General features: G+C 72.5%; 52 protein-coding genes (1 of these 52 cut by a window edge). 36 read left to right on the plus strand and 16 right to left on the minus strand.

The window, feature by feature from the left end; genetic code table 11:
• A protein-coding gene (menE, locus tag JOF36_RS06770; protein ID WP_245350706.1) for an o-succinylbenzoate--CoA ligase crosses the window boundary here: on the minus strand, positions 1 to 1,155 show its 5' portion. 18 nt of this gene lie to the left of the window's left edge; the window shows 1,155 of its 1,173 coding nt (coding positions 1-1,155); the start codon lies at positions 1,153 to 1,155; its stop codon lies off the left edge, out of view.
• A gap of 174 nt (positions 1,156 to 1,329) precedes the next feature.
• Between menE and JOF36_RS06775 the strand changes: the two genes are divergently transcribed.
• Entirely contained in the window at positions 1,330 to 1,524 is a 195-nt protein-coding gene (locus tag JOF36_RS06775) for a hypothetical protein (protein ID WP_210025545.1), read from the plus strand.
• Positions 1,525 to 1,560: 36 nt separating this feature from the next.
• Here JOF36_RS06775 and JOF36_RS06780 read toward each other — a convergent pair whose 3' ends face one another.
• A complete protein-coding gene (locus tag JOF36_RS06780) occupies positions 1,561 to 2,463 on the minus strand; it encodes a 1,4-dihydroxy-2-naphthoyl-CoA synthase (RefSeq protein ID WP_210025546.1) in 903 nt (300 codons plus the stop codon).
• 108 nt (positions 2,464 to 2,571) lie between these two features.
• On the opposite strand from JOF36_RS06780, the gene JOF36_RS06785 reads away from it, so the two are divergent.
• The 4 genes from JOF36_RS06785 to JOF36_RS06800 all read left to right on the plus strand — a co-directional run bounded on the left by JOF36_RS06785 (position 2,572) and on the right by JOF36_RS06800 (position 8,651).
• Positions 2,572 to 3,867, plus strand: a complete 1,296-nt coding sequence (locus tag JOF36_RS06785; RefSeq protein ID WP_210025547.1) for a hydroxyacid-oxoacid transhydrogenase — start codon at positions 2,572 to 2,574, stop codon at positions 3,865 to 3,867.
• A gap of 106 nt (positions 3,868 to 3,973) precedes the next feature.
• On the plus strand, positions 3,974 to 6,880 hold the full coding sequence (locus JOF36_RS06790; protein WP_307862251.1) for an FAD-binding and (Fe-S)-binding domain-containing protein: 2,907 nt from the start codon (positions 3,974 to 3,976) through the stop codon (positions 6,878 to 6,880).
• 32 nt (positions 6,881 to 6,912) lie between these two features.
• Positions 6,913 to 7,797, plus strand: a complete 885-nt coding sequence (locus tag JOF36_RS06795; protein ID WP_210025548.1) for a patatin-like phospholipase family protein — start codon at positions 6,913 to 6,915, stop codon at positions 7,795 to 7,797.
• Between the two features lie 29 nt (positions 7,798 to 7,826).
• A complete protein-coding gene (locus JOF36_RS06800; protein ID WP_210025549.1) occupies positions 7,827 to 8,651 on the plus strand; it encodes an aldo/keto reductase in 825 nt (274 codons plus the stop codon).
• Positions 8,652 to 8,655: 4 nt separating this feature from the next.
• On the opposite strand, the gene JOF36_RS06805 is transcribed toward JOF36_RS06800, so the two are convergent.
• Complete coding sequence (locus JOF36_RS06805; protein ID WP_210025550.1) at positions 8,656 to 9,246, minus strand: NADPH-dependent FMN reductase; 591 nt, start codon at positions 9,244 to 9,246, stop codon at positions 8,656 to 8,658.
• 101 nt (positions 9,247 to 9,347) lie between these two features.
• Between JOF36_RS06805 and JOF36_RS06810 the strand changes: the two genes are divergently transcribed.
• Positions 9,348 to 10,175, plus strand: a complete 828-nt coding sequence (locus JOF36_RS06810; protein ID WP_210025551.1) for a helix-turn-helix domain-containing protein — start codon at positions 9,348 to 9,350, stop codon at positions 10,173 to 10,175.
• Positions 10,176 to 10,281: 106 nt separating this feature from the next.
• On the plus strand, positions 10,282 to 10,599 hold the full coding sequence (locus JOF36_RS06815) for an adhesin (RefSeq protein WP_210025552.1): 318 nt from the start codon (positions 10,282 to 10,284) through the stop codon (positions 10,597 to 10,599).
• Positions 10,600 to 10,670: 71 nt separating this feature from the next.
• Here JOF36_RS06815 and JOF36_RS06820 read toward each other — a convergent pair whose 3' ends face one another.
• From JOF36_RS06820 to JOF36_RS06830, 3 genes are read right to left on the minus strand one after another with little or no spacing between them, the layout of a single operon-like run.
• Positions 10,671 to 12,317: an ABC-F family ATP-binding cassette domain-containing protein gene (locus JOF36_RS06820; RefSeq protein ID WP_210025553.1), complete on the minus strand. Its 1,647-nt coding sequence runs from the start codon at positions 12,315 to 12,317 to the stop codon at positions 10,671 to 10,673.
• 13 nt (positions 12,318 to 12,330) lie between these two features.
• Entirely contained in the window at positions 12,331 to 13,071 is a 741-nt protein-coding gene (locus tag JOF36_RS06825; RefSeq protein ID WP_210025554.1) for a dienelactone hydrolase family protein, read from the minus strand.
• Between the two features lie 24 nt (positions 13,072 to 13,095).
• A complete protein-coding gene (locus tag JOF36_RS06830; protein WP_210035225.1) occupies positions 13,096 to 14,370 on the minus strand; it encodes an MFS transporter in 1,275 nt (424 codons plus the stop codon).
• A gap of 256 nt (positions 14,371 to 14,626) precedes the next feature.
• On the opposite strand from JOF36_RS06830, the gene JOF36_RS06835 reads away from it, so the two are divergent.
• Positions 14,627 to 15,355 carry a PIG-L deacetylase family protein gene (locus JOF36_RS06835; protein ID WP_210025555.1) on the plus strand — a complete coding sequence of 243 codons (729 nt, stop codon included), beginning with the start codon at positions 14,627 to 14,629 and terminating at the stop codon, positions 15,353 to 15,355.
• 64 nt (positions 15,356 to 15,419) lie between these two features.
• Positions 15,420 to 17,096 carry a 2-succinyl-5-enolpyruvyl-6-hydroxy-3-cyclohexene-1-carboxylic-acid synthase gene (menD, locus tag JOF36_RS06840; RefSeq protein ID WP_210025556.1) on the plus strand — a complete coding sequence of 559 codons (1,677 nt, stop codon included), beginning with the start codon at positions 15,420 to 15,422 and terminating at the stop codon, positions 17,094 to 17,096.
• 40 nt (positions 17,097 to 17,136) lie between these two features.
• Here menD and JOF36_RS06845 read toward each other — a convergent pair whose 3' ends face one another.
• Complete coding sequence (locus JOF36_RS06845) at positions 17,137 to 18,453, minus strand: HNH endonuclease signature motif containing protein (protein ID WP_210025557.1); 1,317 nt, start codon at positions 18,451 to 18,453, stop codon at positions 17,137 to 17,139.
• Positions 18,454 to 18,884: 431 nt separating this feature from the next.
• Here JOF36_RS06845 and JOF36_RS06850 point away from each other — a divergent pair, with 431 nt between their 5' ends.
• Entirely contained in the window at positions 18,885 to 19,121 is a 237-nt protein-coding gene (locus tag JOF36_RS06850; protein ID WP_210025558.1) for a hypothetical protein, read from the plus strand.
• A 167-nt stretch (positions 19,122 to 19,288) separates the two neighbouring features.
• On the opposite strand, the gene JOF36_RS06855 is transcribed toward JOF36_RS06850, so the two are convergent.
• Positions 19,289 to 20,539 (minus strand): isochorismate synthase, encoded by a 1,251-nt coding sequence (locus JOF36_RS06855; protein WP_210025559.1) that lies wholly within the window; start codon positions 20,537 to 20,539, stop codon positions 19,289 to 19,291.
• A 108-nt stretch (positions 20,540 to 20,647) separates the two neighbouring features.
• Between JOF36_RS06855 and JOF36_RS06860 the strand changes: the two genes are divergently transcribed.
• Entirely contained in the window at positions 20,648 to 21,124 is a 477-nt protein-coding gene (locus tag JOF36_RS06860; RefSeq protein WP_210025560.1) for a DUF3592 domain-containing protein, read from the plus strand.
• A 2-nt stretch (positions 21,125 to 21,126) separates the two neighbouring features.
• Here the strand turns inward: JOF36_RS06860 and JOF36_RS06865 are convergent, their stop codons facing one another.
• On the minus strand, positions 21,127 to 21,945 hold the full coding sequence (locus tag JOF36_RS06865; RefSeq protein ID WP_210025561.1) for an inositol monophosphatase family protein: 819 nt from the start codon (positions 21,943 to 21,945) through the stop codon (positions 21,127 to 21,129).
• A 176-nt stretch (positions 21,946 to 22,121) separates the two neighbouring features.
• On the opposite strand from JOF36_RS06865, the gene JOF36_RS06870 reads away from it, so the two are divergent.
• From JOF36_RS06870 to JOF36_RS06955, 18 genes are all read left to right on the plus strand, one after another.
• Positions 22,122 to 23,279 carry a glycosyltransferase family 4 protein gene (locus JOF36_RS06870; RefSeq protein WP_210025562.1) on the plus strand — a complete coding sequence of 386 codons (1,158 nt, stop codon included), beginning with the start codon at positions 22,122 to 22,124 and terminating at the stop codon, positions 23,277 to 23,279.
• Positions 23,280 to 23,476: 197 nt separating this feature from the next.
• Positions 23,477 to 24,049: a hypothetical protein gene (locus JOF36_RS06875; RefSeq protein WP_210025563.1), complete on the plus strand. Its 573-nt coding sequence runs from the start codon at positions 23,477 to 23,479 to the stop codon at positions 24,047 to 24,049.
• A 22-nt stretch (positions 24,050 to 24,071) separates the two neighbouring features.
• The gene (locus JOF36_RS06880) at positions 24,072 to 24,764 is read left to right on the plus strand and encodes a demethylmenaquinone methyltransferase (protein WP_210025564.1); all 693 of its coding nucleotides are present in this window, start codon (positions 24,072 to 24,074) and stop codon (positions 24,762 to 24,764) included.
• Between the two features lie 335 nt (positions 24,765 to 25,099).
• Positions 25,100 to 25,465, plus strand: coding sequence for an NADH-quinone oxidoreductase subunit A (locus JOF36_RS06885; RefSeq protein ID WP_210025565.1), 366 nt, complete (start codon positions 25,100 to 25,102; stop codon positions 25,463 to 25,465).
• A gap of 1 nt (position 25,466) precedes the next feature.
• Positions 25,467 to 26,171 carry a NuoB/complex I 20 kDa subunit family protein gene (locus tag JOF36_RS06890; RefSeq protein ID WP_210025566.1) on the plus strand — a complete coding sequence of 235 codons (705 nt, stop codon included), beginning with the start codon at positions 25,467 to 25,469 and terminating at the stop codon, positions 26,169 to 26,171.
• A complete protein-coding gene (locus tag JOF36_RS06895; protein ID WP_210025567.1) occupies positions 26,168 to 26,983 on the plus strand; it encodes an NADH-quinone oxidoreductase subunit C in 816 nt (271 codons plus the stop codon). The genes JOF36_RS06890 and JOF36_RS06895 overlap by 4 nt, the downstream gene beginning before the upstream one ends.
• Positions 26,980 to 28,311, plus strand: coding sequence for an NADH-quinone oxidoreductase subunit D (locus JOF36_RS06900; protein ID WP_210025568.1), 1,332 nt, complete (start codon positions 26,980 to 26,982; stop codon positions 28,309 to 28,311). Before JOF36_RS06895 ends, JOF36_RS06900 begins: the two co-directional genes overlap by 4 nt.
• Positions 28,308 to 29,138 (plus strand): NADH-quinone oxidoreductase subunit NuoE, encoded by an 831-nt coding sequence (nuoE, locus tag JOF36_RS06905; RefSeq protein WP_210025569.1) that lies wholly within the window; start codon positions 28,308 to 28,310, stop codon positions 29,136 to 29,138. The genes JOF36_RS06900 and nuoE overlap by 4 nt, the downstream gene beginning before the upstream one ends.
• A gap of 34 nt (positions 29,139 to 29,172) precedes the next feature.
• Positions 29,173 to 30,531 (plus strand): NADH-quinone oxidoreductase subunit NuoF, encoded by a 1,359-nt coding sequence (nuoF, locus tag JOF36_RS06910; protein ID WP_210035226.1) that lies wholly within the window; start codon positions 29,173 to 29,175, stop codon positions 30,529 to 30,531.
• Positions 30,528 to 32,981, plus strand: a complete 2,454-nt coding sequence (locus JOF36_RS06915) for an NADH-quinone oxidoreductase subunit G (RefSeq protein ID WP_210025570.1) — start codon at positions 30,528 to 30,530, stop codon at positions 32,979 to 32,981. Before nuoF ends, JOF36_RS06915 begins: the two co-directional genes overlap by 4 nt.
• Positions 32,982 to 32,983: 2 nt before the next feature.
• Positions 32,984 to 34,261 (plus strand): NADH-quinone oxidoreductase subunit NuoH, encoded by a 1,278-nt coding sequence (gene nuoH / locus JOF36_RS06920; protein WP_245351505.1) that lies wholly within the window; start codon positions 32,984 to 32,986, stop codon positions 34,259 to 34,261.
• Entirely contained in the window at positions 34,262 to 34,801 is a 540-nt protein-coding gene (gene nuoI, locus JOF36_RS06925; protein WP_210025572.1) for an NADH-quinone oxidoreductase subunit NuoI, read from the plus strand.
• Positions 34,798 to 35,643 (plus strand): NADH-quinone oxidoreductase subunit J, encoded by an 846-nt coding sequence (locus tag JOF36_RS06930; RefSeq protein ID WP_210025573.1) that lies wholly within the window; start codon positions 34,798 to 34,800, stop codon positions 35,641 to 35,643. The genes nuoI and JOF36_RS06930 overlap by 4 nt, the downstream gene beginning before the upstream one ends.
• Positions 35,640 to 35,939 (plus strand): NADH-quinone oxidoreductase subunit NuoK, encoded by a 300-nt coding sequence (gene nuoK / locus JOF36_RS06935; protein WP_210025574.1) that lies wholly within the window; start codon positions 35,640 to 35,642, stop codon positions 35,937 to 35,939. The genes JOF36_RS06930 and nuoK overlap by 4 nt, the downstream gene beginning before the upstream one ends.
• Before the next feature lie 72 nt (positions 35,940 to 36,011).
• Positions 36,012 to 37,907 carry an NADH-quinone oxidoreductase subunit L gene (gene nuoL, locus JOF36_RS06940; RefSeq protein WP_245351506.1) on the plus strand — a complete coding sequence of 632 codons (1,896 nt, stop codon included), beginning with the start codon at positions 36,012 to 36,014 and terminating at the stop codon, positions 37,905 to 37,907.
• Positions 37,904 to 39,547 carry an NADH-quinone oxidoreductase subunit M gene (locus JOF36_RS06945; protein ID WP_210025576.1) on the plus strand — a complete coding sequence of 548 codons (1,644 nt, stop codon included), beginning with the start codon at positions 37,904 to 37,906 and terminating at the stop codon, positions 39,545 to 39,547. Before nuoL ends, JOF36_RS06945 begins: the two co-directional genes overlap by 4 nt.
• A complete protein-coding gene (gene nuoN, locus JOF36_RS06950) occupies positions 39,544 to 41,157 on the plus strand; it encodes an NADH-quinone oxidoreductase subunit NuoN (RefSeq protein ID WP_210025577.1) in 1,614 nt (537 codons plus the stop codon). The genes JOF36_RS06945 and nuoN overlap by 4 nt, the downstream gene beginning before the upstream one ends.
• Before the next feature lie 23 nt (positions 41,158 to 41,180).
• Positions 41,181 to 42,182 carry a polyprenyl synthetase family protein gene (locus tag JOF36_RS06955; RefSeq protein WP_210035227.1) on the plus strand — a complete coding sequence of 334 codons (1,002 nt, stop codon included), beginning with the start codon at positions 41,181 to 41,183 and terminating at the stop codon, positions 42,180 to 42,182.
• A gap of 4 nt (positions 42,183 to 42,186) precedes the next feature.
• On the opposite strand, the gene rarD is transcribed toward JOF36_RS06955, so the two are convergent.
• Positions 42,187 to 43,098, minus strand: coding sequence for an EamA family transporter RarD (gene rarD / locus JOF36_RS06960; RefSeq protein WP_210025578.1), 912 nt, complete (start codon positions 43,096 to 43,098; stop codon positions 42,187 to 42,189).
• Between the two features lie 1,541 nt (positions 43,099 to 44,639).
• On the opposite strand from rarD, the gene JOF36_RS06965 reads away from it, so the two are divergent.
• A complete protein-coding gene (locus JOF36_RS06965) occupies positions 44,640 to 45,278 on the plus strand; it encodes a sunset domain-containing protein (protein WP_210025579.1) in 639 nt (212 codons plus the stop codon).
• Positions 45,279 to 45,356: 78 nt separating this feature from the next.
• On the opposite strand, the gene JOF36_RS06970 is transcribed toward JOF36_RS06965, so the two are convergent.
• The 3 genes from JOF36_RS06970 to JOF36_RS06980 form a co-directional block, all read right to left on the minus strand.
• Positions 45,357 to 46,421 carry a 2-oxoacid:ferredoxin oxidoreductase subunit beta gene (locus tag JOF36_RS06970; protein ID WP_210025580.1) on the minus strand — a complete coding sequence of 355 codons (1,065 nt, stop codon included), beginning with the start codon at positions 46,419 to 46,421 and terminating at the stop codon, positions 45,357 to 45,359.
• Positions 46,418 to 48,352: a 2-oxoacid:acceptor oxidoreductase subunit alpha gene (locus tag JOF36_RS06975; RefSeq protein ID WP_210025581.1), complete on the minus strand. Its 1,935-nt coding sequence runs from the start codon at positions 48,350 to 48,352 to the stop codon at positions 46,418 to 46,420. Before JOF36_RS06975 ends, JOF36_RS06970 begins: the two co-directional genes overlap by 4 nt.
• A gap of 127 nt (positions 48,353 to 48,479) precedes the next feature.
• A complete protein-coding gene (locus JOF36_RS06980; RefSeq protein ID WP_210025582.1) occupies positions 48,480 to 49,241 on the minus strand; it encodes an enoyl-CoA hydratase in 762 nt (253 codons plus the stop codon).
• A 170-nt stretch (positions 49,242 to 49,411) separates the two neighbouring features.
• Between JOF36_RS06980 and htpX the strand changes: the two genes are divergently transcribed.
• The 3 genes from htpX to JOF36_RS06995 all read left to right on the plus strand — a co-directional run bounded on the left by htpX (position 49,412) and on the right by JOF36_RS06995 (position 52,508).
• Positions 49,412 to 50,269: a zinc metalloprotease HtpX gene (htpX, locus tag JOF36_RS06985; RefSeq protein WP_210025583.1), complete on the plus strand. Its 858-nt coding sequence runs from the start codon at positions 49,412 to 49,414 to the stop codon at positions 50,267 to 50,269.
• Between the two features lie 115 nt (positions 50,270 to 50,384).
• Positions 50,385 to 51,002: a hypothetical protein gene (locus JOF36_RS06990; RefSeq protein ID WP_210025584.1), complete on the plus strand. Its 618-nt coding sequence runs from the start codon at positions 50,385 to 50,387 to the stop codon at positions 51,000 to 51,002.
• 21 nt (positions 51,003 to 51,023) lie between these two features.
• Complete coding sequence (locus tag JOF36_RS06995) at positions 51,024 to 52,508, plus strand: amidase (RefSeq protein ID WP_210025585.1); 1,485 nt, start codon at positions 51,024 to 51,026, stop codon at positions 52,506 to 52,508.
• On the opposite strand, the gene JOF36_RS07000 is transcribed toward JOF36_RS06995, so the two are convergent.
• On the minus strand, positions 52,505 to 52,966 hold the full coding sequence (locus tag JOF36_RS07000; protein ID WP_210025586.1) for a hypothetical protein: 462 nt from the start codon (positions 52,964 to 52,966) through the stop codon (positions 52,505 to 52,507). The genes JOF36_RS06995 and JOF36_RS07000 overlap by 4 nt on opposite strands.
• 30 nt (positions 52,967 to 52,996) lie before the next feature.
• Here JOF36_RS07000 and JOF36_RS07005 point away from each other — a divergent pair, with 30 nt between their 5' ends.
• The gene (locus JOF36_RS07005; protein ID WP_307862742.1) at positions 52,997 to 53,734 is read left to right on the plus strand and encodes a CPBP family intramembrane glutamic endopeptidase; all 738 of its coding nucleotides are present in this window, start codon (positions 52,997 to 52,999) and stop codon (positions 53,732 to 53,734) included.
• A gap of 191 nt (positions 53,735 to 53,925) precedes the next feature.
• On the plus strand, positions 53,926 to 54,399 hold the full coding sequence (locus JOF36_RS07010) for a MerR family transcriptional regulator (protein ID WP_307862252.1): 474 nt from the start codon (positions 53,926 to 53,928) through the stop codon (positions 54,397 to 54,399).
• Positions 54,400 to 54,508: 109 nt separating this feature from the next.
• On the opposite strand, the gene JOF36_RS07015 is transcribed toward JOF36_RS07010, so the two are convergent.
• Positions 54,509 to 55,585 (minus strand): acyltransferase family protein, encoded by a 1,077-nt coding sequence (locus tag JOF36_RS07015; RefSeq protein WP_210025588.1) that lies wholly within the window; start codon positions 55,583 to 55,585, stop codon positions 54,509 to 54,511.
• 268 nt (positions 55,586 to 55,853) lie between these two features.
• Here JOF36_RS07015 and JOF36_RS40005 point away from each other — a divergent pair, with 268 nt between their 5' ends.
• Positions 55,854 to 55,976: a hypothetical protein gene (locus tag JOF36_RS40005; protein ID WP_281071148.1), complete on the plus strand. Its 123-nt coding sequence runs from the start codon at positions 55,854 to 55,856 to the stop codon at positions 55,974 to 55,976.
• On the opposite strand, the gene JOF36_RS07020 is transcribed toward JOF36_RS40005, so the two are convergent.
• Positions 55,967 to 56,458: a YajQ family cyclic di-GMP-binding protein gene (locus JOF36_RS07020; RefSeq protein ID WP_210025589.1), complete on the minus strand. Its 492-nt coding sequence runs from the start codon at positions 56,456 to 56,458 to the stop codon at positions 55,967 to 55,969. The genes JOF36_RS40005 and JOF36_RS07020 overlap by 10 nt on opposite strands.
• Positions 56,459 to 56,470: the final 12 nt, after the last annotated feature.

Here is a 56,470-nt window from a genome sequence, read left to right on the forward strand (position 1 = left end):
CAGGGCGGCTACGGCGCTGCGGTCGGGTTTTCCGATCCCGCGCTCGGGGATCCCGTCGGCGCGGTGCAGGACCCGGGGGACGGCGGCCCGGCCGCAGGCGTCCCGGACGGTGTCACGCAGCACCGCGTCCACCGGGTCGGGGCCGTCGGTCACGACGAGGGCGGCGACGATCTGGCCCCACTGGTCGTCCGGGATCCCGACCACGCAGGCCCCGCGCACATCGGGCACCGACAACAGCGCCCGTTCGACGGCGGCCGGGGCGACCTTCTCCCCGCCGGTGTTGATGACGTCGTCGGCCCGGCCCAGCACGGTCAACGACCCGTCCGGTGCCGTCTGCCCGAGGTCGGAGGTGCGGAACCCGCCGGGGGTGAAGGCCTCCGCGGTGGCCTCCGGTGCTCCCAGATATCCGGCGGCGACGACCGGTCCACCGAGCACCACCCGGCCGGACCCGGGCTCGATGGTGGCCGTCACGCCGTCGAGCGGAACGCCGTCGTAGACGCACCCGCCGCAGGTCTCGCTCATCCCGTAGGTGGCGACGACCCGGATCCCGCTCTCCTCGGCGCGGGCGCGCAGGCCGGGGTCGAGCGCGCCCCCGCCGACGAGGACGGCGTCGTACCCGGCGAGCGCGTGCAGCGGCGCCGACCCGTGGTCGAGGACGCGGGCCAGCTGGGTCGGGACGATGCTGGTGTAGCGGCGGGAGCCGTGCGGGAGACGGCCGGTGGCGCGGCTCAGGCCCTCGGGCCGGAAGCCGTCACGGACGTCCTGCACCACGCACTCCGTCCCGGCCAGCAGCGCCCGCAGCACGACCTGCACGCCCGCGACGTGCTCGGCAGGCAACGTCAGCAGCCAGGCGCCGGGGCCGCCGAGCCGCTCCCGGGTCGCCGCGGCGGACGCACGCAGCGCGTCCCCGGTGAGCGCGACGTGCTTGGGCTGCCCGGTCGATCCCGAGGTGGCGACGACGACGGCCAGCCCGTCCGGAACCGTCCCCCGGGCGACGGCGCGGGCGACCGGTTCCGGCAGCGCCGGCTCGTCGCCCGGCAGGGCACGGACGGGGAGCACGGCCGGGCCGGAGCCGTCCAGCGCGGACCCCAGCGCGGCCGCCAGCCGCGTCACCGCTTCCGGCGACCCGTCCACCCCGACCGCACGCACGTCCATACCGATCAGCCTGCCACCGTGGTGATCGTCACCCGGTGACGGACCGGCGGCGCTTTTCATCAGATTCGGGGAACGTGCTCGCGGAGCTGCAACGAGCGGGCCGCGGAGCGCGACAGCCGGGGTGAGGGCGGCGGCGCACCAGACCGCCGCTCACCGGAGTCGAAGGAGCTCCCCATGCCGCAGACCGCATCCGTCGACGCGTCACCGACCCGTAGCCCGCGCGCGCTGCGCTGCCGCCGCCCGGCCGGTTCCGGGCACCGCGCGGTCGCCGGTGAGCTCGCCGCCCTGGCGTTCGAGCCCCCGACGATGCCGGAGGCCACCACGGACACCGCGCAGCCGCTCCCGCGTCCGCGCCCGTCCGTCGACTGACCCGACCGGCCGAAGCCCCGCGGTAGTGCCAGGGGATCAGTAGTGCCAGGGGAACGGCGACCAGTCCGGGTCCCGCTTCTCCAGGAACGAGTCGCGCCCCTCGACGGCCTCGTCGGTCATGTAGGCCATCCGGGTCGCCTCGCCGGCGAACAGCTGCTGGCCGACCAGGCCGTCGTCGGCCAGGTTGAACGCGTACTTGAGCATCCGCTGCGCCTGCGGCGACTTGCCGTTGATCTCGGTCGCCCACTGCAGCGCGGTGGACTCCAGCTCCGCGTGCGGCACGGCCTCGTTCACCGCGCCCATGTGGTGCATCTGCTCGGCGGTGTAGGTCCGTCCGAGGAAGAAGATCTCCCGGGCGAACTTCTGCCCGACCTGCTTGGCCAGGTAGGCCGAGCCGTAGCCGCCGTCGAACGAGCCGACGTCGGCGTCGGTCTGCTTGAACCGGGCGTGCTCGGCGCTGGCCAGCGTGAGGTCCGCGACGGCGTGCAGCGAGTGCCCGCCGCCTGCCGCCCACCCGTTGACGACGGCGATCACGATCTTGGGCATGAACCGGATCAGCCGCTGGCACTCCAGGATGTGCAGCCGCCCGGCCCGGCCGCGATCGACCGACTCCGCGGTCTCCCCGGACGCGTACTGGTACCCGCTGCGCCCGCGGATGCGCTGGTCGCCGCCGGAGCAGAAGGCGCGCTTGCCGTCCTTGGGGGAGGGGCCGTTCCCGGTGAGCAGTACGCAGCCGACGTCGGCGCTGGTGCGAGCGTGCTCGAGCGCGGTGAACAGCTCGTCGACGGTGCCGGGGCGGAACGCGTTCAGGACCTCGGGGCGGTCGAACGCGATCCGGACCGCGCCGGTGGACACGGCCCGGTGGTAGGTGATGTCGCGGAAGGCGAACCCCTCCACGGGCGTCCAGGCGTCGGGGTCGAACGTCTCGGAGACGGGCATGAGGGGAGATTAGATCGTCCCGGGTGAGTGATGCGCACACCCTGATCAACAGGGCAGACTCGGCGCGAGACTTCACCCGTTGCCGTGCCGGACCAGGAGGACGAGCCCATGACGAGCCCGAATGTCGATCTCACCGAGGAGACGATCTTCACCTGGGGGGCGCCGCCCCTGAAGTTCGGCGCCGGAGCGATCGACGAGATCGGCTTCGAGATGACCGGCTACGGGGTGGGGCGGGTCCTGATCGTCACCGACCCGGGCGTGCGCGCGCTGGGTATCCCCGAGCGGATCGCCGAGTCCCTGCAGAGCCACGGGATCGGCTCGGAGATCTTCGACGGCGTGCACGTCGAGCCGACCGACGACTCGATGATCAAGGCCACCGAGTACGCCCGTGCGCAGGGCCCGTGGGACGGGTTCGTCGCCGTCGGGGGCGGGTCGGCGATCGACACCGCGAAGGCGATCAACCTGCTGACCTCGGGCCCCGGCGAGCTGATGGACTTCATCAACAAGCCGATCGGCAACGCGAAGGTCCCGGAGGGGCCGCTCAAGCCGCTGATCGCCGTCCCGACCACGGCCGGCACCGGCTCGGAGTCCACCGCCATGTGCGTGCTGGACATCCTGTCGATGAAGGTCAAGACCGGGATCAGCCACTGGCGCCTGCGCCCCACCCTGGCCGTGATCGACCCGCTGGTCACGATGTCGCTGCCGCCCGAGGTGACCGCCGCGTCCGGGATGGACATCGTCTGCCACGCGCTGGAGTCCTACACCGCGCGCTGGTACACCACGTTCGACCGCAAGAAGCCCGAGCAGCGGGTCACCTACTGCGGCTCCAACCCGGTCTCGGACCTGTGGTGCGAGAAGGCGATGATGCTGCTGGCGCAGTCGTTCCGGGACGCCGTGCACCGCGGCTCCGAGGACGTCGAGGCCCGCTCGAACATGATGATGGCGGCGACGTTCGCCGGGATGGGATTCGGCAACTCCGGCGTGCACATCCCGCACGCGAACGCCTACCCGATCGCCGGGATGGTCAAGGACTTCCGGCCGGCCGGCTTCCCGCAGGACGAGCCGATGGTGCCGCACGGCATGTCGGTGTCGCTGACCGCGCCGGAGGCGTTCCGGTTCTCCTTCGAGTCCGCGCCGGACCGGCACCTCAAGGCCGCCGAGCTGATGGCCCCGCGCGCGGACAAGCTCAACGACCAGCGCGAACAGCTGCCGTCCGTGCTGGTCGACCTGATGCGCAACATCGGCATCCCGAACGGCATCGGCGGGGTCGGTTTCACCGAGTCCGACGTGCCGGACCTGGTTCCGGGCACGATGAAGCAGCAGCGGCTGCTCGCCACCTGCCCGCGCACGCCCACCGAGGACGACATCGCCGGCATCCTCACCCGGTCGATCGAGAACTGGTGACGACCGGCGGCCGGCCCGCGCGGGCCGGCCGCCTATGTCTCCTGGGCAGGAGGCCGCATCCGGCCGGGGGGTAGCGTCGTCGTCCCGACCTGCCGAGAGGAGTCCCGTGAGCACGGACAGCGCTGCGCGACCCACCACGAGCACCACCGCGTACCGCGCCCTGGAGAGTGACCTGCAGGCCGCGATCGGCGGCGAGGTCCGGTTCGACGCGGCCAGCCGGGCCATGTGGTCGGCGGACGCGTCCAACTACCGCGGGGTCCCGATCGGCGTCATCGCGCCGCGGGACGCCGGCGACGTCGAGGCCGCGATGGCGGTGTGCCGCGAGCACGACGTGCCGGTCCTGCCCGTCGGGTCGCGTACCTCGATCGCAGGCCAGGCGGTGAACACCGCGGTGGCGTTCGACTTCCGCCAGCACATGGACGCGATCATCGAGGTCGACCCGGACGCGCGGACCGCACGCGTCCAGCCGGGTGCGGTGTGCGACGCCGTCCGGGACGCCGGGAAGCCGCACGGGCTCACGTTCGGGCCGGACCCGTCGACGCACAACCGCTGCTCGATCGGCGGGATGATCGGCAACAACGCGTGCGGGTCGCACTCGGTGGCCTGGGGCAAGACCGTCGACAACGTGCGGTCGCTCGACGTGCTCACCTACCGCGGCGAGCGGATCACCCTCGGCGGCTCCGGCACCGAGACCGGCGCGCTCCCCGACGCCCTGCGGGCACTCGGCGCCGAGATGGCCGACGACGTCGCGAAGCACGTCCCCGAGCTGACCCGCCGGGTCTCCGGCTACAACCTCGACCAGCTCGTGCCGGGCCAGGTGAACCTGGCGAAGGCGCTGGTCGGCACCGAGGGCACCTGCGCGACGATCCTCGAGGCCACCGTCGACCTGGTCGAGTCGCCGCCGGCGCGGGCGCTGGCCGTGCTGGGCTTCCCGGACGCCTACCACGCCGCGGACAACGTCATGATCGTTCGCGAGCACTCCCCGCTGACCATCGAGGGGATGGACGCCGGGCTGATCGCCTCGCTGCGCGCGCTGCGCCCGAACGAGACGACCTCGCGGATGCTGCCCGAGGGCAAGGGCTGGCTCTACGTCGAGACCGGTGGCTCCGACCGGGCCGAGGCCGAGGCCGCCGCGCAGGCCGTGACCCACGCCATGCGCGCCTACACCACCGACGCCGTCGTCGTGTCCGAACCGGCGCAGATGGCCGCGCTGTGGCGGGTCCGCGAAGAGGGCGCCGGCCTGCTGACCCGCTCGACCGACGGCGGCGAGGCCTGGCCCGGCTGGGAGGACGCCGCCGTCCCGCCGGAGCGCTTCGGCGCCTACCTGCGCGAGTTCGACAAGGTCCTGGAGCGCCACGGCCGCAAGGGCATCTACTACGGCCACTTCGGCGACGGTTGCCTGCACGTCCGCATCGACTTCGACCTGCTCACCAAGCAGGGCGTCGCGAACTTCCGGGAGTTCATGACCGACGCCGCCGACACCGTCGTCGCGCACGGCGGGTCGCTGTCCGGCGAGCACGGCGACGGCCAGGCCCGCGCCGAGCTGCTGCCCCGGATGTACCCGCCGCAGATCATCACCGGGTTCGAGCGGTTCAAGGAGATCTGGGACCCGGACGAGCGGATGAACCCGGGCCGGGTCGTGCGGCCGGCGACGATGGACGAGAACCTGCGCGTCCAGCTGGGCATGCCGACCATGCCCGACCAGCCGAAGCTCGCGTTCAGCCACGACCGCGGCTCCTTCCACCGCGCCACCCGCCGGTGCCTGGGCGTCGGCAAGTGCGCGATCGACACCGGCTCCGGCGTCATGTGCCCGAGCTGGAACGTGACCAAGGAGGAGAAGCACTCCACCCGCGGGCGGGCCCGGCTGCTGTTCGAGATGGCGAACGGCGAGGTGATCACCGACGGCTGGCAGTCCGACGAGGTCGCCGAGTCGCTGGACCTCTGCCTGTCCTGCAAGGGCTGCAAGTCCGACTGCCCGGTCGGTGTCGACATGGCCACCTACAAGACCGAGTTCCTCGCGAACCGCTACCACCGCAAGCTGCGGCCGCGCGCGCACTACTCGATGGGCGCGCTGCCCCGCTGGATGCGGGTGGTCGGGACACTGCCCGCCGCCGCCGTCGACGGGCTCAACAAGCTCGCGCAGGTCCCGTTCCTGGCGAAGATCGCGAAGAAGGCGGGCGGGATCGACGCCCGCCGGGCCATCCCGCCGATCGCGCGCGAGACCTACACCGCCCGCGCGGCGAAGGGCGCGCCGATGACCCGGGTGCCGGAGCTGGGGATCGAGCCGGGCAGCCGGGGCCCGCTGCTGCTGTGGACCGACACGTTCACCGACCACTTCGACCCGGACGTCGCCGCCGACGCCGTCGCGGTGCTCACCGCGCTCGGCTACCGGGTCGAGCTGCCGCCGCGCAACGTCTGCTGCGGCCTGACCTGGACCTCGACCGGGCAGGTCACCGCGGCCCGGCGGGTGCTCGCGCGGAGCCTGCGCGCGATCGGCCCGGCGCTCGACGCCGGCATCCCGGTGGTCGGGCTGGAGCCGTCGTGCACGGCCGCGCTGCGGTCCGACGCCGCCGAGCTGCTGCCCGACGAGCCGCGGGTCACGCTGCTCGGACAGCAGGTCTCGACGTTCGCCGAGCTGCTCGGCCGGCACGCCGACGAGCTCTCCGCGGTCGCCGGTGAGGGCAACGGGAAGGCCCTGGTCCAGATCCACTGCCACCAGCACGCCGAGCTGGGCAGCGAGCCGGACCGCGCGGTGCTCAAGGCCCTCGGTGTCGACGCGACCGTGCTCGACTCGGGCTGCTGCGGCCTCGCCGGCAACTTCGGCTTCGAGGACGGCCACTACGACGTCTCGATGGCCTGCGCCGAGCGCGCGCTGCTGCCCGCGGTCCGGGCCGCCGACGACGGGGTGGACCTGCTCGCGGACGGCTACTCCTGCCGCACCCAGGTCCGGCAGGCCGGGGAGCGGGAGCCGGTGCACCTGGCCCAGATCGCCGCCCGCGCGCTGCGGGGCTGACGGGCGCCGGTCACCGACGGGCAGGAGAGCGGATGGATGACGGCCGGCGGGCACTGGTCCTCGGCGGTGGCGGGCAGACCGGCATCGCCTGGATGTACGGCCTGGTCGCCGGGCTGGCGGCGGACGGGATCGACCTGACCGGGGCCGATCTCGTCGTCGGCACCTCGGCCGGGTCCGTGGTGGGCGCGAACCTGGCCGCCGGGCGGGACCCGCAGGACCTGTTGCAGGCCCAGCTCGCCCCGCCGCACGGCGAGATCGCGGCGAACCTCGGGCTGAAGCTCGCCGTCCGGATCGGCCTCACCGCGCTGGGCGGGTCGCGTGAGGCCCGGCGGGTGCGGGCGCGGATCGGCAGCTTCGCGCTGGGCGCCGACACCGTGCCGGAGTCCGAACGGCTCGCCGCGATCGAGGCCCGGCTGGCCGGTGCCGGCTGGCCCGCGGTGCGCGACCTGTGGATCACCGCGGTGGACGCGCACACCGGCGCCTTCCGGGTGTTCACCCGGGACGAAAGCATCCCGCTGGCCACGGCCGTCGCCGCCAGCTGCGCGGTGCCCGGCGTCTGGCCGCCGGTGTCCGCGGACGGGACCCGCTGGATCGACGGCGGCGTCCGCTCGATGGCCAACGCCGATCTCGCCGCCGGGTACGGCCGCGCCGTCGTCCTCGCCCCGATGTCCGGCGGCATCGGCTCCGCCGCATCCCCGCGGGTCCAGGCCGAGGCACTCGCCGCGCTCGGCCGGGTCGCGTACGTGGAACCGGACCGGCGGGCGCGGCGGGCATTCGGCCGCAACGTCCTCGACCCGGCCCGGCGACCCGCGGCCGCACGGGCCGGTCGGGCCCAGGCCGCCGACGTCGCCGCGGAGATCGCCCGGGTCTGGGACCGCGGTGCCCCCGGCCGAGGCACCTCCCACGGCGGCGCATGACGACCGCGCCGCACGGGTATTCGGGCCCCATGGCTGTTCCCACCATCAAGCTGAACGACGGCCGGGAGATCCCGCAGCTCGGTTTCGGCGTCTTCCAGATCGAGCCCGGCCACACCGCGGAGAAGGTGCAGGCGGCCCTGGACGTGGGCTACCGGCACATCGACACCGCACAGATGTACGGCAACGAGGAGGGCGTCGGTAAGGCGATCGCCGGCTCCGGCATCCCGCGCGACGAACTGTGGATCACCACCAAGCTCGACAACGACGGTCACGGTCGCGACCGGGCCGTCCAGCGGCTCGACGAGAGCCTCGACCGGCTCGGTCTCGACCACGTCGACCTGTACCTGATCCACTGGCCGCGGCCGCACGACGACCGCTACGTCGAGACCTGGCAGGGCTTCGAGGACGCGCGGGAGTCGGGCAGGGCCCGCTCGATCGGCGTCTCGAACTTCCAGATCCCGCACCTGGAGCGGCTCGCACAGGAGACCTCCACCCGGCCTGCGGTCAACCAGATCGAGTTCCACCCGCACCTGGTCCAGCGGGAGCTGCGTGAGTACCACAAGGACCACGACATCGCGACCGAGGCGTGGAGCCCGATCGGTCAGGGCAAGGGCCTGCTCGACGCCCCGGTGCTGACCGAGCTGGCCGACAAGTACGGCCGCTCCGCCGCCCAGGTCGTGCTGCGCTGGCACATCCAGCTCGGCAACGTCGTGTTCCCCAAGTCGAACAACCCCGATCGGATCAGGGAGAACTTCGAGATCTTCGACTTCTCCCTGTCCGAGGACGACATCGGCGCGATCGAGAAGCTGCACACCGGCAGGCGGGTCGGGCCGGACCCGGACACGTTCGGCTGACGCCTCACTCCGGGTAGGGCGCCTGCGCGCGGGCCCGCGAGAGCGCGCTCGCCCACCACTGCAGGAGGTCGAGCACCACCTTCGCCTGGGTCTGGGCGGCGGGGTCGCCCGGCTGCCCGTCGTCCCAGTTCAGGTAGTACTCGTTGAACGACAGTCCGTCCCGCAGCGGAACGGCGTGCAGCTCGGTGAGCACGTTCTCCAGGTGCAGCACCGCGTGCCGGCCGCCGCTCGCCCCGCCGTAGGACGCGAACGCGACCGGCTTCGCCGTCCACTGGGTGAAGTGCCAGTCGATCGCGGCCTTCAGCGACGCCGGGTAGCTGTGGTTGTACTCGGGTGTGACGACCAGGACGGCGTCGGCGCGCTCGAGCGCCCGGGTGAGCGGCGCCATCCCCGGCGGCCGGGGGTACGTCCCGTCGTCGTTCTTCGGTGAGCCGTCCGGCAGGGCGAGCGGGAGGTCGACGTCGACGAGATCGACGACCTCGACGTCGAACCCGCCGTGTTCGCGGGCCCGATCGGCGACCCAGGAGCCGACGACGTGGCCGAACCGGCCCTGCCGGACGCTGCTGACGAGGACGAGCAGTGCAGATGTGGTCATACGTCGAGCGTGCGCGGCGGGAAGCGCTGCGTGGAGCCCCTGCGCAGGCTGGCCCCCGCGGGGCCACCCTGCGGCCGCCGCCGGGTCGTACGCTCGTCCACATGGCCGCATCACCGCTCGGCGAGTTCCTCCGGGCCCGGCGGGACAGCGCCCGCCCGGAGGGCTTCGGGCTGCCGGTCGGGTCGCGTCGCCGGGCACCCGGCCTGCGCCGCACCGAGCTGGCCGCGCTGGCCGGCATCAGCGTCGAGTACCTGGTGCGGATCGAGCAGGGGCGCGACCGGCGCCCGTCCGCGCCGGTGGTCAACGCACTGGCCGGCGCCCTGCGACTGGACCATCCCGACCGCGAGCACCTGCGGCACCTCGCCAAGATCACCGAAGGGTCCGAGTGCGTCGGGCGCCCGCCGCAGGCCCCGCCGGAGGTCGCGGCCGGCGTCCGGCGGACCCTGGATCTGATCGAACCCGGCCTGGCGATGGTCATCGACCGGCTCGGCGAGGTGCTCGCCTGCACCGCGTCGTTCGCGGCGTTCGCCGGCCCGTCCGGGCTGCTCGACGGCGAGGCCAACCTGACCCGGTTCGCGCTCGCCGATCCGCGGGCCCGCGAGGTGTTCCCCGACCGGGACCGGGTCGTCGACGAACAAGTGGCCGAGCTCTGGCAGGGCCCGTCCGAGGAGCGGACGGCGCGGTGGCGTGCCGAGCTCCCGCCGGATGCCGACGCAGAGCTCGAGCGGCGGCTCGCCCGGCACCCGCGGCGGGCGGACGGGGTGCTGCGCTGGCGTCATCCGTCGGGCGTGCTGCGGCTCGAGCGCCAGTTCCTGGAACTGCCGCAGGACCTCGGCCAGCAGCTCGTCGTCCTGTTGCCGGCCGACGACGCCTCCGAGGAGCTCCTGTGGATCGCGCTGCGCGGACGGCCGCTGCGGGCCGTGAGGTAGCTCACACCGGGTGTTCCGGGAGGGCACGGGGTCACCGCCCCCCGACGGAGGTCGACACGTGGGTGCAGCGGTGGACGCCGGAGGCGCCGTCCGTACGGTGGGGACGATGTTGGCGATCACCGAGAACGCCGCCGAGGCGATCAAGACCCTGAGCACCGACGCCGAGCTGCCCGACGAGGGCGGCCTGCGTATCACCGCACCGGACCCGCAGGAGGGCCTGGAACTGGCGCTGGCGCCGTCGGCCGACCAGCAGGACACCGTGCTGCGCGGCGAGGGCATCGCCGTCTTCCTGGAGCCCGGCGCCGCGCAGATGCTGGACGACAAGGTCCTCGATGTGCAGCCGGTCGAGACCGACGCCGGCGAGCAGGAGCTGCGCTTCGCCATCGTCGCGCAGTCCGACGCGGCCGAGCCCGAGCAGGCGTAGCGCACACCCCTCCCGACCCCGACTCGAGGAGCTCCGGTCCGGTACCGGGGCTCCTCGAGCTGTAGCTGGGCTCAGTGCTCGACCACGGTGCCGTCCCGGACCTCCCAGCGGCGGGTGGCGCGGACGGTGTCGAGCATCCGCCGGTCGTGGGTGACCAGCAGGACGGTTCCGTCGAAGGCGTCGACGGCCTGCTCGAGCTGCTCGATCGCGGGCAGGTCGAGATGGTTCGTCGGCTCGTCGAGCACCAGCAGGTTCACACCGCGCGCCTGCAGCAGCGCCAGCCCGGCCCGGGTGCGCTCGCCCGGGGACAGCGACGACGCCGTCCGCAGCACCTGGTCCGCGACGAGCCCGAACTTCGCCAGCAACGTCCGGACCTCGGACTCCGGCCAGTCCGGGACCTGCTCCCCGAACGCCCGCAGCAGCGACTGCTCGCCGAGGAACGCCCCGCGCGCCTGGTCGATCTCCCCGGCCAGCACCCCCGACCCGGGCCCGGCGCTCCCGGAGTCCGGGGTGACACGACCGAGCAGCAGGCCCAGCAGCGTGGACTTCCCGGCCCCGTTGGCGCCGGTCACGACCACCCGGTCCGCCCACTCGACGAGCACGGTCACCGGGCCGAGCACGAAGTCCCCGCGCCGCACGACGGCCCCGTCGGCCCGCGCGACGATCGCCCCCGAGCGGGGCGCGGACGCGATCGTCATCCGCAGCTCCCACTCCTTGCGAGGCTCCTCGACGACATCCAGCCGCTCGATCGCGCGCTCGGTCTGCCGGGCCTTCGCCGCCTGCTTCTCGCTCGACTCGGCACGCAGCGCCCGCACGTTCTTGTCCGGGTCCTTGGTCTTGCGCCGCGCGTTGCGGACGCCCTGGGCCATCCAGTTCCGCTGCATGACGGCCCGCTGCTTGAGTGAACCGAGCTTGTCGGCGTACTCCTCGTACTCCCCGCGGGCGTGCCGGCGGGCGATCTCGCGCTCGGCCAGGTAGGCCTCGTAGCCGCCGTCGTAGATCCCGATCCGCTGCTGCGCGAGGTCGAGCTCGACGATCCGGTTCACGGTGCGGGACAGGAACTCCCGGTCGTGGCTGACCAGCACGGTCGGGGTGCCCTGGCGGGCGAGACCGGCCACGAACCGCTCGAGGCGCTCCAGGCCGTCCAGATCGAGGTCGTTGGTCGGCTCGTCGAGCAGCAGCAGGTCGTAGCGGGACAGCAACAGCGCGGCCAGGTTCGCCCGGGCGGCCTGACCGCCGGACAGTCCGGTCATCGGCGCCTGCGTCCCGGCCGTGAGCCCGACCTCGCGCAGGACCTCGCCGCAGCGTTCGTCGAGATCGGCTCCACCGAGCGCGAGCCAGCGGTCCAGCGCGCTCGAGTACCGCTCGTCCGCGCCGGCGGCACCGGTGGCCAGCTCCTCCGCCGCGGCATCCATCGTGGACTGCGCGGCGGCGACACCGGTGCGCCGGGCGAGGAACCCGGCGACCGTCTCGCCCGGACGCCGGTCGGGCTCCTGCGGGAGGTGCCCGACTCCTGCGTCCGGCGGGGCGAGGGTCAGCCGCCCCGCGTCCGGCGGCCGGGTACCCGCCAGGATCGACAGCAGGGTCGACTTGCCCGCGCCGTTGGCGCCGACCAGTCCGATCACATCACCGGGTGCGACGACGACGTCCAGCCCGGAGAACAGAGGACGGTCGCCGTGGCCCGCGGCCAGGTCCGTCACGTGCAGTGTTGCGCTCATCTCGAGCGCAACGCTACCCGTGCAGCGCGCCGCCGAAGAGCCGGTCCAGGGCTTCCCAGTGCCGCTGCTCCGCCCGGTCGTCGTGGGCGGGGGAGTCCGGGACGGCGAAGCCGTGCGCGGCCGGGTAGGTCTCCATCGTGTAGGTCACGCCGGCCTCGGTCAGCGCCGCGTCGAGCCGCTGTTTCTGCTCGTCGGGGAACGAGCGGTCGTCGGCCGCGCCCGCGACGAAGACGGTGGCCCGGATCCGGCCGGCCAGCCGGTGCACGCTCGCCGGGTCGTCGGTGGCGAGGTTCCCGCCGTGGAACGACGCCGCCGCGGCCACCCGCTCCGGCTGCGTCCCGGCCGTGCGCAGGGCCAGCACCCCGCCCATGCAGTAGCCGGTGACGCCGACCCGGCTGCCGGACACCTCGGGCCGGTCGAGCAGCGCGCCCACCCACGCCTCGGCGTCGGCGATGACCAGATCCGGGTCCAGCGAGCCGAGCATCCCCATCATCCGCCCGCGCTCGGCCTCGTCGGTGAAGGCGGTGCCCATGTCGAACGAGGCCCACTCGCCGTGCCGGTGGTAGACGTCCGGCAGCAGCACGGCGTAGCCCAGGGACGCGAGGTGGGCGGCCATGTCGTGCATGGCCGGGCGCACCCCGCCGGCGTCGACGTAGAACACCACGCCGGGCCAGGGACCCGCGCCGTCCGGGACGTGCAGGGTGGCGGGGGCGTCCCCGCCCGGGGTGGTGATCGTCATCTCGATACGTGGCACGGGACCCGTTCTACGCCGCCGGGCTCAGTTGCGCTGCAGGGCGTCGTCGTCGAGCAGCCGCGTGCGGGTCTCGGAGTAGGAGGCGACGGCGATGATCGTCAGGACCGAGCTGGCCGCGATGTAGGCGGCGATCGCGTACCCGCTCCCGGTCGCGGTCAGCAGTGCCACCGCGATCACCGGGGCGAGGCCGCCCGCGAACACCGAGGCCAGCTGGTAGCCGATCGACACGCCCGAGTAGCGCACCTTCGTGCCGAACAGCTCGGACAGGAACGCCGCCTGCGGGCCGTACATGGCGCCGTGCAGCACCAGCCCGACGGTCACCGCCACCGCGGTCAGCGCGAAGTTCCGGGTGTCGACGAGGAAGAAGAACACGAAGGCCCAGACGCCGACGCCCGCGGCGCCGAACAGGTACACCGGCTTGCGGCCGACCCGGTCGGACACCGCGCCCCACATCGGGATCGTCACCAGGTGCACGGCGGCACCGATCAGCACCGCGCCGAGCACGAAGGACGACGGCATGTCGAACCGCTGCTGCAGGTAGGTCACGATGACGATCGTGAAGATGTAGTACGAGACGTTCTCGGCGAACCGGGCGCCCATCGCCGTCAGCACCTCGCGCGGGTACTGCCGGACGACGTTGATGATCGGCATCGTCTCCTTCTCGCCGGCCGCGGCCCGGGCGGTGGCCTTCACCTGCGCCTCCCGGAACACCGGCGACTCCTCGACGGCGAGCCGCACGTAGAGGCCGATGAGCACCAGCACCGCGGAGAGCAGGAACGGGATCCGCCAACCCCAGGCCAAGAACTGCTCCTCGGGCTGGACCAGCGCCATGATCGCGAGCATCGCCTGCGCGAGCAGCTGCCCTCCCGGTGCGCCTGCCTGTGGCCAGCTCGCCCAGAACCCACGGTGTTCGGGCTTGCCGTGCTCGGACACGATGAGCACCGCGCCGCCCCACTCGCCGCCGAGCGCGAACCCCTGGATCAGGCGCAGCAGCACCAGCAGTGCGGGCGCGGCGAAACCGATCGTGGCGTAGCCGGGCAGCAGGCCGATCGCGAACGTGGCCATGCCCATCATCAGCAGCGAGATGACCAGCAGCTTCTTGCGCCCGATCTTGTCGCCGTAGTGGCCGAACACCAGGCCGCCCACCGGCCGGGCGATGAAGCCGACCGCGAAGGTGCCGAGCGAGAGCAGCAGGCCGGTCGCGTCGTCCGACCCCGGGAAGAACACCTGCGGGAACACCAGCGCCGCCGCGACGCCGTAGAGGAAGTAGTCGTACCACTCGACCGTCGTGCCCAGCATGCTCGCCGCGACCACGCGTCCGATCGGCGTGTGCGGCCGGTCGGACGCGGCCGGCTTCCCGGACCCTTCTGGATCCGGCGCGGTGGCGCCGGTGTGCGTGTCGGACACGGTCTCTCCCCATCGTGAGACTGGCTGTCGGTTCGCGCCACGGTAGGACGGCCCGGCGCCGGGTTCACCGGTTCGGGGCCACAGCAGAGACCCGATCGAGACGTGCTGTCAACACACCGTGCGCGGGTCCGGAGCCAGACTGGTCCGCATGGCCGACGAGGACTACCTGCCGCTGCCCGAGGACGCCGACCGGATCCTGGTCGTGGTCGCGCACCCGGACGACATGGAGTACGGCGGGGCCGGCGCCGTCGCGCGCTGGACGTCGCAGGGTAAGCAGGTCGCCTACCTGCTCGTGACCCGGGGCGAGGCGGGGATCGACACCATGCGGCCCGACGAGTGCGCCCGCGTCCGGGAGGCCGAGCAGCGGGCCGCGTGCGCGGTCGTCGGGGTGTCGGTGTGCGAGTTCCTCGACCACCCCGACGGGCTGGTCGAGTACTCGGTGGCGTTGCGCCGGGACATCGCCGCGGCGATCCGGCGGCACCGGCCGCAGCTCGTCGTCACCGGGAACCACCGCGAGTCCTGGGACGTCGAGGGCCGGTACCTCAACCAGGCCGACCACGTCGCTGTCGGACGAGCGGTGATCGACGCCGTCCGCGACGCCGCGAACCGGTGGATCTTCCCGGGCGTCGGTGGCGACCGGTGGGACGGCGTGCAGGGGGTGGCCCTGTCCGGGTCGCCGTGGGCGCGGCACGCGGTGGACATCTCCGAGCACGTCGAGGCGTCGATCGCGTCGCTCGTTGCGCACGAGCGGTACCTGGCAGCACTGTCCGGACCGATGGCCGACCCGGCGGTGTTCCTGCGCGAGGCCGCCGAGGAGGCCGGCGAGCGCCTGCCCGGCTCGACCGCGGCGGCGACCTTCGAGCTGCTACACCCGTGACAGGGGAGGAGGACCGGAACCCTCCTTCTCACGCACGAGCCGCAGGGCTCCTACTGTTGAGGGCGTGAACGGCTCCACCGCCCAGGCACGCGTCCTCGTGGACGAGCTGGTCCGCGCAGGCGTCACCGACGTGGTCCTCTGCCCGGGCTCGCGCAACGCGCCCCCCGCGTTGGCGCTGGCCCGGGCGGAGGCGCTCGGGCTGATCCGGCTGCACGTCCGGATCGACGAGCGCTCGGCCGGCTTCCTCGCGCTGGGCCTGTCGCTGGCGTCCGGGCGGCCGGTGCCGGTGGTCGTGACGTCCGGGACGGCGGTGGCGAACCTGCACCCGGCCGTGCTCGAGTCCGCGCATGCGGGCGTGCCGCTCCTCGCCTTCACCGCGGACCGGCCGCCCGAGCTGGTCGGGACCGGCGCCAGCCAGACGATTGCGCAGGCCGGCCTGTTCGGGTCGACCGTGCGCTGGTCGGGCTCGCTCGCGGTGCCCGCCACGGTGGACGACACCGAGGTGCGGCGCTGGCGGGCCGCGGTCGCCCGGGCGCTGGCCGCGGCGACCGGGACGGGATCGGCTGCGCCCGGCCCGGTGCACCTGGACCTGCCCTACGCCGAACCGCTGGTGCCCGAGGGCGCCGACGCGTCGCCCGGCGGGACCGACCTGCTCGGACCCGACGTCCCGCGGGGCCGGCCGGATGGTGCGGCATGGACGGCGGTGCCCGCGCCGGAGCGCACGCTGCCGCCGCTACCGCTCGATCCGGCGGCCCGCACCCTGGTGGTCGGCGGGTCCGGCGGGCCCGCCGCGGACCCCGGTCTGCTGGGTGGTGCCCCGCTGGTCGCGGAGCCGTCGTCGGTGTGGTGGCCGCATGCGTTGCGCGGTGGTCCCTGGCTGCTCGACCGGCCGGAGCTGCGCCCGTCGCAGGTCGTCGTGCTGGGCAGGCCGACGCTGCACCGTTCGGTGTCCGCGCTGCTCGCCGACCCGGACGTCGACGTGTACGCCGATCCCGGCCCGCGCGGCGCCCCGTGGACCGACGTGCCGGGCACCGTCCGTGCCGTCGGTGCGCTGCCCGCGCTCACCCCGCCCGACGACTGGACCTGGGCCTGGGGAGCTGCCGACCGCGCCGCGGCGAAGGCCCTGGACACCGCGCTCGACGACGGCACCGCCGACGGCGCCCCGGGCCTGCGCCTGGCTCGGGACCTGGTCGGCGTCCAGCCCGACGGCGGGCAGCTGGTGCTGGGCTCGTCCAACCCGGTGCGCGACGTCGCGCTCGCCGCCGTGCCCCGCGACGGCCTGGTGATCCGCTCCAACCGCGGGGTGGCCGGTATCGACGGGACCGTGTCGACGGCCGTCGGCGCCGCGCTCGCGCACGACGGCCCGACCGCGCTGCTGCTCGGCGACCTCACGCTGCTGCACGACACGACGGGCCTGATCGGCGGCTCGTCGGAACGGCGACCCGATCTGACCGTGGTGGTGCTCGACGACGACGGCGGCGGCATCTTCCACCTGCTCGAGCAGGGCGGGCCCGAGCACGCGCACGCCTTCGAGCGGGTCTTCGGGACCCCGACCGGCGTCGACCTGATCGGCCTGGCCCGATCGGCCGGCTGGCACGCCACGAACTGGAGCGGTGACCCCGCCGAGCTGGCGGCCCGCCGGGGCTCCGGCCGGCGCCTGGTCCGCGTCGCCGCGACCCGCGCCGACCTGCGCGACACCCACGCAGCGGTGCGCCGCGCCCTCCTGGCCGCCCTGGCCTGACTGCGGCCCCACGGCGGATCGTGGTGGTGTCTGTGGCTCCTCACTCCCGTTGACTCTCGTGTCGGTCTTCGAGTGTCGCCGGTGCCGCTTCCTCGGGTGCGAGGTAGGAGTGGCCGGTGGGTGTCGTGGTGCGCACGCCTTCGGTTGTGCGCTTGACCGACCATCCGGGTTGTTCGCGGACGTGGTTGTGGAACTCGCAGGTGGCGCGGCCGTTGTCGAGTTCGGTGGGTCCGTGGTCGGTCGCGCGGTCGATGTGGTCGAGGTGCCGGACGGGTGCGTCGCAGTAGGGCTCGGTGCACCGATGTCGGGCGCGGGCCTTGAGGAGTTCGGCCAGCAGGCCGGTGAAGAATCGTTGCCGGGATTCGCCGCCGATCACGATGCCGTTCCGGGTGAATAGCCGCCGTAGTGCCTTCTGGCCGGTGCTGGTGGCCAGTAGGTCGACCGGGATCGGGCCGTGGCCGGGGATCTCGGCGGGTAGTGGGCTGTCCGGGTCGATCAGCGCCTCGACCGGGACCATGACCTGGACTTCGAGGTCGATGTCGGTGGCGGTGGCCTTCCCGGTGACCCGCTCGACCAATGTGTCGGCCATGACCTGCCCGCGGGTGCGGGTCAGTGGCGCCGGGTCCACCGACACGTCGACGAATGCTTTGCGCAGCGCGGCCAGGCACGCGACGCCTTCCTCGACCGGCAGGTACGCGGTCAGGTAGGTCATCGCGTCCGGCGCGGGGCGCAGGGTGACCCGCCGCTGGGCGCGGGCGGCGTCGACGCGGGCCGTGAACTTCTGCGGGGCGATCTCGGCGACCAGTCGGCGGGTCAGGTCGCGCAGTCGTCCGGTCCCGAGCCGGGGTAAGTCGTGGGTGGCGAGCCGGGCGTCGATCGTGGCCCGTTCGTCGTGGTCGAGGTCCGTGGTCGCGGTGACGATCGCGGAGACCTTGTCCCGGCTCAGCTCGCCGGCGACGAACAGGGCGCGGACGTGGTCGAGTCCTTCGCGCAGGTCACGCGCGACCCGTAGCCGGGAGCGGCCTTCGGTCGGGGACACCCGGCAGGCGAGCGCGATCTGGGCGACTGCTGCTCGTTCGAGTTTCTCGGGTTCGACGACACCGGCGGATATCCGTGCGCTCACGTGGGCGCGGGCGAATGCGCGAATGCGGTTCGCCTGCAATGCGGCGAGGGAGTTCTGTAGTGATTCGATCTGTTGGATCTGGTCGATCAGTTCGGCTTCGGTGCACGTTTCCGCGTCGGCGGTGGCGGCCTGCTCGATGACCAGCTGCATCAGCGTGAGGTCGACCTGCGGGAACCCGGGCTCTCCGGCACCCGGGAAGGTGTCGGGGAGCAGGGGTTCGTGGACTGCGGTCACCTGTCTCATTCTAGCCGAACAGGCGTTCGATGTCACTCTTTTCTGCGCAATCGCGGGTACCGGTATTCGGGGATGCTTTGTTGGTCGACGAATGGTTTTCGAGCGGAAACATTCGGGCGACCGGACCTCGCCGCGACCGCGGCACCACCAGGGGCACGGGAGCGCACTTGCCGCGAGATCGAACTACCCGCACGTGCCCCTCGAGGGTCAGGCCCCGCCCGGGCACGGCCCGGCTGCTCCACCAGGGGCACACCAGCGCGCTTGCCGCGAGATCGAACTACTCGCACGTGCCCCTCACCGGGCGCCCCGGAACGAGCCACGGCGGGTCTTCTCGTGGATGCACCTGGTCGAGCAACGACGGCCTTGGTGACAACCTGCAGACATTCGACCGGCACACATCTGCCGCGATCGGCACGGAGCCGGCGCCGCAGGTGGTCGTCGTCGCAGCGTTCGGCGGTGTCCAGAGCTCGCCGCCGGCCCAGGGGACCGGCCTTCCGTTCTGTCAGGTCGTCCTGGACGTCGCCGACAACGCCTCACTCCGCGCTCAGCTGCAGGTCAGCCCACGGGGCGCGGCACTGCAGCAGCACACCGTCGAGACCACCTGCGCCCAGGTCCGCGACGTCGCGGCCACGATGCTGGCCACCCTCCGCGCCCAGCAGGTGCGGTAGTTCCCCACCACCCGCACCGGTGCGACCAGCACCGCCGATCTCGCTGCGTGCCTGCCGACCCCGCTGCGTGTTGTCTGCCGATCTCGCAGCGGCTGCTGCGGCTGGGCCCCGGCGGGAGCGGGAGCGGGAGCGGGGAACCGGGGCCGGGGCGGAGGGGGTAGCGGGGCTCAGCCGGCCAGGGCGTCGCGGACGGCGCGCATCTTGGCGGCGGCCTCGCGCACCTCGGCGTCCGGGTCGGAGTCGGAGACGATCCCGCACCCGGCGAACAGCCGCGCCGTCGGCCCGTCCAGCTCCGCGCAGCGCAGTGCGATGCCGACCTCCCCACCGCCGTCGGCGTCGACGTAACCGACGGGTCCGGAGTAGCGGCCGCGGTCGAGGCCCTCGATCTCGCTGATGAGCGCGGTCGCGTGCGGGGTCGGTGTCCCACCGACGGCCGCGGTCGGGTGCACCGCCCCGAGCAGGGTCAGCAGCGAGGTGGGCCGCGCCGGGTCGAGCCGTGCGCGGACGTCGCTGGCCAGGTGCGACACGTTCGGCAGGGTCAGCACCGAAGGGGTCTCGGGCACCTGCAGGTCGGCGACCAGCGGCCGCAGCGATGCGGCGAGCGAGTCGACGGCGTAGGCGTGCTCGCGCAGGTCCTTCGCGGATCCGGCGAGCGCGGCCCCCACGTCCGTGCCGCCCGAGGGCCACATCGTGCCCGCGAGCACCCGGGACTCCACGGTCCGGCCGTCGAGCCGCAGCAGCAGCTCCGGGGTCGCGCCGACCAGGCCGTCGACGGCGAAGCTCCAGCAGGTCGGATAGCGCTGGGCCAGACCGTGCAGCAGGAACCGCGGATCCAGCGGCGAGTCGGCGTGCGCGAGCAGGTCGTGGGCCAGGACGACCTTCTGCAGCTCCCCGGCGCGCATCCGGCGGACCGCCTCGGTGACGGTGCCCCGGTAGCGGTGGGCGGGGACCTCGCCGTCGGCGTAGCGCAGCCGGCCCCCGGCCCGGACCGGCGCCGGTGCGGGCAGCGTTGCGGCGGGCACCGGCTCGTCGGCCGGGGTGATCTCGGTGATCCAGGCCCTGTGCCCGCGCCGCCCGACGACCACCCGGGGCACGACCAGCACCGAGCCGGCCGAGGCGCCGTCGAAGGTGAAGGACGCGAACGCGATGGCGCCGGTGCCGGGCAGCCCGACGTCGTCCCGGTAGGAGCCGGTGTCCATGCCGCCCACCAGGGAGCGCCACCAGCGGTCCGCCTCGGCGAACCGTTCGGGGCCGGAACCGGTGAACCGGGCGACCTCGCCCCAGCCGACCAGGCCCTCGTCACCACGCACCCAGGACAGGGCGCCCGAGTCGCCGGGCAGCACGTCCAGCAGCGGCCCGTCGAGCCGCAGCGGGCGGGTGCGGACGCGCAGCGCGGTGGTGGCCGGTGCGACAGTCACACCTCGAGAGTAGGCAACCCGCCGCGGTCCCGCGGTGCCCCGGTGGCGAGGCACCGGACACACCCGGGTGGCGGGGCGGGCCCGGGCGGCTCCCTAGAATCGGTCGCCGTGACCAGTCCGACGGGCGACGTGCTGACCGAGACCCGGGCCGCGGCGGGCCGCATCCTCGGGCGGGTGCGCTACCGCGTGCCCGAGATCGTCGCCGGTGTCGGGGTCACGATCACCCTGCTCGCCCTGATCGCGCTCGGCGGCGCCTTCCTCGACGACGCCCGGATCGGCAGCAACCGAGCCACCACCGCGGCCACCGTGCTCGAGGGCTCGAACTACTGGCGCTCGGTCGTCCGCTTCGTCGACGACGAGGGCCGCCTGCAGACGCCCGGATCCGGGATCTACTACCCGGCCGGTCTCACCCCGGGGCAGAACATCTACGTCGAGTACGACACCACCGAGCCGACCCGGGTCCGGGTCGCCGGCCGGACGGCGGTCGACGGGATCCTGCCGGTCGCGGGCGGCATCGCGGCGGTCTGGGTGATCCTCGGCCCGGCGTCGGTGGCGCTGCGCCGCCGTCGCGACCGCGCGTCCTGAGCTCACGACCGCCAGAGCGCGCACACCTCCGCGGCCACCTGCGGAGCCACGACGAGCAGCCCGTCCTCGGGCATCGGTGCGGCGTGGCCGTCCCGGTCCAGGACCAGCGCACCGGCCTCGGAGGCCAGGCACAGCGCGCCCGCGACGTCCCACTCGTGGTAGCGGGTCAGGACCGCCGCGACGGCGTGCCCCAGCGCGACCTGGGTGATCGCCAGCGCGGCCGACCCGAGCACCCGTACCCCCGCGTGCGCGGCCTTGCAGCGAGCGAGGAAGCCGTCGTCCGGGTCCTCGGCGCACACCAGCGACCCGGCCAGCCGGGACGCGCGGGACGGCGGCACCGGGACGCCGTTGGCCCGGAACCCGCGCCCGCGGGCCGCAGCGTAGATCTGCCCGCGCCCCGGGTCGGCCACGACGCCCACCGCCGGCCCGTCGCCGTCCACCAGGGCCAGGCTGTACGCGCACCACGGCAGCCCGGCGACGAAGTTGGCGGTGCCGTCCACCGGGTCCACGACCCACCGCATCGGTGCCTGCGCCGCTCCGCTGTCGGCGCCGTACTCCTCGCCGACGACCGGGCAGCCGGGGAACTCCGCGGCCAGCACCCGGCGGGTGTGCCGCTCCAGGGTCCGGTCGGTGTCGGTGACCCAGTCGAACGGGTTCGCCTTCACCGCGTGGCCGGGCGCGTCGGCGTGCTCCCGGCCGAGCGTCGCGGTGATCACCTCGGCGGCGTCGTTGGCCAGCCGGCCCGCCGTCTCCAGGGCGTGCGAGAGCAACGCCGGGTCCACCGGGCGGGCGGATCGGGTGGTGTGCGGGGCGGCCGTCATACGCACCGAGTCTCCGGGCGGGGGATGACCCGATCGCGACCGCGAGGTGACACTCCCGTGCCGGGAGCGCCAACTCGTGCAGCGCCGGTCGGCTCCCACCCGATGTTCGCCGAGGGTTGGGCGGCTGCTCACACCGTGGACCCGGCCCGGCGTCCCGCTCCGAGCACTGTCGGGCCGTGCGCGTCGCAATCGTCTCGGAATGCTTCCTGCCGGTGGTCAACGGCGTCACCAACTCGGTGCTGCGGGTGTGCGAGCACCTGCGCGCGGGCGGCCACGACGTCCTCGTGATCGCACCCGGGACCGGCGAGCCCACCGAGTACGACGGCGTCCCGGTCGTCCGGATCCCCGCCGTCGGGCTCCCGGTGGTCAACTCGATGCCGGTCGGGGTCCCGAGCCGCCGGGTACTCACCGCGCTGCGCGCGTTCCGGCCGGACGTCGTGCATCTCGCCGCGCCGTTCGTCGTCGGCGCGCGGGGGCTCGCCGCCGCCCGGCGGCTGGGCATCCCGACGGTCGCGATCTACCAGACCGACGTCGCCGGGTTCGCCTCCGCCTACGGCCTCGGCCTGACCGCCCGGGCGGCCTGGCGCTGGACCTGCCGGCTGCACTCGATGGCCGACCGCACGCTCGCACCGTCCAGCTGGGCCACGGGCGCGTTGCGCGACCGCGGCGTCCCACGGGTGCACCAGTGGGCCCGCGGTGTCGACACCCGGCGGTTCACCCCGTCGCGGCGCAGTGCCGCGCTGCGCGCCCGGCTGGCCCCGGACGGCGAGCGGCTGGTCGGGTTCGTCGGCCGGCTAGCCCCGGAGAAGCAGGTCGAACGCCTCGCCGTGCTGGGTGACGTGCCGGGGACGCGGCTGGTCGTCGTCGGCGACGGGCCCAGCGCCGAGGGGCTGCGGGAGCGGCTGCCCTCGGCGGCGTTTCTCGGCCACCGGGGCGGCGACGAGCTCGCCGAGATCTACGCCAGCCTCGACGTGTTCGTCCACACCGGGCAGGCGGAGACGTTCTGCCAGGCGGTGCAGGAGGCGTTGGCCTCCGGGATCCCGGTCGTCGCGCCGGACGCGGGCGGTCCGCGTGATCTCGTCCTCGACGGCCGCACGGGCTACCTCGTCGCGCCCCGGCCGGAAGGGGGCGAGCCCGGCGACCCGGCGACCGACGAGGCCGACCGCGAGCTGGTCGCCGCCGTCGCCGCGCTCTGCGTACCGGACCGCAACCGCGCGTTCGGCGCCGCCGCGCGGCAGTCGGTGCTGCGCCGCACCTGGACCGCGGTCGGTGACGAGCTGCTCGCGCACTACGCGCAGGTGCTCCACCCGGTCCCCGACCGGATCGCGGCCTGACCGAACACGCGCGGCCTGACGGGACACGCGACGTCACCGTCGCAGGGTGCGGGGGCCGTCGCGAGGTGCCGGGCGGGAGCTGCGCGACGACGAGAGGTACGGGCCGACGACCACCGTCGATCCCGCGACGCCGGAGAACGTGGTCATGCGTAGTCGTGCGGATCCGTGACCGGCGGCGGCGGACGACCCTGACCCGCATGAACACGACCGTCGTCGTCGAACCGCAGGGCGAGCTCGCCGGGGTGGACACCTCGGGGGCCGTCGCGCTGATCCGCCGCCTCCTCGACCGCAGTCCCGCCACCCGCGCGTCGGCGGCGGCCGAGGTCCTGGCCGCGCCGCACCGGGTACCGCCACCGGTGCTCTACGCCCTGTCCGAGAACCTGGTGGCCGCCGGCGACATGCCCGACGCCGCGGCGTGGTTCTACGCCGGCCAGGTCCGGGCCCGGTTCGACGCGACCCGGTGCACCGACCCGACGGCGGCCGGGGCGCTGGGGGTCCTGCGCGACCGGTTCGGCGAGCCGGTGAACCGGTGGGCGTTCGCCGACCCGGCCCGGGTCCGGCGCGCCGCGGTCCGGGGGATCGCCTGGGACCGGACGGCCCCGCACGACTACGACCACCGCTGGATCGCCCTGCACGGCATGGATGCGTTCACCGGGCCCGGCACCGGCGTCAGCACCCCGTCGCACGAGTGGCCCGCGACCGCCGCGCGGGTGCGTGCCGAGTATCTGGCGGGGTTGCGCGTGGTCCTGCGGGAGCAGTTCGGCGTCTGAGCAGCCCGCGTAGGCTCGCCCCGTGTCCCGCGCCGAGCTCGACAAGGACCCGCACGACGTCGCCCGCATGTTCGACGGCGTGGCCCGGCGCTACGACCTGACCAACACCGCGCTGTCCGGCGGGCAGGACCGCTACTGGCGGACCCAGACCCGCCGGGCACTCGCGCTGCAGCCGGGGGAGCGGGTCCTCGATCTCGCCGCGGGCACCGCCGTGTCCACCGTCGAGCTCGCCAAGGACGGCGCCCGGTGCGTCGCCGCCGACTTCTCCCTCGGGATGCTGCACGCCGGCGCGCACCGCGACGTCCCGAAGGTCGCCGCCGACGCGCTGCACCTCCCGTTCGCCGACGGCTCCTTCGACGCCGTGACGATCTCCTTCGGCCTGCGCAACGTCAGCGACACCGTGGCCGGGCTGCGCGAGATGGCCCGGGTCACCCGCCCCGGCGGCCGCCTGGTCGTCTGCGAGTTCTCGACGCCGACCTGGGCGCCGTTCCGCCTGCTCTACCAGGGCGCCGTGCTCGGGCACGTGCTGCCCGCGGTCGCCCGGACCGTCTCCTCGAACCCCGAGGCGTACCTGTACCTCGCCGAGTCGATCCGGGACTGGCCGGACCAGCCCGCGCTGGCCCGGAAGATCGTCGACGCCGGGTGGGAGCAGGCCGCCTGGCGAAATCTGACGGTCGGCGCCGTCGCCCTGCACCGGGCCCGCAAACCCGCCTGAACCCCCTCTCGCGAACGCCCGCACGTCCGACCGGACGTGCGGGCGTTCTGCTGTGCCGCAACGGTTCCGGGGTTCCGAGACGGGTGGATGGCCCCGGGTCGGCCGCACGTCCTACACTCACACACGACGTTCGTGAAGTTTTTCACAAGCGTGGTGATCGACATGCCGGGCAGAAGGGCTCGACCAGCACTGATGTGGATCACAGGTGATCTGTGTCCTTCCTCAGGTAAGGCTCGCCTGGGTTCTTCGTCACACGGTGGCGGACATAAGGTCCGTCCGACCGGCCTGTCGATCACCACCGACGTCGGTGGCCGCGCGACTACGAAGGTGTACGGATGCTCGATGCCTATCTCCCGCTCGTCCTGCTGTTCGCGTTGGCAGCGGGCTTCGCGGTGTTCTCCGTCGCCGCCGCGCCGCTCATCGGGCCCCGCCGGTTCAACCGGGCGAAGCTGGACTCCTACGAGTGCGGCATCGAGCCGTCGCCGCAGCCGATCGTCGGTGGCGGTCGCATCCCGGTCGCCTACTACCTCACGGCGATGCTGTTCATCCTTTTCGACATCGAGCTGGTGTTCATGTACCCGTACGCCGTCATCGCAGACGCGGTCGGTGTGTTCGGGTTCGTGGCCATCACGCTCTACATCGCCACCATCGCTTTTGCGTACGCCTACGAATGGCGGCGCGGCGGGCTGGAGTGGAGCTGACATGGGACTCGAGGAGAACCTGCCCAGCGGTGTCCTGCTGACCAGCGTCGAGAAGCTGGTCAACTGGACCCGGAAGTCGTCGCTCTGGCCTGCCACGTTCGGCCTGGCCTGCTGCGCCATCGAGATGATGACCACCGGCGCACCGCGCTACGACCTCGCCCGCTTCGGCATGGAGGTCTTCCGGGCGTCACCGCGCCAGGCCGACCTGATGATCGTCGCGGGCCGGGTGAGCAACAAGATGGCGCCGGTCCTGCGCCAGATCTACGACCAGATGCCGGAGCCGCGCTGGGTGCTGGCGATGGGCGTCTGCGCCAGCTCGGGCGGCATGTTCAACAACTACGCGATCGTGCAGGGCGTCGACCACGTCGTGCCGGTGGACATGTACCTGCCGGGCTGCCCGCCACGGCCGGAGATGCTCATGGACGCGATCCTCAAGATCCACGCCAAGATCTCCGACGAGCCGCTCGGCCCGAAGCGGGCCGCGGAGCTGGCCGAGTCCGGGTACCGGACGCCGATGGTGCCGTCGTCGGTGAAGTTCGCGCCGAAGCACAAGCGCCTCGACGCGCTGAAGCACACGCCCACGCCGGACGTCCCGAACTACCTCGAGCCCGGCGCGCAGCCGAGGTCGGCCACGAACGCGCTGGCAGCCGGTGAGAAGCACGAGCTGCCGTCGCTGGCCGACGCCGCGAGGGGGGAGCAGCAGTGACCGAGCCTTCCGGCACCTCCAAGGATGACGCCGAGCCCACCGGCGGCGAGCACTCGTCGTCCGAGGTGAGCGGGGCCGCGCTGGAGCAGCAGCGGGCCCGCGGCGGTGAGGACGCGCTGGCCGGCGTCCGGCCCGCCGCCCGTATCACCGAGACCCGGACCCGGTCGGGCATGTTCGGCGTCCGCGGCAGCGGCGACACCTCCGGCTACGGCGGGCTGCGACTGCCCGGCCACGCCCCGGCACCGGCCGAGCGGCCGTTCGGCGGCTGGTTCGACGAGTTCGCCGACGAGCTGGGTGCCGCGCTGGACGAGCGGTCGATCCCGCGGGACGCGATCGAGCAGGTGACGATCGACCGGGACGAGATGACCCTCTACGTGCAGCCCGCGAAGCTGAACGCGGTCGCCCGCACGATGCGTGACGACCCCGCCCTGCGCTTCGAGTTCTGCTCGTCGGTGTCCGGTGTGGACTACTCGGCGCCGGACGGCTCGCCGGTCGACCGGCCGCTGCACGTCACCTACCACCTGCTGTCCATGACCTACCGGCGCCGCATCCGGCTCGAGGTCGCCATGGACATCGAGAACCTGCACGTCGACAGCGTCGTCGACGTGTACCCCACCGCGGACTGGCACGAGCGCGAGACCTGGGACATGTTCGGCGTCGTCTTCGACGGCCACCCGGCGCTCACCCGGATCCTCATGCCGGACGACTGGGACGGCCACCCCCAGCGCAAGAGCTACCCGCTCGGTGGCATCCCCGTGGAGTACAAGGGCGCGGAGATTCCACCGCCCGATGAGCGGAGGGCCTACTCGTGACCACCTCGCAGCAGGATCCGTACGCCGCGCCCGGCCGTCCGACGACCGAGGGCACCGTCTACACGGTCACCGGCGGCGACTGGGACTCCCTGATGGACGCGGCCCACGAGGACCGCATCGTCATCAACATGGGCCCGCAGCACCCGTCCACGCACGGCGTGCTGCGGCTGATCCTCGAGCTCGAGGGCGAGACCGTCACCCAGGGCCGGCCGGTGATCGGGTACCTGCACACCGGCATCGAGAAGAACTGCGAGTACCGGACCTGGACCCAGGGGGTCACGTTCGTGACCCGCGCGGACTACCTGTCCCCGCTGTTCAACGAGGCCGCCTACTGCATGGCGATCGAGAAGCTCCTCGGGATCGAGGTGCCGCGCCGCGCCGAGCACATCCGGGTGCTGCTCATGGAGCTGAACCGGATCGGCTCGCACCTGGTGGCGCTGGCCACCGGCGGGATGGAGCTCGGCGCACTGACCGGCATGACCTCCGGCTTCCGCGAGCGGGAGGAGGTCCTGCACCTGCTCGAGGACCTGACCGGGCTGCGGATGAACCACGCGTTCATCCGGCCCGGCGGCCTGGCCCAGGACCTGCCCGCCGACTACGCCGAGAAGGTCCGGGCGTTCCTGAAGGTCATGAACACCCGGATGCCCGACTACGACAAGCTGCTCACCGGGCAGCCGATCTGGCGCCAGCGGCTGGAGGGCGTCGGGTACCTGCCCGTCGACGGCTGCCTCGCACTCGGGGCGTCCGGTCCGATCCTGCGGGCGGCCGGCCTGGCCTGGGACCTGCGCAAGCACATGCCGTACTCGGTCTACGACGAGTACGAGTTCGAGGTCCCCACGGCCACCGAGGCCGACTGCTACGCCCGCTACAAGCTGCGCGTCGCCGAGATCCACGAGTCGCTGCAGCTCATGGAGCAGGCGCTGACCAAGCTCGACGAGACCGGGCCCGGCCGGGTCATGGTCGACGACCCGAAGGTCGCCTGGCCGGCGCAGCTGTCGATCGGCAGCGACGGCATGGGCAACACCCTCGAGCACGTCCGCAAGATCATGAGTCAGTCGATGGAATCGCTGATCCACCACTTCAAGCTGGTGACCGAGGGCTTCTCGGTCCCGCCCGGGCAGGCCTACGCGGCCGTCGAGTCCCCCCGCGGCGAGCTCGGCGCGCACCTGGTCTCGGACGGCGGTACCCGCCCGGTCCGCGTCCACCTGCGCGACCCCAGCTTCGTGAACCTGCAGACGATGCCCGCGATGAGCGAGGGCGGCCAGATCGCCGACGTCATCGCGGCCGTCGCGTCGATCGATCCCGTGATGGGAGGTTGCGACCGATGACCCTCCCCGAGGGCAATCCCGAGGCCAACGCGCCGGCGCACGTCACGCCGGTCGAGCGCGAGTTCGCTGCGCCGCCGGAGCCGTCGCCGGTCTCCCCGGTCTTCGACGAGCTCACCCGGGCGCGGACCAAGGAGATCATCTCCCTGTACCCGCAGTCCCGCTCCGCGCTGCTCCCGCTGCTGCACCTGGTGCAGTCGGTCGAGGGCCACGTCAGCCAGAACGGGATCCGGTACTGCGCCGAGGCGCTCGGGCTGAGCACGGCCGAGGTCTCCGCGGTGGCGACGTTCTACACGATGTACAAGCGCAGCCCCTGCGGCGAGCACCTGGTCAGCGTCTGCACCAACACGCTGTGTGCGGCGCTGGGCGGTGACGACATCTACGCGCGGTTGCGCACCCACCTCGGCTCCGCCGACCGTCCGCTCGGTCACGAGGAGACCGCCGGGGAGCCCGGCACGACGGGGTCGATCACCCTGGAGCACGCCGAGTGCCTCGCGGCCTGCGACCTCGCGCCGGTGCTGCAGGTCAACTACGAGTACTTCGACAACCAGACGGTCGACTCCGCGGTCGAGCTGGTGGACGCGCTGCGCAGCGGCGAGCGGCCGCAGCCCACGCGCGGGGCGCCGCTGACCGACCTGCGCACGGTCGAGCTGGAGCTGGCCGGCTTCACCGACGAGGCCGCCCCGGTCGACGAGACGGCCCGCGTCGAGGGGCCGTCGTCGGCGATCGAGTCGGTCCGCGGTGCCCGGCTGGCCGAGGAGAACGGCTGGACCGCCCCGGCGATGCCGGCCCTGCCCCCGGTGATGCCCGCGCTACCGGAGAAGAAGTGATCCCATGACCTCTCCCGAGAACGAGCCGGTGCAGATGCCGGACCCGGTCACGCCGGTGCTGACCCGGCGGTGGCTGGCGCCGCGCTCCTGGTCGATCGACACCTACGAGCAGCTCGAGGGCTACACCTCGCTGCGTACCGCGTTCGCCGCGCAGCCGGACCAGCTCATCCAGCTGATCAAGGACTCCGGCCTGCGCGGGCGCGGCGGCGCCGGGTTCCCGACCGGGATGAAGTGGGGCTTCATCCCGCAGGACGACGGCAGCGGGACCGGCCCGGGCGCGAAGCCGAAGTACCTGGTGATCAACGCCGACGAGGGCGAGCCGGGTACCTGCAAGGACATCCCGACGATGATGGCCGACCCGCACTCGCTGATCGAGGGCTGCATCGTCACCAGCTACGCGATCCGGGCGAACTTCTGCGCGATCTACGTCCGCGGCGAGGCGCTGCACTGCATCCGCAGGCTGCGGGCCGCGGTCCGCGAGGCCAAGGACAAGGGGTACCTCGGGCGCGACATCCTCGGCTCCGGGTTCGACCTGGAGATCGTGGTGCACGCCGGCGCGGGTGCCTACATCTGCGGCGAGGAGACCGCGCTGCTCGACTCGCTCGAGGGCCGTCGCGGGCAGCCGAGGCTCAAGCCGCCGTTCCCGGCGACCGCCGGCCTCTACTCCTGCCCGACGGTGGTCAACAACGTGGAGACCATCGCGAGCGTGCCCGTCATCGTCAACGGCGGCTCCGGCTGGTTCCGCTCGATGGGCCGGGAGCGTTCGCCCGGCCCGAAGATCTACTCGATCTCCGGGCACGTCGAGCGGCCCGGCCAGTACGAGGCCCCGCTCGGGATCACGCTGCGCGAGCTGCTGGAGCTGGCGGGCGGGATGAAGGACGGGGTCCCGCTCAAGTTCTGGACGCCCGGTGGCTCCTCGACGCCGCTGCTCACCGCCGAGCACCTCGACGTGCCGCTGGACTTCGAGGGCGCGGCCGAGGCCGGCTCCATGCTGGGGACGACGGCGGTGCAGGTCTTCAACGAGACCGTGTCGGTGCCGTGGGCGGTGATGAAGTGGACCGAGTTCTACAAGCACGAGAGCTGCGGCAAGTGCACCCCGTGCCGGGAGGGCACCTACTGGCTGGTGCAGGTGCTGCAGCGGATGGTGCGCGGCGAGGGCACGCACTCCGACATCGACACCCTGGTCGACGTCTGCGACAACATCCTCGGCCGCTCGTTCTGCGCACTCGGTGACGGGGCGACCAGCCCGATCACCAGCGCGGTGCAGTACTTCCGCCAGGAGTTCCTGGATCTCATCGCGTCGCAGCCCGAGGTGGACCGTCCGGAGCAGCTGGCGGACGTGGAGGGCGCGGCACGGACCAGCGGCACCGAACTGACCGGAGCACCCGCATGACCCTCTCTCCCGAGAAGACGACCGAGGCCCCGGTCCCGGAGGGCCACGTCCGCCTCACCATCGACGGCCAGGTGATCGACGCACCCAAGGGCGAGCTGCTGATCCGCACCTGCGAGCGGCTCGGCATCGTGATCCCGCGGTTCTGCGACCACCCGCTCCTCGACCCGGCAGGTGCCTGCCGGCAGTGCCTGGTCGAGGTGGAGATGGGCGGCCGGCCGATGCCGAAGCCGCAGGCCAGCTGCACGATGACGGTCGCCGACGGGATGGTCGTCAAGACCCAGAACACCTCCGAGCGGGCGGACAAGGCGCAGCAGGGCGTGATGGAGCTGCTGCTCATCAACCACCCGCTGGACTGCCCGGTCTGCGACAAGGGCGGCGAGTGCCCGTTGCAGAACCAGGCGATGGCGCACGGCCGGGCCGACTCCCGGTTCGTCGAGACGAAGCGGACCTTCCCGAAGCCGCTGCCGATCTCGTCGCAGGTGCTGCTGGACCGCGAGCGCTGTGTGCTCTGCCAGCGCTGCACCCGGTTCTCCGAGGAGATCGCCGGTGACCCGTTCATCGACCTGCTCGAGCGCGGCTCGAACCAGCAGGTCGGGATCGCCGAGGACCAGCCGTTCCAGTCGTACTTCTCGGGCAACACCATCCAGATCTGCCCGGTCGGCGCGCTGACCAGCGCGGCCTACCGGTTCCGGTCGCGGCCGTTCGACCTGCGCTCGACGCCGGGCACCTGCGAGCACTGCAGCTCCGGCTGTTCCATCCGGACCGACTCGCGCCGCGGGACGGTGCTGCGCCGGCTCGCGGGCAACGACCCGGAGGTGAACGAGGAGTGGCTCTGCGACAAGGGCCGCTTCGCGTTCCGCTACCTGGGCAGCGCCGGCCGGATCACCCGCCCGCTGGTGCGCCGTGACGACGGGGAGCTGGCCGAGGCCTCGTGGACCGAGGCCCTGCAGGTCGCGGCGACCGGGCTGCTCGCGGCCCGGGACGGTGCCGGGATCGGCGTGCTCCCCGGCGGCCGGCTCACCACCGAGGACGCCTACGCGTACGCGAAGTTCGCCCGCGTCGTCGCCCGGACCAACGACGTGGACTTCCGCGCCCGCCCGCACTCGGACGAGGAGCTGGAGTTCCTCGCCGCGCACGTGGTCGGTGGGGCCCCCGCAGGACAGCCGGGCGATGACTCGGTGACCTTCGAGAAGATCGAGAACGCGCCGGCCGTCCTGACCGTCGCGACCGATCCGGAGGAGGAGTCGAGCATCGTCTTCCTCCGGCTGCGCAAGGCGTGGCGGAAGAAGGGCCTGCGGCACTTCCAGGTCGCTCCGTTCACCACGACCGGTGCGGAGAAGACCGGAGCGACCGTGCTGCACGCGGTGCCCGGGGGCGAGGCGGCGGTCGTCGCGGAGCCCGGTGCCGACGTCGTCGGCGCGCTGGGGCAGCCGGGTGCGGTGATCCTGGTCGGGGACCGGGCCGCGGAGTCGCCCGGGCTGTACTCGGCGGTGTCCGCGCTGGCCGCGCGGACCGGGGCGGCGATCGGCTGGCTGCCGGGCCGGGCCGGGGACCGCGGTGCGCTGGAAGCCGGCGCGCTGCCGACACTGCTTCCCGGCGGGCGCCCGGTGACCGACGCGGCCGCCCGTGCGGAGCTGGAGCAGGCCTGGGGTTGCGGGCCGCTGCCGGCCACGCCCGGCCGCGACGGCGACGCGATCCTCGCCGCGGCCGCGAGCGGTGCCCTGTCGGCGCTGGTCGTCGGTGGGGTGGACCCGCAGGACATGGCCGACCCGCATGCGGCGATCACGGCGTTGCGGGAGGTCGGGTTCCTGGTCAGCCTGGAGATGCACACCTCGGCGGTGACGGAGCTGGCCGACGTCGTGCTGCCGGTCGCACCGGACGCCCAGCGCTCCGGCAGCTACCTGAACTGGGAGGGCCGCCGCCGGGAGTTCGGCGTCGCGCTGGACGCCACCGGTGTGCTGCCGGACTGCCGGGTGCTGGACACCCTGGGCGTGGAGATGGACGCCGACCTGTTCACCCAGACCTCCGCCGCGGCGGCCGGTGAGCTCGCCCGGATCGGGTCGCGCCGACCCGGCGCCGCCGCACCCGCCCACGCGGCGGACCGGGCCCAGCGGCCCGGGTACGGGCAGGCGGTGCTCGCCACCTCCCGTCAGCTGGTCGACGACGCGTCGCTGGCGATCGACGAGCCCGCGCTGGCCGGCACCGCCCGGCGCCCCTACGTACGGGTCAACGCGGCGACGGCCGAGCGGCTCGGGCTGGTCGAGGGCGACGACGCGGCGGTCGGCACCGACCGCGGGACGATCACCCTGCAGGTCGCGCTGGCCGACCTGCCGGACGGTGTGGTGTGGCTGCCCTCCAGCTCGCCCGGATCGCATGTCCGGCCCACGCTGGGGGCCGGCCACGGTGACCTGGTCGGCGTACGCCCGGCCGGAAACGGACGCGCGTCGTGAACCTGCTCCAGGTGCCCCCGGCTCCGGTCGACGGGCTCAACCCGACCCAGCAGCTGCTGGCCGACGACCCGCTCTGGCTGATCCTGATCAAGGTCGTCGGGCTGTTCGCGCTCGGCGTCGTGCTCACCCTGTTCATGATCAACTGGGAGCGCAAGGTCGTCGGCCGGATGCAGCACCGGCCGGGCCCGAACCGGACCGGCCCCGGCGGCTGGCTGCAGAGCCTCGCCGACGGGCTGAAGCTGGCGTTCAAGGAAGACATCATGCCGGCGCTCGCCGACAAGAAGGTCTACTTCCTCGCCCCGATCATCTCGACGGTCCCGGCGTTCGTGGCTTTCTCGGTGATCCCGTTCGGCGGCGAGGTCACGATCTTCGGGGAGCCGACCGCACTGCAGCTGGTCGACCTGCCGGTCGGCGTGCTCGTGGTGCTGGCCTGTTCGTCGATCGGCGTCTACGGGATCGTGCTCGGCGGCTGGGCCTCCGGCTCGCCGTACTCGCTGCTGGGTGCGATGCGCTCGGCGGCACAGGTCATCTCCTACGAGATCGCGCTCGGCCTCGCCGTCGTCGGCGTGGTGCTCTACGCGGGTTCGCTGTCCACCGCGACGATCGTCGGGGCGCAGGCGACCGGCTGGTACTTCTGGCTGCTGGTGCCGAGCTTCGTGGTCTTCGTGATCTCGATGGTGGGCGAGACGAACCGGGCCCCGTTCGACCTCCCGGAGGCGGAGTCCGAGCTGGTCGGTGGCTTCCACACCGAGTACTCGTCGCTGAAGTTCGCCCTGTTCTTCCTGGCCGAGTACGTGAACATGGTGACGGTCTCGGCGATGGCGGTGACGCTGTTCCTCGGTGGCGGGATGTGGCCGTGGCCGCTGAGCTTCCTCAACGCCTACGGCTGGATGCAGTTCCTGGCCTTCATCATCAAGATCCTGCTGTTCCTGTTCGTGTTCATCTGGCTGCGCGGGACGCTGCCGCGGTTCCGCTACGACCAGTTCATGAAGCTGGGCTGGAAGGTCCTGGTCCCGGTCATGCTGGTGTGGATCGTCGCGATCTTCGGCATCCGCGCCTTCCAGACCACCGGCGGCGACAACCTCGTCCTGCTGCTCTCGCTGATCGGGTTCGCGCTGGCCGTCGTGCTCGCGGTGGCGTTCCTGCTGCCGGACCGCCAGGTCGAGGACGCACCGGTGGAGCCGGCATCGGACTACCCGGTGCCGCCGATGGACCTCGAGGTCCCCGAGTCGCCGCCCAAGCGTCGTAAGGCCGTGCCGGCCGGAAAGGACGCCAACTAGATGTTCGACTTCTTCAAGGGCTTCGGTGTCACCTTCTCGACGATGTTCAAGAAGGTCGTCACCGAGGAGTACCCCGAGGACTTCCCGCCGGCCGCACCCCGCTACCACGGCCGTCACCAGCTCAACCGGCACCCGGACGGGCTGGAGAAGTGCGTCGGCTGCGAGCTCTGCGCCTGGGCCTGCCCCGCGGACGCCATCTACGTCGAGGGCGGTGACAACACCGAGGAGGCCCGCTACTCCCCGGGTGAGCGCTACGGCGCGATCTACCAGATCAACTACCTGCGGTGCATCGGCTGCGGCCTGTGCATCGAGGCCTGCCCGACCCGCTCGCTGACGATGACCAACTTCTACGAGCTGGCCGACGACAACCGCCAGGACCTCATCTACACCAAGGAGCAGCTGATGGCCCCGCTGCTGCCGGGTATGGAGCAGCCTCCGCACCCGATGCGCCTCGGCGAGGACGAGCAGGACTACTACGTGCAGGGCCCGACCCTGGCGAAGACGTCCGTCCTGGACCAGACCGGGGAGCAGATGCGATGAACGCCGTACTTGCCCAGGCCGCGGGCGAGGTGAGTACCGGTGAGGCCGTCGCGTTCTGGATCCTCGGCCCGGTGGCCCTGGCCGGTGCGCTCGGCCTGGTGTTCGCCCGGCATGCGATGCACGCCGCGCTGCTGCTGGTGCTGACGATGCTCTCGATCGCGGTGCTGTACCTGGTGCAGTCCGCGCCGTTCCTCGGCTTCGTGCAGATCATCGTCTACACCGGCGCCGTGATGATGCTGTTCCTGTTCGTCCTGATGCTGGTCGGGCGGGACTCGAAGGACTCGGTGATCGAGGTCCTGCGCGGGCAGCGGGCCGCGGCGCTGGTCTTCGGCGTCGGGCTGGCCGCGCTGCTGGTCGGCGGGCTGTCGCGGGGGCTCACGAACGTGACCCCGGCCGGTCTCGAGGCCGGCGGGCAGGGCTGGAACGGCAACGTCCCCGGTATCGGCCGGCTGATCTTCACCGACTACCTGCTGGCCTTCGAGCTGACCGCGGCGCTGCTGATGATCGCCGCGCTCGGCGCGATGGTGCTGACCGGATCGCAGGGCGCCCAGCACACCAAGATCGGCCAGCGGGCCACGGTGACGCTCCGGCTGCGCGGCGAGCACGCCCGCATCTCCCCACTGCCCGGCCCGGGCGTCTACGCCACCGCGAACTCGGTCGCCGTGCCGGCGATCCTCCCGGACGGCTCGATCGCCCCGGAGTCCCTGTCGGAGATCATCGAGTCGATCTCGGTCGATGTCCCGGACACGACCACGCCGGACGCGCACGCGCTGACCGGCCGCCCCGCACCCGACCGCACGATCGATGCGGGCGAGGCGAGTGACACGGGGGACCACCGATGACGCCCGACTACTACCTGCTGCTCTCGGCGCTGCTGTTCACCATCGGCGCGGCCGGTGTGCTCATCCGCCGCAACGCCGTCGTGGTGTTCATGTGCATCGAGCTGATGCTGAACGCGGTGAACCTGTCGCTGGTCACGTTCTCCCGGATCAACGGAGACCTCGACGGCCAGGTGATGGCGCTGTTCGTGATGGTGGTCGCCGCCTGTGAGGTGGTGGTCGGGCTCGCGATCATCACGGCGATCTTCCGCACCCGTCAGTCCTCCTCCGTGGACGACGCGAACCTCTTGAAATACTAGGAGCGGACAACGGTGACCCAGCTCCCCCTCACCCTCGCGCAGGCCGCCGAGCCCGCGACCGGGGCCGCGTCGCTGGCGTGGCTCCTGATCGCGCTGCCCGCGGCCGGTGCCCTGGTGCTGTTCCTGGCCGGCCGGCGCGCCGACGCCTGGGGCCACTGGCTCGGCGTCGGCACCGTGGTGGCCGCGTTCGCCACCGGACTCGCGGTGTTCGTCGAGACCCTCGGACTCTCCCCGGAGTCCCGCACCCGTGAGCTCGGAATCTACGAGTGGATGTCCTCGGGTGCCCTCTCCGTCGACTTCGGTCTCCGGCTCGATCCGCTGTCGCTGACCTTCGTCCTGCTGATCACCGGCGTCGGTGCGCTCATCCACCTCTACTCGGTGGGCTACATGAGCGACGATCCGAACCGCCGCCGGTTCTTCGCCCAGCTGAACCTGTTCGTCGCGGCGATGCTGGTGCTGGTCCTCGGCAACAACTTCGTGCTGCTCTACCTGGGCTGGGAGGGCGTCGGCCTGGCGTCCTACCTGCTGATCGGCTTCTACCAGGACCGCCCGTCCGCGGCGACCGCGGCGAAGAAGGCGTTCATCATGAACCGGGTCGGCGACGTCGGCCTGGCGATCGCGATCTTCCTGCTCTGGCTGGAGCTCGGCACGCTGCAGTACACCGAGGTCTTCGCCCGGATCGGCGAGGTGCCCGCGGGGACCGTCCTGGCGATCACGCTGCTGCTCCTGCTCGGGGCCTGCGGCAAGTCCGGCCAGTTCCCGCTGCAGTCCTGGCTCCCGGACGCGATGGAGGGCCCGACCCCGGTCTCCGCCCTGATCCACGCCGCGACGATGGTGACCGCCGGCGTCTACCTGATCGCCCGGGCGGCGCCGATCTACAACCTGTCCGAGACCGGACGCCTGGTCGTCTGCCTCATCGGCGTCGTCACGCTGATGATCGGCGCGATCGTCGGGTGTGCCTACGACGACATCAAGAAGGTGCTGGCCTACTCCACGGTCAGCCAGATCGGCTACATGATCCTGGCCGTCGGGCTCGGCCCGGTCGGCTACGCGCTGGGCATCCTGCACCTGCTCACCCACGGCTTCTTCAAGGCCGGGCTGTTCCTCGGGGCCGGTTCGGTGATGCACGCGATGAACGACGACGTCGACATGCGCCGCTTCGGCGGCCTGTGGCGGAAGATGCCGATCACCTTCGTCACCTTCGGCCTCGGCTACCTGGCCCTGATCGGCTTCCCGTTCCTGTCCGGGTACTTCTCCAAGGACGCGATCATCGAGGCCGCGTTCTCCCAGGGCGGCTGGCAGGGCTGGGTGTTCGGCGGGCTCGCCACCCTGGCGGCGGGGCTCACCGGCTTCTACATGACCCGCCTGATGCTCATGACGTTCTTCGGTGAGCAGCGCTGGCGGGACCTGCAGTCCACCGACGGCCGCGACTACCACCCGCACGAGTCCCCGGCCACGATGACCGTGCCGATGATCGTCCTGGCGGTCGGCTCGATCGGCGCCGGTGCGCTGCTCTACCCGGTGCTGCCGGGCTGGCTGGCCCCGTCGGTCGGCGAGCGCGTCGAGCTCGAGGGCGGTGCGCTGCCGCACGCGGTGATCCCGTGGCTGGTCGTCGGCGTCTCGCTGCTCGGTGTGCTGCTGGCGTACCTGTTCGTCGGCCGGGCCTCTGTGCCGGTGCAGCGTCCGCAGCGGGTGTCGCCGGTCGTCGCGGCCGCCCGGGCCGATCTCGGCGCGAACGCGTTCAACGAGACGTTCCTCGAGCGGCCCGGCATCTGGCTCACCCGGCTGCTGGTCTACTTCGACAACCGCGGGATCGACGGCCTGGTCAACGGCACGGCCGCCGCGTTCGGCGGCAGCTCCGGCCGGTTGCGCCGGTTGCAGACCGGCTTCGTCCGGTCCTACGCCCTATCGATGCTCGGCGGCGGGGTCCTCATCGTCGCGGCCATGCTGGCGGTGAGGTTCGCATGATCGACCCGATCGTTCCCGGCAGCGGCGGTAACCCGTTCCTGCTGGTCCTGCTGCTCGTCCCGGTGCTCGGCGCGCTGGTGATGTACCCGCTGCGGCGCAACGTGCCGGCCGCCAAGGCCGTCGCGATGGCGACCGCGCTGCTCGAGTTCGTGCTCGTCGTCGTCGCCTGGGCGATGTACTCGATCCCGGCCGCCGAGGCGGGCACCCGGTTCCAGCTCGAGTTCTCGATGCCGTGGATCCCGACGTTCGGCACGCACCTCGCGTTCGGCGTGGACGGCATCGCGCTGGCGATGATCGCGCTGACCGCGTTCCTGGTGCCCGGGCTGATGCTCTTCGCGTGGGCGGAGAAGCTGCCCGAGGGCCGGTCCGCGGCGGGCTACTTCGCGCTGCTGCTGGCCACCGAAGCGACGCTGGTGGGCGTCTTCGCCGCCACGGACGTCTTCCTCTTCTACGTGTTCTTCGAGGCCATGCTGGTCCCGATGTACTTCCTGATCGGCCGCTTCGGCGGGCCGAACCGGCAGTACGCGGCGGTCAAGTTCTTCCTGTACTCGCTGCTCGGCGGCCTGATCATGCTGGCCTCGCTGATCGGGCTGTACGTGACGAGCGCCGAGCAGCTGGGCCGGGGCACCTTCACCTGGGCCGAGCTGCAGGCGATCGCCGAGAGCACCCCGACGTCGACCCAGATCTGGCTGTTCCTCGGCTTCTTCATCGCGTTCGCGATCAAGGCGCCGCTGGTGCCGTTCCACACCTGGCTGCCCGACGCCGGCGCCGAGGCCCCGATCGTCGGCGCGGTGTTGCTGGTCGGCGTGCTGGACAAGGTCGGCACCTTCGGGTTCCTGCGCTACCTGCTGCCGCTGTTCCCGCAGGCCAGCCAGGTCCTCGCGCCGGTGGTGCTGGTGCTCGCCGTCGCCGGCATCATCTACGCCGCGCTGCTGGCGGTCGGGCAGACCGACATGGGCCGGTTCGTCGCCTACACCTCGGTGGCGCACTTCGGGTTCATCGCGCTCGGCGTGTTCGCGTTCTCCAGCCAGGCGTTCGCCGGGGCGACGCTCTACATGGTCAACCACGGGCTCTCGACCGGCATGCTGTTCGTGATGGTCGGTGTGCTGATCAGCCGCGGCGGCTCGCGCCTGATCGCCGACTACGGCGGCGTCGCGAAGCTCGCCCCGGTGCTGGCCGGGTGCATGCTGCTGGCGGGCATGTCCTCGCTGGCGCTGCCCGGCACCAACTCGTTCGTCTCCGAGTTCCTGGTCCTGGTCGGCTCGTTCCCGACCCGGCCGGTGTTCACGATCATCGCCACGATCGGGATCATCTTCGCCGCGCTGTACGTGCTGTGGTTCTACCAGCGCACGATGCAGGGCCCGGTCCGTGGCTCCGCGGTCATCGCGGCGCTGGAGCGCGGCGGTGCGGGCGGACCCGGTTCGATGATCGACCCGGTCGTCGCGGCGGAGCGCAAGGGCAGCGGGTTCCCGGACCTGACCGGCCGGGAGATCGGGGTGCTCGCACCGCTGATCGTCGCGATCATCGTGCTGGGCTTCTACCCGGCCCCGGTCCTCGACCTGATCAACCCGTCCGTGACGGCGACCATGCAGGAGGTCGGCCTGCCCGACCCGGTGCCCGCTGGAGGGATGCCCCGATGACAGTTCTTCCGGCCCAGGTGCCGACGCAGATCGAGATGCCGTCGATCGACTGGGCGGCGTCGTCGCCGCTGTGGATCGTGTTCGTGGGCGCGTGCGTGTCGGTGCTGCTGGAGGCCTTCCTGCCGCGACACCAGCGCTGGCCGGTGCAGGTGCTCACGACCACGCTCACCCTGGTCGCCGCGCTCGTCGCGCTGGCCGGTTACGCGCTGACCGGTCCGGAGCCGGTGCTGACGTTCGGCGCCGCGCTGTCGGTGGACGCGCCGTCGTTGTTCCTGTGGGGCACGCTGCTCGTGCTCGCGATCCCGAGCCTGCTGCTGGTGGCCGACCGGTCGGTCGAACCGGGCGGGGTGTTCGTGGCGTCGGCGGCCGAGCGGGCCGCCGCCCGCACCGGCGGCTCCGGCGGTTCCGGTGATTCCGGGCCGGAACACGTCGACCGCTCCTACGGGGCACCCGACGACGTACCGACGATGCAGACCGAGCCGTTCCCGTTCCTGCTGTTCGCGCTCGGCGGGATGATGGCCTTCGTCGCGGCGAACGACCTGCTGACGATGTTCATCGCGCTCGAGGTGCTGTCGCTGCCGCTGTACCTGATGTGCGGGCTGGCCCGGCGACGCCGGCTGCTCTCCCAGGAGGCGGCCGTCAAGTACTTCCTGCTGGGCGCGTTCGGCTCGGCGTTCTTCCTGTACGGCGTCGCGCTGCTCTACGGCTACTCCGGATCGGTCCGGCTCAGCGAGATCTCCGACGCGGCCGCCGGCAGCCTCGCCTCCGACACGCTGCTGTTCGCCGGTCTCGCCCTGCTGCTGGTCGGGCTCCTGTTCAAGGGGTCGGTGGCGCCGTTCCACACCTGGACGCCGGACGTCTACCAGGGCGCCCCGACGCCGGTCACCGCGTTCATGGCGGCCTGCACCAAGGTCGCCGCGTTCGGCGCGATCGCCCGGGTGCTCTACGTCGCCTTCGGCAGCACCGTCTGGGAGTGGCGGGGCGTGCTGTGGGTCGTCGCGGTCGTGTCGATGGTCGTCGGCGCGGTGCTGGGCCTGACCCAGACCGACGTGAAGCGGATGATCGCGTACTCCTCGATCGCGCACGCCGGCTTCCTGATGCTCGGTGCGATGGCGCTCACCCCCGAGGGCACCGCCGGGCTGATGTTCTACCTGGTCGCCTACGGCTTCACCACGGTCGCGGTGTTCGGCGTCGTGTCGCTGGTCCGCGGACCGGACGGCGAGGCAGGTCACCTGTCCCAGTGGGCAGGGCTGGCCAAGCGCTCCCCGCTGGCCGCCGGGATCATGACGTTCCTGCTTCTCGCACTCGCCGGAATCCCGCTGACCAGCGGGTTCACCGCGAAGTTCGCGATCTTCTCGGCGGCCTCGGCGGACGGCATGGTGCCGCTGGTGGTGATCGCGCTGATCGCCTCCGCGGTGGCGGCGTTCTTCTACATCCGGGTGGTCGTGCTCATGTACTTCAACGAGCCGGCCGAGGACGGGCCGACCGTGGTGGTGCCCGGAGCGTTCACCACGGTGGCCATCACGCTGGGCACGCTCGCGACGCTGGTGCTCGGGATTCTTCCCACTCCGGTCCTGGAATGGGCTGCCAGCGGCGCGTTCGCGGGCTGACTTCGTACGCTGTGGGGGTGGAGATGCAGAATGTGGCCGGGATCCGGATGGCCGATCCGGTCCTGGCCGAGGCCACGGCGGACGGGCTCAAGCGGGTCGAGGACCTGCTGCACCGCGAGGTGCACAGCGACTACGAGTTCGTGACCGAGACCTCGCTGCATCTGATCGAGGCCGGTGGCAAGCGCTTCCGGCCGCTGTTCACGCTGCTCGCCGCGCAGATCGGGCCGCACCCGGAGCGGGACGGGGTGATCACCGCGGCGGCGGTGGTGGAGCTGATCCACCTCGCCACGCTGTACCACGACGACGTCATGGACGAGGCCGCGATGCGCCGTGGCGCGGAGTCGGCGAACTCCCGCTGGGACAACTCGGTCGCGATCCTGACCGGTGACTTTCTGTTCGCGCACGCGTCCCGGCTGGTCGCCGACCTCGGCCCGGACGCGGTCCGGATCATCGCCGAGACGTTCGCCCAGCTCGTCACCGGTCAGATGCGCGAGACGCGGGGCCCGCGGGCGTCGGACGACCCGGTGGCGCACTACCTGCGGGTGGTCGCGGAGAAGACCGGCTCGCTGATCGCCACCTCGGGCCGCTACGGCGGGATGTTCTCCGGTGCGCCCGCGGAGCACGTCGAGGCGCTGCGCCGGTTCGGCGACCTCATCGGGACCGCGTTCCAGATCTCGGACGACATCATCGACATCGCCAGCCCCGCCGACGACTCGGGCAAGACACCGGGCACCGACCTGCGGGAGGGCGTGCACACCCTCCCGATGCTGTACGCGCTGCGCGACGGCGACGACTCGCCGTCGGCGCGGCGGCTGCGCGAGCTGCTGGCCGCCCCCATCACCGACGACGCCGAGGTCGCCGAGGCACTCGACCTCCTGCGCTCCGGGGACGGGCTGCGCAAGGCGAGGGAGACGGTCAGCGGCTACGCCGACCGCGCCCGCGCCGAGCTCGCCGTGCTGCCGGCCTGCTCGGCGATCGAGGCCCTGCGGACCCTGACCGACTACACCGTCGATCGGGTGGGGTAGGCCCTCACGGGCGGCTGCGGCGCCGCACCAGGTCGAGGGTGAACACGACCAGGGCGAGCCAGATCAGCACGAAACCGGCCCAGCGGGCCGCGGACATCTGCTCGCCGACGACGAGCACGCCCCAGAGGAACTGCAGCGTCGGGTTGATGTAGAGCAGCACGCCCAGCGTGGACAGCGGGAGCCGGCGTGCCGCGGAGCCGTACAGCAGCAACGGCAGCGCGGTCGCCGGACCCGCTGCGAGCATGAGCAGCAGGTGCCACGGGCCGAGCTCGAGGAACGTCCCGGCGCCGGACGACTCCAGCACCAGCAGGTAGATCGAGGCGGGGATGAGCAGGACCAGCCCCTCCGCCGTGAGGCTGGCCGCCGCAGGTACCCGCACGGTCGCCTTGAACAGGCCGTAGATCCCGAACGAGCAGGCCAGCGTCATCGACAGCCACGGGACGGTCCCGTTCCCGACGGCGATCACCCCGACCGCGACGGCCGCCAGGCCCAGCGCCGCCCACTGCGCCACGCGCAACCGCTCCCGCAGGACGACGACGCCCAGCAGCACCCCCACCAGCGGTGTCATGTAGTACCCGAGCGCGGTCTCGACGACCCTGCCCACCGAGACGCCCCAGATGAACACGCCCCAGTTCACGGCGATGAACATCGCGGCGGCGGCCATCGCGAGCCAGCCGCGGACGTCGAGCCGCCGCAGGTCGCCCCAGCCGCGCAGGACGGTGAGCACCACCGACATCAGCACGGTCGTCCAGACGATCCGGTGGGCCAGCACCTCGACCGGCGTCGCCGGGTCCAGCAGGGGCCAGAACGCCGGGAACAGACCCCACAGCACGTAGGCGACGACGCCCGTCGTGAGGCCCTTCGGGTCGAGCTCACTCCGTTCGGGTGTGAGTCGATCGGGGGAATGGGTCGTCATCGCGTTACCGTCCTGTGGCACAGCACGGGCACCATGATCCGGCACGGGTGTCCGGGCGCGTGAGCGTCCCGACGCCCGTACACGGTCCGTGATACCAAGCACTGCGCCCGGGGCGGCCCCGGGCGGACGGAGGTCCGGTGATGGACTGGATGTGGGCACTGCTCGCCATCGTCGTCGTCCTCGTGGTGGTCGGGCTCCTGGTGGCCCGGACGCGCGGGAACGGCGGCGGAGCGGACGACGCCGCGGAGGGCTCGGCCCGGTCGGGCGGGCGCGGCGCCCCGGCCGCGTCCGGCGCCTCGGAGGCGTCCGGCGCCCCGGACACGCGGCGGGACCCCGGTACCGGGCGGATGTTCGACACCGCCGGGGCCGTCGACCCCGCCGCCGCGGCTGCCGGAGCGCACACTCCGTCCCCGGACGCGGCCCCCGATGCACCCGCAACCCCTGCCGCCGCGACCGGCCGGGATGTGCCGCGCGGCCGTGGAGACGCCGGCTCCGGCCGGGCCGGCAGTGCGTCCGGGTCTGCCGAGCGGGACGTGACTGCAGCGGCTGTGCGGAGGGCCGGGGTCGGCGACACCGCCGCGGCTCGGGACGAGTCTTCCAGGAGCGCGGCCGGGCCCCGTTCATCGAATGACCGGCACGAGGGCGGTGCCGCACCCGGTACGAGCGCGCCGCGCGGTGCTGCGTCGGGCAGCGCCGTGTCGGGCAGCGCCGTGTCGGGCAGCGCGGTGTCAGGCAGCGCCGCGTCGGACAGCGCTGCGTTGGACAGCGCTGTGTCGAACAGCGGTGCCGTGTCGGGCAGCACCGCTTCGAGCAGCACCGCTTCGGACAGCACTGCGGGGAGCCGTGCCGTGTCAGGCAGCGGCGAACCGAATAGCGCTGTGTCGGACGGCATCGCGTCGGACAGCTCTGCGGGGAGCGCTGTGACGGGCAGCCCTGTGTCTGGCAGCCCTGTGTTGGGCAGCGCTGCGCCGGGCAGCGGCGCGCCGGACAGCGCCGCTGTGTCGGGCAGCAGCGCACCGGACAGCGCCGTGTCGGACCGCGCTGCCTCGGGTAGCGCTGCGTCGGGCAGCGCCGCGACGGGAGCATCGGATCGGGCAGGCAGGACCGCGACCGACGACGACCGTGACACCGCGACCGGGGGCGCCGGGGCCGTACCGGCCACATCTGCTGCCGCCGACGGGAACGCGGCCGTCCACGGAAGCTCAGCTGCGGCCGGAAGCCCGGCTGCGGCCGGAGGCTCGGCTGCGGCCGGAAGCTTGGCTGCCGCCGGAAGCCCTGGTGCCGTCGGAAACCCGGCCGTCGACCAGTACCCGGCCGTCGACGGGAACTCGGCTGTCGACGAGTACCCGGCCGTCGACGGGAACTCGGCTGTCGACGGGAACTCGGCTGTCAGTGGAAACCCGGCTGCCGGCGGGAGCTCGGCTGTCGCCGGGGGCCTGGCCGCTGGTGGGAACCCGGCTGCCGGTGGGAACCTGGCCGCCGGCGGGGACACGGCTGCCGGCGGGCATGCCGCTCCCGATGAACCCGGTTCAGGCACGACCGTGCCGGGCGGCATCGCAGCGGGGGCAGCGGCCCCCGCCCGTGGCACCGCGACCGACGAGCGGGGCACCGTGACGGGTGGCTCGGCCGCCGACTCCGGGACCGAACCGGTGGACCGCGCCGCGGCGACGGAGGCCCCCGACAGCACCGGCAGGAGCACCGGGGCCGCGCCCGATGCTCCGGCGATCCCCGAGCAGCCGGGCCACGACGACGACCCGTCCGGGCCCGGCCGCCATGCCCTGCACGAGGGCGTCGATCCCGGGCCACTGCCCGAGGTCGACCTGCCGGAGCAGGGCGGACCGCTCGAGCCGCTCACAGCGCAGACAGGGTCACGAGGAACGTCGGCACCGACCGGAGGGTCGGCCCTCGCCGCGCTGGACGCGCGTCTCCTCGGCCCGACGGCGACCCCGTGGGACACCGGTCCCCGGCCAGGTCCGTACCGGGGCTCCGTGCTGGCACCGACCGACGGTTCGGAGCCGCCCGAGACCCATCGGGTGAAGGTGCACAGCGGCTCGCGCCGGTTCCATACGCTCGAGTCCCCGTACTACGTCCGTACCCGGGCCGATCTCTACTTCACCGGGGAGCAGGAGGCCCGGGGAGCCGGGTTCATCGCCTGGTACGAACGCCCCGGCGCCCGCTGACCGACCATCGCCGGCAGGTCCCGGAACGGCGAACGGCCCCGGCGCCGAAGCGCCGGGGCCGTCGTGGAGCGGGTGCCGTCAGACGATCGTCCAGGAGTCGTGGCCGTTGAGCAGGGCCTGGAGGTCGGCGTCGGGGTTCTTCTCGCGCGCGGCCTGGACCTGGGCGCGGGCGGCGTCGTCGTAGGTGGGCCGTGGGGCGTTGCGGAAGATGCCGGTGACCGTGTGGTTGAGGTCCTGGTCGGACAGCCGCGACAGGGCGAACGCGAGCTCGTGGTCGGTCGCGTCGTGGACGACGATGTCGGACTCGTCGACCGAGGCGGCCTCGACGACGCCGAGCCCGAATCCCTTCCGGACGACGGCGTAGGAGCCGTCGGGTCCGAAGCGGATGGGTTCACCGTCGGCGACGGGCACGATCCGCTGTTCCTTGGTCTCGGGCTTGCGCAGGACGTCGAAGCTGCCGTCGTTGAAGATCGGGCAGTCCTGGAAGATCTCGACCAGCGCGGATCCGCGGTGTGCGGCCGCGGCGCCGAGGACGGCCTGCAGGCCCTTGCGGTCGGAGTCCAGGGCCCGGCCGACGAAGCTCGCCTCGGCACCCAGTGCGAGGGAGATCGGGTTGAACGGGTGGTCCAGCGATCCCATCGGGGTGGACTTGGTGACCTTGCCGACCTCGCTGGTCGGGCTGTACTGGCCCTTGGTGAGCCCGTAGATCCGGTTGTTGAACAGCAGGATCTTGATGTTGACGTTGCGGCGCAGGGCGTGGATGAGGTGGTTGCCGCCGATCGAGAGCGCGTCGCCGTCACCGGTGACGACCCACACCGACAGGTCCGGACGGCTGGTGGCCAGCCCGGTCGCGATCGTCGGGGCGCGCCCGTGGATGGAGTGCATCCCGTAGGTGTCGAGGTAGTACGGGAAGCGGCTCGAGCAGCCGATCCCGGAGACGAAGACGGTGTTCTCCCGCTTGATCCCCAGGGTGGGCATGAACTGGCGCACGGCGGCGAGCACGGCGTAGTCACCGCAGCCGGGGCACCAGCGGACCTCCTGGTCGGAGGTGTAGTCCTTGGCGGTCTGCTTGGCGTCGGTGGTCGGGACCCCGTCCAGGCCGCCCGATCCGATGCCGGGCAGGCCGAGGTCGGTGGCGGTCATGCCTGCGCTCCAGTGATCTCGGTTGCGGCCTCCGGGTGGGTGCCGGTCAGGTAGTCGAGGAACACGTCCTGGAGTTCCTCGGCACCGAAGGGCAGCCCGGCGACCTTGGTGTAGCTCTTGATGTCGACCAGGTGCTGGGCGCGCAGCAGCAGCGCCAGCTGTCCGAGGTTCATCTCGGGGCACAGCACCGTGCGGTAGGAGCGCAGGACCTCACCGAGGTTGGCCGGCATCGGGTTGAGGTTGCGCAGGTGCGCGGTCGCGACACAGTGGCCGAGCTTGCGCACGCGGCGCGCGGCGGCGTTGATCGGGCCGTAGGTCGAGCCCCAGCCGATCACCAGTAGATCGGCGCCGGCGCTGTCGGGGCCGTTGTCGGGGTCGTCGACGGTCAGGTCCGGCACCTCGATGCCGTCGATCTTGGCCTGGCGCAGCCGGACCATCCGGTCGTGGTTGTCCGGGTCGTAGGAGATCGCGCCGTGGCCGTCGGCCTTCTCCAGCCCGCCGACCCGGTGCTCGAGCCCGGGGGTGCCGGGGATCGCCCACGGCCGGGCCAGGGTCTCGGGGTCGCGCAGGTACGGCCAGAACTCGCCGGACCCGTCGGGGGCGTTGGGCTCGGTCGCGAATCCCGGGTCCACGTCGGGCAGCGTGTCGACGTCGGGGATGCGCCACGGCTCGGAGCCGTTGGCCAGCGCACCGTCGGAGAGCAGCATCACCGGTGTCCGGTAGCGCACCGCGATCGTGGCTGCCTCGACCGCGGCGATGAAGCAGTCGCCCGGGGTGGACGGTGCGATCACCGGCAGCGGCGCCTCACCGTTGCGCCCGTGCAGGGCCTGCAACAGGTCGGCCTGCTCGGTCTTGGTCGGCAACCCGGTCGAGGGCCCGCCGCGCTGCACGTCGATCACCAGCAGTGGCAGCTCCAGGGCCACGGCCAGCCCGACCGTCTCGGCCTTGAGCGCCACGCCCGGGCCCGAGGTGGTGGTCACGCCCAGGGCGCCGCCGAACGCGGCACCCAGTGCGGCGCCGACACCGGAGATCTCGTCCTCGGCCTGGAACGTCGTCACGCCGAACGCCTTGTGCCGCGACAGCTCGTGCAGGATGTCGCTGGCCGGGGTGATCGGGTAGCTGCCCAGGAACACCGGCAGGTTCGTCGTGCGGCCCGCGGCGATGAGCCCGTAGGAGAGCGCGATGTTGCCGGTGATCTGGCGGTAGGTGCCCGGGTTCAGCTTCGCCGGGGCGACCTCGTAGGTCACCGCGAACGCCTCGGTCGTCTCGCCGTAGGCGTGCCCGGCGCGGAACGCGAGGATGTTGGCCTCGGCGATGTCGGGCTTCTTGGCGAACTTGTCGCGCAGGAACCGCTCGGTCGACTCCGAGGGGCGGTGATACATCCACGACAGCAGCCCGAGCGCGAACATGTTCTTCGCCCGCTCGGCGTCCTTCTTCGACAGCCCGGTCTCTTCCAGCGCGCCGCGGGTCAGGGTCGCCATGGCGACCTCGTGCACGGCGTACTGCTCCAGGGACTCGTCCTCGAGGGGGTTCGCCTCGTAGCCGACCTTGGTCAGGTTCCGCTTCGTGAACTCGTCGGTGTTCACGATCAGCACCCCGCCCGGGGGCAGGTCGCGGATGTTCGCCTTCAGCGCCGCCGGGTTCATCGCGACCAGCACGTCCGGCCGGTCGCCCGGGGTGAGGATGTCGTAGTTGGCGAAGTGCAGCTGGAACGACGACACACCGGGCAGCGTCCCGGCGGGCGCCCGGATCTCGGCCGGGAAGTTCGGCAGCGTCGACAGGTCGTTGCCGAAGTTCGCCGTCTCCGAGGTGAACCGATCCCCGGTGAGCTGCATCCCGTCACCGGAGTCACCGGCGAACCGGATCACCACCCGGTCACGCTGAACGACCTCGGAGTCACGAGACTCGACAGAAGTGTCGCTGGTCGTCATGGGTAGATCGGCCCCCGGTTCCGTCGGAAGTGCGGTGCTACATCGAGGTTAACCGCCGGTTCGGTCGAACGTCCCGCCGCCCTGTCCCACGTCACAGGCGTCTGCCGGGTTCCGGAAGTGTGGTCGGTCACTTCTTGCTGATCTTCTTCTGCAGGGCCGCGACCCGCTCGGCGAACGCCGCCGAGTGCACGCTCTCGGCCTGCGCGCGGACCTCGATGTCGGTCGCGTCGGCGTGCGAGTCCAGCCGGGACGTCACCCGCATGGTCGACTTCGTGGTCGTGATGAGATCGCGCGGCGCCGCGGCGGCCCGCCCGGCCAGCTGCATCGCGCCGGCCAGCAGCTCCTCGTCGCTGTCGTAGGCGCGCCAGGCCAGGCCCACCCGCTCGGCCTCCCGCGCGTCGAGCACGTCGCCGAACAGCGTCATCGCGGCGCTTCCCTGGGCGCCGAGGGCGCGCTGGGCCATCCACGTGTACCCGCCGCCGGGGTGCAGCCCGAGCTGCATGAACCGGACGTCGAACCGCGCGGTCGGGCCGGCGAGGCGGACGTCGCAGGCCAGTGCGAGGTTGATGCCGGCGCCGACCGCGGCACCGTTCACCGCGGCGAGGGTGGGCAGCGGGGAGGACGCGATGGCGAGGAAGCCGGAGTAGACGCGCTTGAGCGTGGCCGGGTCGGCCTCCTGGAGCTCGGCCAGGTCGCCCCCGGCACAGAACGCGGGCGGCTCGCCGGTGACGACGATCGCGCCGACACGTTCGTCGTCGTTCGCCGCGTCGACCGCCTCGACCAACCTCTGGGACAGCTCCAGGTTCAGCGCATTGCGTCGCGCCGGATTGGCCACGGTCAGCACCGCAACCCCGTCGGTGATCTCGGTCCGGACGTCGATGTCACTCATGCCCTGGATCATCCATGCCGGGCCGGTCACCTGCGCGTGACGGGTCTCACGGAACGGAACGCCTCGGAGCCCGCAGCGGCCCGTCCTCGGTCACAGCCGGGAACGTCGTGCCCGGTACGTCCGTTCAGCAGGTGGACACCCGCAGTACCGCACGGAGGGATGAGGGCGGCGTGCACAGCCACATGAACGGCCTGAAGACGGCCGTGCTCCTCGGCGCCATGAGCGCACTGATCCTCGCGATCGGTGGACTGATCGGAAGCCGGACCGGTCTGATGATCGCCCTGGTCGTGGCGCTGGGAATGAACGGCTGGGCCTACTTCAACTCGGCGAAGCTGGCCCTGCGCTCGATGCACGCCCAGCCGATCACCGAGGCCGAGTACCCGCACCTGTTCCGGATGGTCCGCGAGCTCAGCAAGAAGGCCCGCCAGCCGATGCCTGCGCTCTACATCAGCCCGACCGACGCACCGAACGCGTTCGCCACCGGCCGCAACCCGCGCAACGCCGCGGTCTGCGTGACCACCGGCCTGATGAACCTGCTCGACGAGCGCGAGCTGCGCGCCGTGCTCGGCCACGAGCTCTGCCACGTCTACAACCGGGACATCCTGATCTCCTCGGTGGCCGGTGCGATGGCCTCGGCGGTGTCGTTCATCGCCAACTTCGCGATGTTCGCCGGCATGTTCGGCGGGAACGACGAGGACCGTCCGAACCCGATCGCGATCATCCTGGTCGCGATGCTCGGCCCGGTCGCCGCCGGCGTCGTGCAGATGGCGGTGAGCCGGTCCCGGGAGTACCAGGCCGACGCGTCCGGTGCCGAGCTGAGCGGGGACCCGCTGGCACTGGCCTCGGCGTTGCACAAGCTCAAGTACGGGACGGCCGCGGCCCCGTTGCCGCCGGACCCGCGGCTCACCGCGCAGTCGCACCTGATGATCGCCAACCCGTTCCGGCCCGGCGAGAAGATGGCCCGCTGGTTCTCCACCCATCCGCCGATGGAGGACCGCATCGCCCGGCTCCAGGCCATGGCCCGCTGATCCGGCCGGGGCCACCGGAGGCCCGTCGCGTGCGGCGAGGTCGCGGGTTCGTAACGGTCGCGGGGGTCGGTTGCGATGAACGGGGTAGCAGAGCTCCCCCTGCGGAAGAGGACCCATGAGCGAGAACCCCGGCCACAAGCCCCGGCACGCACTGTCCGAGACCGGCCCGTCCGTGCCCGCCCAGAGCGGCCCCCGGGACGCCGCGGCCGGCGGTGACCTGTCCGGGGAGGACCTGTTCCGCCCCGGCGGCGCCGCCGAGGTCACCGGGTGGCTGAGCGTTCCCGAGCAGGCAGCGGCGCCCGAGGAGACCGGCTCCGCCCGCTCCACGGTGATCCCGCAGCCGTCCTCGGCCGGGGACGATCTGTCCGGCGACAACCTGTCCGGAGACGACCTGTCCGGGGGCGATCTGTTCGGGGACGCGCCCACCCAGGCGCTGTCGGCGATCCCGCGTCCCCGCGAGGACGGATCCGCACGCGGGTACCCGTCGGTCGCGGTGCTCGCCCGGCTGCCCGAGCCGTTCCGGCCGGCACCCGTGCAGGGTGCGGCGGCGCCGTCGTCGGGCAGTGCGGGGTTCCGGCTCCCGGAACTGCCGCCGACCGTCCGTCCCGTGCTGCCCGCCGTGCTGGGAGCGGCGACCGCGTTGATCCTCGCCCTCGGCGTCGTCGCCGGGGTGAACGGCGCTCCGGACCCGGCGGCCGCCCCGGTTCCTCCCGCGCCGGTATCGAATCCCTGACCGTTCTGATTCGATCTCCCCATGGGGATCGGGTGGGAGGACTACCGCGGCCACGACGCCGTCGGGCTGGCCGGGCTGGTCGCGGCCGGTGAGGTGAGCGCGGCGGACCTGCTGGAGGCGGCGCTGGCCCGCGCCGAGATCGTCGAGCCGACGGTCAACGCCATCCGGCTCCGGATGACGGACACCGCCCGTGCCCGTGCCCGCGGCGAGCTCGCCGGCCCGTTCGCCGGCGTCCCGTTCCTGGTCAAGGACCTGTCCCAGCACATCGCGGGGGTCCCGACCGGCAGCGGGTCGCGGCCGCTGGCGTCGTTCGCGCGCCCGGAGACGTCCACCGTGGTCCGTCGCTGGACCGATGCCGGGCTAGTGATCTTCGGCCGGACCGCGACGCCGGAGTTCGGCGCCCGGGCCGTGACCGAGCCCGCTGCCGGCGGCCCGACCCGCAACCCGTGGGACTCGGCGCGGACACCCGGTGGCAGCTCCGGCGGCTCGGCCGCCGCGGTGGCGGCGGGGATCGTCCCGGCCGCCGGGGCGAGCGACGGCGGCGGCTCGATCCGCATCCCGGCCGCCGCCTGTGGCCTGTTCGGTCTCAAGCCCGGGCGCGGCGTCGTCCCGTCCGGGCCGGAGGTCGGCGAGGGGTTCCACGGCGCCGCCGTCCAGGGGGTGGTGTCCCGCACGGTGCGTGACTCCGCCGCGCTGCTGGACGTGATGGCCGGACCGGCCCCCGAGGGCCCGTACACGGTGCGTCCCTCGGAACGCCCGTACGCCGACGCGGTGCGCGAGGACCCGGTGCCGCTGCGGATCGGCGTGAGCACGGCCTCCCCGCTGGGCGGCGCGGTGGATCCGCAGGCGGTCGCCGCCGCCACCGATGCGGCGGAGCTGCTCACCTCGCTGGGGCACGTCGTGGAGGAGTCGGCCCCGGCCGTCGACGGTCGCGCGCTGGCGACCGACTTCCTCACCACCTGGTTCGCCATGATCGCGTCCCAGGTGGACGGTGCGATCGCGCTCACCGGGTGCGGTGAGGACGCGTTCGAGACCGAGACCCGGGTGATGGCCGCGATCGGCCGGGCGACGCCGGCACCGGCGTACCTCGCCGCCCTCGGCCGCTGGCAGGCCCACACCCGCGCGCTGGCCGGTTTCCACGAGCGCTACGACCTGCTGCTCACCCCGACCCTGGCCCGGCCGCCGTGGCCGATCGGGGCGCTCGACCTGTCCGGGCCGATGAAGCTGGCGGCGACGGGCCTGCTGTCGGCCGGGGCGGGCGGGCTCCTCGGGCGGATGAACCTGGTCGAGGGTCTGGTCGACGCCAACTTCGCCCCGGTGCCCTTCACCCAGCTGGCGAACCTGACCGGGCGCCCGGCGTCGTCGGTGCCGCTGTACCGGACGCCGGACGGGCTCCCGCTCGGCGTCCAGTTCGTCGGGCGCCCCGGAGCGGAGCCGGAGCTGCTGGCGCTGGCCGCGCAGCTGGAGCGGGCCCGGCCCTGGGCACACCTGCGACCGGCGCTCTAGCCGGGCACCGCGGGCTCGAGGAGGCGCGCCAGGGTGCGGATCCGGGCGCGCTGGACGTCCGCGGCGGCGGGGGAGTGGTGCAGCAGCCCGTCGACGGCGTGCACGACGGTCCGGGCGAGCTCGCCGGGGTCCTCGCCGCCGGGCCGGCGGGACAGGTGGAACGCGACCTCCCGCGTGCAGTCCTCGCGCAGCGCGTCCACGGCGGCGACCCCGCCCGGGGTGCGGGTGGCGAAGCCGGCGAACAACGCGTGCAGGTGCGGGTGGTCGGCGTGCAACGCGACGGCGGTGTCGGCGATCCGTAGCACCGCCGTCACCGGGTCCGGCGGGTCGGCGCGCAGGGCGGCGAACTCGGCGTCCAGTGTGGTCCGGCATGTCTCCCGGGCACAGGCTGACGTGGGGTTCTGCGCACCGCGGCGACCTCCCTGGCGACGGTTCGGACGCGAGTTGTCGCGGGTCATCCGACCACGGAGGCTAGCCCCTTGACCAGCGTGTTCCTCCTCGACTACCCGCTGCGGATCCTGCCCGGCCTCACCGTGCTCGCGGCGGCGTTCCTGGCGCTCGGGCGCTGCGCCCCGCTGCTGCGGATCGTCGTCGCGCTGCTCGGCTTCGTCCTGCTGCGCGACGCGATGACCCCGCTCGGGTTGTGGTCGCTCGGTACCACCACGAACGGCGCCGTGTGGCTGCGGTTCGCGCCGGACCCGATCGTCCTCATCGGACTCGGCGCGTCCGGTGTGCTGCTCTCGCTCGCGGTCGCGTTCGGACCGCGGGACCTGCGGGGGCTGGTCGTGTGGGGCGGGCTCGGGCCGCGTGCGCTGCTGCATGCGCTCGGTGCGGCCGCGGTGGTGCTGGTCCCGCTCGTCGTGCTGCTGCGGACGGTGCCGCTGGACCAGCGCGGGGGTGCGGTGGCGGTGACCCTGCTGCCGGCGCTGGCGGTGCTCGCGTTCGGCGGGAACCTGCTCGAGGAGGTGCTGTTCCGCGGACTGCTGCAGGGCTACCTGGCCGGTCCACTCGGCTACGACCCGGTGCGCACCGTGCTGCTGTCCGGGCTGCTCTTCGCGTCCGGCCACGTGTTCCTCGCCTCGACGGTCACGGACCTCGGATGGCCGATCCTCGCGTTCACCCTGGCCGAGGGGCTGGCGTGTGCGTGGGTTCGCCTGCGACACGGTGTGCTCGCCGCGACCGTCACGCACGGGGTGGTGATCCTGGTCCTGGCGTCGGGCATCTGAGGGGAGCCGAACCGCCTACGGCCGGGATGGGCGAGCGAGACCGACGGCGGCGACGACGCCCCGGGAGCCGTCAGCTCGGCGAACCGTCGGATCGTCTGCGCGAGATCGGGAAGGTGGTGCACATCGCCCGGACCGGCATCATCGGGTCGGCGGGTGCGCCGTGAACCGCTCGATCGAGCCGCTGGCTACCCTTGACCAACGGCGTTTTACCGAGCGGTGGCGAGAGGTGGACCATTTCGATGGGCGATGAGCTGATGCAGATCGGTCAGGTATCGACGCGCATCGGCCTGTCGCTGCGAACCATCCGGCACTACGACGAGGTGGGCCTGGTGACGCCGTCGGCGCGGTCGTCCGGTGGGTTCCGTCTCTACACCGAGGCCGACGTCGACCGGCTCGCGTTCATCAAGCGGCTCAAGCCGCTCGACTTCAGTCTCGAGCAGATCAAGGAGCTGCTGTCGACCGTCGACGGGCTCCGGGAGCCGGACGATCTCGGGTCGGGCCGGGTCGATGACCTCCTCGGTCGCCTGGCGATGTTCCGGGCGGCGACGGACAGTCGGCTGGAGGCGCTGCGTCACCAGGTCGACAGCCTCGAGTCGTTGTCGCGTGATCTGAAGAACCTCGACGCATCCACCCGGTCGAGGAACGCCTCGCGTACTGCTGACTGAGCTCCGTCGTACGCCAGATGGACCGGCAGTGTGCCGGCCGACCTGCTCAGCACGGACGCCGCGCACCGCGAGGTGCTGGACGACATCGCCCGCCTCGATACGGGGAGACCTACCGGGTCGCCGCCGCCGGTTCCGCGGGTTCTCGCCGCCGCCGGATCCGAGCAGGCACATCGGCATGCTTCCATCGCATCGCCCGGCGCTCGACGAGGAACCACGAGGCTGCGGCGACGGGCACGGTGGACAGGAGCCCGACGGTGACGAACAGCGCGGTCGGAAGGGCGGCCAGCGCCGTCAGGTTGAGCACCTGGTGCATCGGCCAGTGGTAGATGTACACGCCGTAGGACAGGTCGTGCCGCATCGACCAGGACAGCCGCTGCCAGGCCCCGAACCAGACGAAGACATAGGCGAGCGGGGCGGCGCCGAGCACCCGGTAGTCCTCGAACAGGAACAGGCTGACCCCGACCAGGGCCACCGCAATCAGTAGCAGGTCCGCTCGCGCCACGATCCGGTCCGCGAACAGGTAGCCGAGCATGCCCAGGACGAACACGAAGCCGAGGCGCAGAACCCGGTCGTTCACCAGGATGTCGACGCCCGCCTCCTGGAGGATCGTCAGCAGCGCGCACCCGCCGGCGAGCGCCAGTACGACCCACCTCCGGCGGCGGAGGACCCCGAGCACCCCCAGCGCGAGGACCAGGGCGTAGCACCCGGCTTCGAAGAACAGGGTCCACAACGCACCGTTGAAGCTGACACCCTCCGGGGTGCCCTCGAGAATGCTCGCGATGTCGTACTGCAGGACCAGAAGACCGGAGTTCGCCAGCACATAGCGCAGCGCAGACGGCGCGCCCGTGAACGCCAGACCGGCCGGGTCGCCACGCAGCAGCGCAGCGATCGGTGCCGCGACGAACGCGACCACGAGCAGGCAGGCCCAGAACCCCGGCATGATCCGCAGGAAGCGGTGCCACACGTAGCGCAGCGGTGAGTCGAGCCGCAGGAAGCTCCGCGCCACCAGGAACCCGCTCAGGATGAAGAAGCCGTCCAGGCCGATGTCGCCGAGCAGCGTGTTCCCCCACGACGGCTGGCTTCCCGTGTGGATCCCGATGCCGTGCGTGATCCCCACGACGGTCGCGAACAGCAGTCGAAGCACGTCGAACGCGTTGCGCTGTGGATCGAACCTGCTCGACAGCAAGACCCCGTGCCCGCTTCCCTCGTGTGGCCCGACCTCGTACCTCGAGAACACTACATTCACGAGACAGTAGAGTTCACAATGGCCCGAACGGACTAGGCAAGCGGTAGAATCGCAGTTCAAGTGGCTGTTATGGCGATCTGAACAGGGGGAGCAAGGGGTCTTGCGGCCGGTAAAGTCTGACGTGGGGGTAGAGTTGGGTGGCGCTGTCGTCCAGGTCGGCACCCTGGTGAGCCGTACGAGGTGCCCCGAGCGGGCATCTGGAGGGCAGGTGCAGGACGAGGTCGATGCACCCGCACGTCGGGTCTGGTCGGGCGCCGTCGACCAGACCCGGACGCTGGTGGCTTCGGTGCTCGCGTTGTACCGGGCCTGTACCTGGGCGGGCTACCTGTAGTTCGTGAACTGCAGCGCGATCCCGAAGTCCTTCGACTTCAGCAGCGCGATGACGGCCTGGAGGTCGTCCTTCTTCTTGCCCGAGACGCGCAGCTGGTCGCCCTGGATCTGGGCCTGGACGCCCTTCAGCTTCTCGTCCCGGATCGCCTTGCTGATCTCCTTGGCCTTGTCCTGCTCGATGCCCTGCAGGATCTTGCCGCTCGCTCGGTAGGTCTTACCGGAGATCGCGGGCTCGTCGGCCTCGAACGCCTTCAGCGAGATGCCGCGCTTGATCAGCTTCTCCTTGAAGACGTCGATCCCGGCGCGCAGCCGCTCCTCGGTCTCGGACTCGAACGTCACGGCCTCCTCACCGGACCACGAGACCGTGGTGTTCGTCCCGCGGAAGTCGAACCGCTGCGACAGCTCCTTCACCGCTTGGTTCAGCGCGTTGTCGACCTCCTGACGGTCCACCTTGCTCACGACGTCGAACGACGGGTCGGCCATCTCGGGTGTCCT

This window comes from Pseudonocardia parietis (genome assembly GCF_017876315.1).
Lineage (GTDB): Bacteria > Actinomycetota > Actinomycetes > Mycobacteriales > Pseudonocardiaceae > Pseudonocardia > Pseudonocardia parietis.

Excerpts from the sequence above, each read along its gene's own strand:
- JOF36_RS06775 (WP_210025545.1), top strand. The coding sequence starts at position 1,330 with ATGCCGCAGACCGCATCCGTCGACGCGTCACCGACCCGTAGCCCGCGC.
- JOF36_RS06780 (WP_210025546.1), bottom strand. The coding sequence starts at position 2,463 with ATGCCCGTCTCCGAGACGTTCGACCCCGACGCCTGGACGCCCGTGGAG.
- JOF36_RS06785 (WP_210025547.1), top strand. The coding sequence starts at position 2,572 with ATGACGAGCCCGAATGTCGATCTCACCGAGGAGACGATCTTCACCTGG.
- JOF36_RS06795 (WP_210025548.1), top strand. The coding sequence starts at position 6,913 with ATGGATGACGGCCGGCGGGCACTGGTCCTCGGCGGTGGCGGGCAGACC.
- JOF36_RS06800 (WP_210025549.1), top strand. The coding sequence starts at position 7,827 with ATGGCTGTTCCCACCATCAAGCTGAACGACGGCCGGGAGATCCCGCAG.
- JOF36_RS06805 (WP_210025550.1), bottom strand. The coding sequence starts at position 9,246 with ATGACCACATCTGCACTGCTCGTCCTCGTCAGCAGCGTCCGGCAGGGC.
- JOF36_RS06810 (WP_210025551.1), top strand. The coding sequence starts at position 9,348 with ATGGCCGCATCACCGCTCGGCGAGTTCCTCCGGGCCCGGCGGGACAGC.
- JOF36_RS06815 (WP_210025552.1), top strand. The coding sequence starts at position 10,282 with ATGTTGGCGATCACCGAGAACGCCGCCGAGGCGATCAAGACCCTGAGC.
- JOF36_RS06820 (WP_210025553.1), bottom strand. The coding sequence starts at position 12,317 with ATGAGCGCAACACTGCACGTGACGGACCTGGCCGCGGGCCACGGCGAC.
- JOF36_RS06830 (WP_210035225.1), bottom strand. The coding sequence starts at position 14,370 with ATGCTGGGCACGACGGTCGAGTGGTACGACTACTTCCTCTACGGCGTC.
- JOF36_RS06835 (WP_210025555.1), top strand. The coding sequence starts at position 14,627 with ATGGCCGACGAGGACTACCTGCCGCTGCCCGAGGACGCCGACCGGATC.
- JOF36_RS06865 (WP_210025561.1), bottom strand. The coding sequence starts at position 21,945 with ATGACGGCCGCCCCGCACACCACCCGATCCGCCCGCCCGGTGGACCCG.
- JOF36_RS06875 (WP_210025563.1), top strand. The coding sequence starts at position 23,477 with ATGAACACGACCGTCGTCGTCGAACCGCAGGGCGAGCTCGCCGGGGTG.
- JOF36_RS06885 (WP_210025565.1), top strand. The coding sequence starts at position 25,100 with ATGCTCGATGCCTATCTCCCGCTCGTCCTGCTGTTCGCGTTGGCAGCG.
- JOF36_RS06890 (WP_210025566.1), top strand. The coding sequence starts at position 25,467 with ATGGGACTCGAGGAGAACCTGCCCAGCGGTGTCCTGCTGACCAGCGTC.
- nuoE (WP_210025569.1), top strand. The coding sequence starts at position 28,308 with ATGACCCTCCCCGAGGGCAATCCCGAGGCCAACGCGCCGGCGCACGTC.
- nuoF (WP_210035226.1), top strand. The coding sequence starts at position 29,173 with ATGCCGGACCCGGTCACGCCGGTGCTGACCCGGCGGTGGCTGGCGCCG.
- JOF36_RS06915 (WP_210025570.1), top strand. The coding sequence starts at position 30,528 with ATGACCCTCTCTCCCGAGAAGACGACCGAGGCCCCGGTCCCGGAGGGC.
- nuoI (WP_210025572.1), top strand. The coding sequence starts at position 34,262 with ATGTTCGACTTCTTCAAGGGCTTCGGTGTCACCTTCTCGACGATGTTC.
- JOF36_RS06930 (WP_210025573.1), top strand. The coding sequence starts at position 34,798 with ATGAACGCCGTACTTGCCCAGGCCGCGGGCGAGGTGAGTACCGGTGAG.
- nuoK (WP_210025574.1), top strand. The coding sequence starts at position 35,640 with ATGACGCCCGACTACTACCTGCTGCTCTCGGCGCTGCTGTTCACCATC.
- JOF36_RS06945 (WP_210025576.1), top strand. The coding sequence starts at position 37,904 with ATGATCGACCCGATCGTTCCCGGCAGCGGCGGTAACCCGTTCCTGCTG.
- nuoN (WP_210025577.1), top strand. The coding sequence starts at position 39,544 with ATGACAGTTCTTCCGGCCCAGGTGCCGACGCAGATCGAGATGCCGTCG.
- JOF36_RS06955 (WP_210035227.1), top strand. The coding sequence starts at position 41,181 with ATGCAGAATGTGGCCGGGATCCGGATGGCCGATCCGGTCCTGGCCGAG.
- rarD (WP_210025578.1), bottom strand. The coding sequence starts at position 43,098 with ATGACGACCCATTCCCCCGATCGACTCACACCCGAACGGAGTGAGCTC.
- JOF36_RS06970 (WP_210025580.1), bottom strand. The coding sequence starts at position 46,421 with ATGACCGCCACCGACCTCGGCCTGCCCGGCATCGGATCGGGCGGCCTG.
- JOF36_RS06975 (WP_210025581.1), bottom strand. The coding sequence starts at position 48,352 with ATGACGACCAGCGACACTTCTGTCGAGTCTCGTGACTCCGAGGTCGTT.
- JOF36_RS06980 (WP_210025582.1), bottom strand. The coding sequence starts at position 49,241 with ATGAGTGACATCGACGTCCGGACCGAGATCACCGACGGGGTTGCGGTG.
- JOF36_RS06990 (WP_210025584.1), top strand. The coding sequence starts at position 50,385 with ATGAGCGAGAACCCCGGCCACAAGCCCCGGCACGCACTGTCCGAGACC.
- JOF36_RS06995 (WP_210025585.1), top strand. The coding sequence starts at position 51,024 with ATGGGGATCGGGTGGGAGGACTACCGCGGCCACGACGCCGTCGGGCTG.
- JOF36_RS07000 (WP_210025586.1), bottom strand. The coding sequence starts at position 52,966 with ATGACCCGCGACAACTCGCGTCCGAACCGTCGCCAGGGAGGTCGCCGC.
- JOF36_RS07020 (WP_210025589.1), bottom strand. The coding sequence starts at position 56,458 with ATGGCCGACCCGTCGTTCGACGTCGTGAGCAAGGTGGACCGTCAGGAG.